Annotated in this window: 55 protein-coding genes and 1 riboswitch (2 of these 56 cut by a window edge); of the genes, 18 read left to right on the top strand and 37 right to left on the bottom strand. The window is 50.8% G+C overall.

All coding sequences use genetic code 11. The features are described from left to right. From ACLB09_RS07215 to ACLB09_RS07225, 3 genes are all read right to left on the bottom strand, one after another. Window positions 1–452, bottom strand: the 5' portion of a protein-coding gene (locus tag ACLB09_RS07215; RefSeq protein WP_410769128.1) for an FMN-dependent NADH-azoreductase. Its footprint begins 175 nt before the window's first position; only the first 452 of its 627 coding nucleotides appear in the window; its start codon is at window positions 450–452; its stop codon lies off the left edge, out of view. Window positions 453–566: 114 nt separating this feature from the next. Next, window positions 567–2,864 (bottom strand): 5-methyltetrahydropteroyltriglutamate--homocysteine S-methyltransferase, encoded by a 2,298-nt coding sequence (gene metE, locus ACLB09_RS07220; protein WP_410769129.1) that lies wholly within the window; start codon window positions 2,862–2,864, stop codon window positions 567–569. Window positions 2,865–3,032: 168 nt separating this feature from the next. After that, window positions 3,033–3,227, bottom strand: a riboswitch (cobalamin riboswitch). Between the two features lie 73 nt (window positions 3,228–3,300). Then, window positions 3,301–3,663: a helix-turn-helix transcriptional regulator gene (locus ACLB09_RS07225; protein WP_410769130.1), complete on the bottom strand. Its 363-nt coding sequence runs from the start codon at window positions 3,661–3,663 to the stop codon at window positions 3,301–3,303. Window positions 3,664–3,973: 310 nt separating this feature from the next. Between ACLB09_RS07225 and ACLB09_RS07230 the strand changes: the two genes are divergently transcribed. The 4 genes from ACLB09_RS07230 to ACLB09_RS07245 all read left to right on the top strand — a co-directional run bounded on the left by ACLB09_RS07230 (window position 3,974) and on the right by ACLB09_RS07245 (window position 7,210). Continuing rightward, window positions 3,974–4,957 carry a multicopper oxidase domain-containing protein gene (locus ACLB09_RS07230; RefSeq protein ID WP_410769131.1) on the top strand — a complete coding sequence of 328 codons (984 nt, stop codon included), beginning with the start codon at window positions 3,974–3,976 and terminating at the stop codon, window positions 4,955–4,957. A gap of 113 nt (window positions 4,958–5,070) precedes the next feature. Beyond that, on the top strand, window positions 5,071–5,631 hold the full coding sequence (locus ACLB09_RS07235) for a DUF2249 domain-containing protein (protein ID WP_410769132.1): 561 nt from the start codon (window positions 5,071–5,073) through the stop codon (window positions 5,629–5,631). A gap of 20 nt (window positions 5,632–5,651) precedes the next feature. After that, window positions 5,652–6,893, top strand: coding sequence for a hypothetical protein (locus tag ACLB09_RS07240; RefSeq protein WP_410769133.1), 1,242 nt, complete (start codon window positions 5,652–5,654; stop codon window positions 6,891–6,893). A 17-nt stretch (window positions 6,894–6,910) separates the two neighbouring features. Next, window positions 6,911–7,210 (top strand): metal-sulfur cluster assembly factor, encoded by a 300-nt coding sequence (locus ACLB09_RS07245; RefSeq protein WP_410769134.1) that lies wholly within the window; start codon window positions 6,911–6,913, stop codon window positions 7,208–7,210. A 327-nt stretch (window positions 7,211–7,537) separates the two neighbouring features. Here the strand turns inward: ACLB09_RS07245 and ACLB09_RS07250 are convergent, their stop codons facing one another. From ACLB09_RS07250 to ACLB09_RS07260, 3 genes are all read right to left on the bottom strand, one after another. Then, window positions 7,538–7,906, bottom strand: a complete 369-nt coding sequence (locus tag ACLB09_RS07250; protein ID WP_410769135.1) for a cupredoxin domain-containing protein — start codon at window positions 7,904–7,906, stop codon at window positions 7,538–7,540. Window positions 7,907–8,080: 174 nt separating this feature from the next. Further along, a complete protein-coding gene (locus ACLB09_RS07255; protein ID WP_410769136.1) occupies window positions 8,081–9,541 on the bottom strand; it encodes a PTS transporter subunit EIIC in 1,461 nt (486 codons plus the stop codon). Between the two features lie 28 nt (window positions 9,542–9,569). Beyond that, a complete protein-coding gene (locus tag ACLB09_RS07260; protein ID WP_410769137.1) occupies window positions 9,570–10,070 on the bottom strand; it encodes a PTS sugar transporter subunit IIA in 501 nt (166 codons plus the stop codon). A gap of 420 nt (window positions 10,071–10,490) precedes the next feature. Here ACLB09_RS07260 and ACLB09_RS07265 point away from each other — a divergent pair, with 420 nt between their 5' ends. Further along, the gene (locus ACLB09_RS07265; RefSeq protein ID WP_410769138.1) at window positions 10,491–12,653 is read left to right on the top strand and encodes a YhgE/Pip domain-containing protein; all 2,163 of its coding nucleotides are present in this window, start codon (window positions 10,491–10,493) and stop codon (window positions 12,651–12,653) included. 40 nt (window positions 12,654–12,693) lie between these two features. On the opposite strand, the gene ACLB09_RS07270 is transcribed toward ACLB09_RS07265, so the two are convergent. Together ACLB09_RS07270 and hrpB are read right to left on the bottom strand one after the other, a co-directional pair. Beyond that, window positions 12,694–13,236: a general stress protein gene (locus tag ACLB09_RS07270; RefSeq protein ID WP_410769139.1), complete on the bottom strand. Its 543-nt coding sequence runs from the start codon at window positions 13,234–13,236 to the stop codon at window positions 12,694–12,696. A 73-nt stretch (window positions 13,237–13,309) separates the two neighbouring features. Continuing rightward, window positions 13,310–15,856, bottom strand: a complete 2,547-nt coding sequence (gene hrpB, locus ACLB09_RS07275; RefSeq protein ID WP_410770050.1) for an ATP-dependent helicase HrpB — start codon at window positions 15,854–15,856, stop codon at window positions 13,310–13,312. A gap of 171 nt (window positions 15,857–16,027) precedes the next feature. On the opposite strand from hrpB, the gene ACLB09_RS07280 reads away from it, so the two are divergent. Further along, window positions 16,028–17,356, top strand: coding sequence for a hemolysin family protein (locus ACLB09_RS07280; protein WP_410769140.1), 1,329 nt, complete (start codon window positions 16,028–16,030; stop codon window positions 17,354–17,356). Window positions 17,357–17,370: 14 nt separating this feature from the next. Next, window positions 17,371–18,333 carry a tRNA glutamyl-Q(34) synthetase GluQRS gene (gene gluQRS / locus ACLB09_RS07285; RefSeq protein ID WP_410769141.1) on the top strand — a complete coding sequence of 321 codons (963 nt, stop codon included), beginning with the start codon at window positions 17,371–17,373 and terminating at the stop codon, window positions 18,331–18,333. Window positions 18,334–18,439: 106 nt separating this feature from the next. Here gluQRS and ACLB09_RS07290 read toward each other — a convergent pair whose 3' ends face one another. From ACLB09_RS07290 to ACLB09_RS07310, 5 genes are all read right to left on the bottom strand, one after another. Further along, window positions 18,440–19,246, bottom strand: coding sequence for an SDR family oxidoreductase (locus ACLB09_RS07290; RefSeq protein ID WP_410769142.1), 807 nt, complete (start codon window positions 19,244–19,246; stop codon window positions 18,440–18,442). A 100-nt stretch (window positions 19,247–19,346) separates the two neighbouring features. Then, window positions 19,347–19,976 (bottom strand): ABC-2 transporter permease, encoded by a 630-nt coding sequence (locus ACLB09_RS07295; RefSeq protein ID WP_410770051.1) that lies wholly within the window; start codon window positions 19,974–19,976, stop codon window positions 19,347–19,349. Between the two features lies 1 nt (window position 19,977). After that, window positions 19,978–20,844: an ABC transporter ATP-binding protein gene (locus ACLB09_RS07300; protein ID WP_410769143.1), complete on the bottom strand. Its 867-nt coding sequence runs from the start codon at window positions 20,842–20,844 to the stop codon at window positions 19,978–19,980. After that, window positions 20,841–21,227: a GntR family transcriptional regulator gene (locus ACLB09_RS07305; RefSeq protein WP_114498205.1), complete on the bottom strand. Its 387-nt coding sequence runs from the start codon at window positions 21,225–21,227 to the stop codon at window positions 20,841–20,843. The genes ACLB09_RS07300 and ACLB09_RS07305 overlap by 4 nt, the downstream gene beginning before the upstream one ends. A gap of 132 nt (window positions 21,228–21,359) precedes the next feature. Further along, the gene (locus ACLB09_RS07310; RefSeq protein WP_410769144.1) at window positions 21,360–22,190 is read right to left on the bottom strand and encodes a hypothetical protein; all 831 of its coding nucleotides are present in this window, start codon (window positions 22,188–22,190) and stop codon (window positions 21,360–21,362) included. 368 nt (window positions 22,191–22,558) lie between these two features. Between ACLB09_RS07310 and ACLB09_RS07315 the strand changes: the two genes are divergently transcribed. Then, window positions 22,559–22,798 carry a hypothetical protein gene (locus tag ACLB09_RS07315; protein ID WP_410769145.1) on the top strand — a complete coding sequence of 80 codons (240 nt, stop codon included), beginning with the start codon at window positions 22,559–22,561 and terminating at the stop codon, window positions 22,796–22,798. A 314-nt stretch (window positions 22,799–23,112) separates the two neighbouring features. Here ACLB09_RS07315 and ACLB09_RS07320 read toward each other — a convergent pair whose 3' ends face one another. The 4 genes from ACLB09_RS07320 to ACLB09_RS07335 all read right to left on the bottom strand — a co-directional run bounded on the left by ACLB09_RS07320 (window position 23,113) and on the right by ACLB09_RS07335 (window position 27,331). Continuing rightward, the gene (locus ACLB09_RS07320; protein ID WP_410769146.1) at window positions 23,113–24,324 is read right to left on the bottom strand and encodes an MFS transporter; all 1,212 of its coding nucleotides are present in this window, start codon (window positions 24,322–24,324) and stop codon (window positions 23,113–23,115) included. Between the two features lie 151 nt (window positions 24,325–24,475). After that, window positions 24,476–25,558, bottom strand: a complete 1,083-nt coding sequence (rsgA, locus tag ACLB09_RS07325; protein ID WP_410770052.1) for a ribosome small subunit-dependent GTPase A — start codon at window positions 25,556–25,558, stop codon at window positions 24,476–24,478. Between the two features lie 464 nt (window positions 25,559–26,022). Next, entirely contained in the window at window positions 26,023–26,718 is a 696-nt protein-coding gene (locus ACLB09_RS07330; RefSeq protein ID WP_410769147.1) for an HAD family hydrolase, read from the bottom strand. Between the two features lie 139 nt (window positions 26,719–26,857). After that, a complete protein-coding gene (locus tag ACLB09_RS07335; protein ID WP_410769148.1) occupies window positions 26,858–27,331 on the bottom strand; it encodes a DUF3939 domain-containing protein in 474 nt (157 codons plus the stop codon). Between the two features lie 219 nt (window positions 27,332–27,550). Here ACLB09_RS07335 and ACLB09_RS07340 point away from each other — a divergent pair, with 219 nt between their 5' ends. Next, window positions 27,551–28,543, top strand: a complete 993-nt coding sequence (locus tag ACLB09_RS07340; protein WP_410769149.1) for a YpdA family putative bacillithiol disulfide reductase — start codon at window positions 27,551–27,553, stop codon at window positions 28,541–28,543. Between the two features lie 50 nt (window positions 28,544–28,593). Beyond that, window positions 28,594–29,046, top strand: coding sequence for a DUF441 domain-containing protein (locus ACLB09_RS07345; protein ID WP_410769150.1), 453 nt, complete (start codon window positions 28,594–28,596; stop codon window positions 29,044–29,046). A 58-nt stretch (window positions 29,047–29,104) separates the two neighbouring features. Here ACLB09_RS07345 and ACLB09_RS07350 read toward each other — a convergent pair whose 3' ends face one another. The 5 genes from ACLB09_RS07350 to ACLB09_RS07370 form a co-directional block, all read right to left on the bottom strand. Then, a complete protein-coding gene (locus ACLB09_RS07350; RefSeq protein ID WP_410769151.1) occupies window positions 29,105–29,413 on the bottom strand; it encodes a hypothetical protein in 309 nt (102 codons plus the stop codon). Window positions 29,414–29,517: 104 nt separating this feature from the next. Then, window positions 29,518–29,751, bottom strand: a complete 234-nt coding sequence (locus ACLB09_RS07355; protein ID WP_410769152.1) for a hypothetical protein — start codon at window positions 29,749–29,751, stop codon at window positions 29,518–29,520. 2 nt (window positions 29,752–29,753) lie between these two features. After that, entirely contained in the window at window positions 29,754–31,070 is a 1,317-nt protein-coding gene (locus tag ACLB09_RS07360) for a pre-toxin TG domain-containing protein (protein ID WP_410769153.1), read from the bottom strand. Between the two features lie 178 nt (window positions 31,071–31,248). Continuing rightward, on the bottom strand, window positions 31,249–33,000 hold the full coding sequence (locus tag ACLB09_RS07365) for an ABC transporter ATP-binding protein (protein WP_410769154.1): 1,752 nt from the start codon (window positions 32,998–33,000) through the stop codon (window positions 31,249–31,251). 32 nt (window positions 33,001–33,032) lie between these two features. Then, entirely contained in the window at window positions 33,033–33,980 is a 948-nt protein-coding gene (locus tag ACLB09_RS07370) for a phosphotransferase family protein (RefSeq protein ID WP_410769155.1), read from the bottom strand. Window positions 33,981–34,181: 201 nt separating this feature from the next. Between ACLB09_RS07370 and ACLB09_RS07375 the strand changes: the two genes are divergently transcribed. Beyond that, entirely contained in the window at window positions 34,182–34,697 is a 516-nt protein-coding gene (locus ACLB09_RS07375; protein WP_410769156.1) for an ADP-heptose synthase, read from the top strand. Window positions 34,698–34,790: 93 nt separating this feature from the next. On the opposite strand, the gene ACLB09_RS07380 is transcribed toward ACLB09_RS07375, so the two are convergent. Then, on the bottom strand, window positions 34,791–35,087 hold the full coding sequence (locus tag ACLB09_RS07380) for a HesB/YadR/YfhF family protein (protein WP_114498216.1): 297 nt from the start codon (window positions 35,085–35,087) through the stop codon (window positions 34,791–34,793). A 532-nt stretch (window positions 35,088–35,619) separates the two neighbouring features. Here ACLB09_RS07380 and ACLB09_RS07385 point away from each other — a divergent pair. The 3 genes from ACLB09_RS07385 (at window position 35,620) to ACLB09_RS07395 (ending at window position 39,953) form a co-directional block, all read left to right on the top strand. Beyond that, the gene (locus ACLB09_RS07385) at window positions 35,620–37,377 is read left to right on the top strand and encodes an ABC transporter ATP-binding protein (RefSeq protein WP_410769157.1); all 1,758 of its coding nucleotides are present in this window, start codon (window positions 35,620–35,622) and stop codon (window positions 37,375–37,377) included. Window position 37,378: 1 nt separating this feature from the next. Next, the gene (locus tag ACLB09_RS07390) at window positions 37,379–39,445 is read left to right on the top strand and encodes an ABC transporter ATP-binding protein (RefSeq protein ID WP_410769158.1); all 2,067 of its coding nucleotides are present in this window, start codon (window positions 37,379–37,381) and stop codon (window positions 39,443–39,445) included. A gap of 145 nt (window positions 39,446–39,590) precedes the next feature. Then, window positions 39,591–39,953 (top strand): RidA family protein, encoded by a 363-nt coding sequence (locus ACLB09_RS07395; protein ID WP_410769159.1) that lies wholly within the window; start codon window positions 39,591–39,593, stop codon window positions 39,951–39,953. Between the two features lie 90 nt (window positions 39,954–40,043). Here ACLB09_RS07395 and ACLB09_RS07400 read toward each other — a convergent pair whose 3' ends face one another. From ACLB09_RS07400 to ACLB09_RS07410, 3 genes are all read right to left on the bottom strand, one after another. Next, window positions 40,044–40,931, bottom strand: coding sequence for a protease complex subunit PrcB family protein (locus tag ACLB09_RS07400; protein WP_410769160.1), 888 nt, complete (start codon window positions 40,929–40,931; stop codon window positions 40,044–40,046). A 203-nt stretch (window positions 40,932–41,134) separates the two neighbouring features. Next, entirely contained in the window at window positions 41,135–41,470 is a 336-nt protein-coding gene (locus ACLB09_RS07405) for a four-helix bundle copper-binding protein (RefSeq protein WP_410769161.1), read from the bottom strand. A gap of 209 nt (window positions 41,471–41,679) precedes the next feature. After that, window positions 41,680–42,729, bottom strand: coding sequence for a CobW family GTP-binding protein (locus tag ACLB09_RS07410; RefSeq protein ID WP_410769162.1), 1,050 nt, complete (start codon window positions 42,727–42,729; stop codon window positions 41,680–41,682). A gap of 196 nt (window positions 42,730–42,925) precedes the next feature. On the opposite strand from ACLB09_RS07410, the gene ACLB09_RS07415 reads away from it, so the two are divergent. Continuing rightward, window positions 42,926–43,438, top strand: coding sequence for a MogA/MoaB family molybdenum cofactor biosynthesis protein (locus tag ACLB09_RS07415; RefSeq protein WP_410769163.1), 513 nt, complete (start codon window positions 42,926–42,928; stop codon window positions 43,436–43,438). Window positions 43,439–43,533: 95 nt separating this feature from the next. On the opposite strand, the gene ACLB09_RS07420 is transcribed toward ACLB09_RS07415, so the two are convergent. The 10 genes from ACLB09_RS07420 to ACLB09_RS07465 all read right to left on the bottom strand — a co-directional run bounded on the left by ACLB09_RS07420 (window position 43,534) and on the right by ACLB09_RS07465 (window position 54,367). Further along, entirely contained in the window at window positions 43,534–44,070 is a 537-nt protein-coding gene (locus ACLB09_RS07420; RefSeq protein ID WP_410769164.1) for a hypothetical protein, read from the bottom strand. A gap of 185 nt (window positions 44,071–44,255) precedes the next feature. Beyond that, entirely contained in the window at window positions 44,256–45,248 is a 993-nt protein-coding gene (locus ACLB09_RS07425) for an acrylyl-CoA reductase family protein (protein ID WP_410769165.1), read from the bottom strand. Between the two features lie 77 nt (window positions 45,249–45,325). Then, the gene (locus tag ACLB09_RS07430) at window positions 45,326–47,632 is read right to left on the bottom strand and encodes a thiamine pyrophosphate-dependent enzyme (RefSeq protein WP_410769166.1); all 2,307 of its coding nucleotides are present in this window, start codon (window positions 47,630–47,632) and stop codon (window positions 45,326–45,328) included. A gap of 26 nt (window positions 47,633–47,658) precedes the next feature. Beyond that, a complete protein-coding gene (locus ACLB09_RS07435; RefSeq protein ID WP_410769167.1) occupies window positions 47,659–48,666 on the bottom strand; it encodes a 2-oxoacid:acceptor oxidoreductase family protein in 1,008 nt (335 codons plus the stop codon). 298 nt (window positions 48,667–48,964) lie between these two features. Further along, entirely contained in the window at window positions 48,965–50,419 is a 1,455-nt protein-coding gene (locus tag ACLB09_RS07440; RefSeq protein ID WP_410769168.1) for a nicotinate phosphoribosyltransferase, read from the bottom strand. Between the two features lie 61 nt (window positions 50,420–50,480). After that, window positions 50,481–51,260 carry an NUDIX domain-containing protein gene (locus ACLB09_RS07445; RefSeq protein ID WP_410769169.1) on the bottom strand — a complete coding sequence of 260 codons (780 nt, stop codon included), beginning with the start codon at window positions 51,258–51,260 and terminating at the stop codon, window positions 50,481–50,483. A 107-nt stretch (window positions 51,261–51,367) separates the two neighbouring features. Beyond that, on the bottom strand, window positions 51,368–51,769 hold the full coding sequence (locus ACLB09_RS07450; protein WP_410769170.1) for a PaaI family thioesterase: 402 nt from the start codon (window positions 51,767–51,769) through the stop codon (window positions 51,368–51,370). A 144-nt stretch (window positions 51,770–51,913) separates the two neighbouring features. Beyond that, complete coding sequence (locus ACLB09_RS07455; protein WP_410769171.1) at window positions 51,914–52,375, bottom strand: YlbF/YmcA family competence regulator; 462 nt, start codon at window positions 52,373–52,375, stop codon at window positions 51,914–51,916. Window positions 52,376–52,404: 29 nt separating this feature from the next. Beyond that, window positions 52,405–53,970 (bottom strand): tRNA (N6-isopentenyl adenosine(37)-C2)-methylthiotransferase MiaB, encoded by a 1,566-nt coding sequence (gene miaB / locus ACLB09_RS07460; RefSeq protein WP_410769172.1) that lies wholly within the window; start codon window positions 53,968–53,970, stop codon window positions 52,405–52,407. 190 nt (window positions 53,971–54,160) lie between these two features. Then, on the bottom strand, window positions 54,161–54,367 hold the full coding sequence (locus ACLB09_RS07465; RefSeq protein WP_114499211.1) for a DUF1657 domain-containing protein: 207 nt from the start codon (window positions 54,365–54,367) through the stop codon (window positions 54,161–54,163). Between the two features lie 167 nt (window positions 54,368–54,534). Here ACLB09_RS07465 and ACLB09_RS07470 point away from each other — a divergent pair, with 167 nt between their 5' ends. Genes ACLB09_RS07470 through spoVAD form a run of 3 tightly spaced genes read left to right on the top strand, consistent with a single transcriptional unit; the run spans window position 54,535 to window position 56,913 of the window. Beyond that, window positions 54,535–55,395 (top strand): DUF421 domain-containing protein, encoded by an 861-nt coding sequence (locus ACLB09_RS07470; RefSeq protein ID WP_410769173.1) that lies wholly within the window; start codon window positions 54,535–54,537, stop codon window positions 55,393–55,395. A gap of 15 nt (window positions 55,396–55,410) precedes the next feature. Then, window positions 55,411–55,899, top strand: coding sequence for a stage V sporulation protein AC (gene spoVAC, locus ACLB09_RS07475; protein ID WP_410769174.1), 489 nt, complete (start codon window positions 55,411–55,413; stop codon window positions 55,897–55,899). Window positions 55,900–55,902: 3 nt separating this feature from the next. Further along, on the top strand, window positions 55,903–56,913 hold the full coding sequence (gene spoVAD, locus ACLB09_RS07480; protein WP_410769175.1) for a stage V sporulation protein AD: 1,011 nt from the start codon (window positions 55,903–55,905) through the stop codon (window positions 56,911–56,913). A 280-nt stretch (window positions 56,914–57,193) separates the two neighbouring features. Here the strand turns inward: spoVAD and pduL are convergent, their stop codons facing one another. Beyond that, window positions 57,194–57,671 carry the 3' portion of a phosphate propanoyltransferase gene (pduL, locus tag ACLB09_RS07485; RefSeq protein WP_410769176.1) on the bottom strand. It continues 95 nt past the right edge of the window, so the window shows 478 of its 573 coding nt (coding positions 96–573); its start codon lies beyond the right edge, outside the window; it ends in the stop codon at window positions 57,194–57,196.

The raw sequence follows: 57,671 nt of genomic DNA on the forward strand, positions 1-57,671 counted from the left end.
GCTTCGGAATAAACGCCGCCGCGAGCTTGCAGCAAGGCGACTTTTTTGTCCCCAACCAGACCAACCGGTCCTTCAGCCGTATATTTGAATGTTTTGCCTGCTTGGTTCAAATAGAACATATAAGTCAGCAATTGAGCCGGAATCGTGAAGTTCCAGAGCGGGAATGCGAATACGACTTTATCGGCGCCAAGGAACTGATCCAGGTACGTATTTGCCAAATCGGCGGCTTTTTGTTCTTCCGGTGTTACCGGAATACCTTTACCCAGTTTGAACAAGCCATTCAGCATATCGTTATCATAATACGGAAGATCCGCTTCGAACAGGTTCAACTCGGTGATCATGTCTTCCGGATGAGTTTCTCTGTATGTTTTCAAGAAGCTTTCATACAGCTTGACGGTAGCCGATTGGTCTACCGGACGGTTGTTGGCTTTAACAAATAATACGTGTGACATGGTGTGATTTCCCTCCCGTTATCTATAACACTAACTATTTTTCTTGTACTTTATAATTTATAGTACAGTAAGGGTCATCCACCTGTCAAATGCAGAATTTTGCTAACTCATAAACTAAACCACGGAGTTCGAGGAGGCAAGCGCCTGGCGGCTGCGCTCTGCGGCACCCACCATATTTTTCAATGCCGCAACGGTTTCCTCCTGGCCTCTGGTCTTTAGCCCGCAATCCGGGTTGATCCAGAACAGTTCCGGATCCAGCACTTGAAGCGCCCGCCGGATCATGGACACCATTTCCTCCTCGGAAGGCACACGGGGACTGTGAATATCATAGACTCCCAGCCCAATGCCAAGCGGATAGGTGTGATCCTCAAAGCTCTGAATGAGCTCGCCGTGGCTGCGTGACGTCTCGATGGATATCACGTCCGCATCCAGCGCCTGGATCGAGCCCAGCATATCATGGAACTCGCAATAGCACATGTGGGTATGAATTTGCGTCGTTTCTAGAACGGTGGATGTCGATATTTTGAAAGCTTTTACGGCCCAATCCAGATAACGATCCCGATCTTTCGGCTTCAGCGGAAACCCTTCCCGTAGCGCCGGCTCGTCCACCTGGATCATGGTAATGCCTGCCTTTTCAAGCGCCTCCACTTCATGGCGAAGCGCCAAGGCGATTTGATAAGCCACGGTCTCCCGGGATACGTCGCTGCGGACGAAAGACCAGTTCAAAATCGTAACCGGACCCGTAAGCATCCCCTTGACAGGTTTGGAACTTAACGACTGGGCATACGCCGTCTCCTTAACGGTCATAGGCTGGTCGAATTCCACGTCGCCGTAAATAAGCGGCGGCTTCACGCAGCGCGTGCCGTACGATTGAACCCAGCCCCCCCTCGTAAAGGCAAATCCAGGGAGCTTTTCGCCGAAAAACTCCACCATATCGGTCCGTTCGAATTCTCCATGGACCAGGACATCCAGGCCGATCTCTTCCTGAATCGTGATCCACTTCTCAATTTCCGTCCGGATAAACTCGTCATACCGCTCTGCCGACCACTCTCCTTTGCGCCATTTCTGTCTGGCTGCACGAACCTCAGCGGTTTGAGGGAAGCTCCCTATGGTCGTCGTCGGCAGTAGCGGCAAATTCCATTTGGCTTGCTGCTTCAAACGGCGCCGGACAAACTCGCTGCTGCGTTCCGATGGCTGCTGGGAGATCGTAAGAACCGCATCCTGAACCTGTTTACGGCTACGCGAAGCATCCGTGGACAAAAGCTTCAAAGCATCGCTGTTTGCAGCAAACAAGGCCGGAGTCGATCCTGTCTTTGCCGCCTGGCATAAAGCCGAAATCTCCTCCAGTTTTTCTTCCGCGAAAGCGAGCGCTTCATGCAATACAGGAGGCAATCCCGTTTCTGCTTTGGCGGATACCGGCACATGAAGCAAGCTGCAAGACGGCTGGATGATAAGATCCGCAGAGGATGAAGTTAATGTCCCGATTTCATTCAACAATTGCCGGGTCTCCGGAAGGTCGGTACGCCAAATGTTGCGCCCGTCGACCACACCAGCCGCCAACGTTTTGTCTGCAGGAAATCCAAATTGACGAAGCGCCTGTAAATTCCCCTCTTTTCCATGCACAAAATCAAGACCGATTCCTTTCACCGGCAAAGCAACGATTTGCTCATACTTTTCTACGGCATCGAAATAAGTTTGCAGCAAGATTGATAACCCCGGGACTTCACGAGAGATGGTTTCATATATCTCTTGAACCAGCTTTAAGTCCTCTTCCGATACCGAGGTGACCAGTGCCGGTTCATCCACCTGCACCCAGGCTGCACCTTCGTCCTGTAATTCGCGCAAAACCTGCACATATAATGGCAGCAGTTTATGGCCCCACTCCTGAAGACGGTTTGAAGCGCCTTTGGACAGTTTAAGGAAAGTATACAACCCCAACAGTACCGGCTTGCCTTCGATCCCCAACTCCGACTTGGCTTCCCGGTAGTAAGACAGCGGAATATTCACCGTCAGTTCCGGCTCTCTTCCCTCAAGTTCGGGTACGATATAATGATAGTTCGTGTTGAACCATTTCGTCATTTCGCTGGCTGCAGCGGTTTTGTTGCCTCTGGCAATAGCAAAGTATGTAGCGAGCGGCACCGGCCCGCCATGGTATTCAAATCGTTCCGGAACAAGCCCGAACATCACGGCCGTATCCAAGACTTGATCGTAGTAGGTGAAGTCTCCGACCGGTATCAAGTCGATCCCTTTTTCCTTCTGCAATTTCCAGTGATTGCGGCGGATTTCGCCAAGCCGGTCGTGCAGGTCCTCCTCACCGATCTTTCCGCTCCAAAAAGCCTCGATCGCCTTTTTCCATTCCCGCTCTCTACCGATCCTAGGATAGCCCGAATTGCCGCTCAATATCTTGTTCAAATCTCATTCCTCCCCTTCTTTTCCTTACCGGTTGGTTGATTGATTGACACAAATAACGAATGAATAAAGCTGCACAAAAAAGGCCTTCTCTAGTCAATGCTAAAGAAGACCTTCGTATACAGATGCGATGGCTCGATCTTTAACACCTCCCTATCTCCCGTAGGTACAGCAGTGTTGCTAGAACAGGCAGGTCTCCTGGCTCCAGAATCATCGCCGGATACAGCCTTCCCGGTGTCCTGGACACCAGTGGCATGATACGCATCACGACTTCTCTGTTACAGTGGCGGGACCGCGCCGGCATTGCACCGGACTTCCCTTTTAAGCTCCAGCCGCGGCTGGAACACCTATTCCCACAATATTCAGTTATGAATATGCACTAAATACTACCGATTGTTGTGACATAATTCAACAGTAATCTTATCGGATTCGGATTAATTCAAACGAAATTATCCGCTACCGCCTTATGAAGCATGCCGATGCAGCGGTCGAGGTCCGTTTTAATTTGTTTCTTGTATAGTGCTGCTTTCTCCGCACCGTCATCAGTAAAGTGGTATAAGACGATTTCCTGAAAATCCACACTCGGATCGTTTCCTTTCAACTGCTTGGTCCGGTACAAAACACCTTCCTGCACCAACTCATGGAGAGCGCGATAAATCTCGCTTTGCGGTGGCACATAGCCGAACGGTTTGAATTCTTCCTTCAACTCTTCCAGTATTTGATATCCGTATCCTCTGCGATGCTCCACTTTAGTAATCAGATACAATTTGATATACGCCCTTTGGGCAATCATGAATGCCATTCGCTCACCTCACCCCCGTTCCTTTAAATATACCCAATATATGAAATATTCACAACAGTTGGATTAATTGTCTTTTTATACATGGATGATAGGTTTCTAGAAAAGGAGATATGATGGATTATATTCGGAGTAACTGGAACGGGGATTTGAATTTCTATTGTGAATTTTTCATATATTGAAATAATAGCAATAAGAGATGTTACGAATTTCCGACACGTCCGAAAATGTGCTTTCCGTCACAAGGGGGGGTCCGAATTCATCTTAATCTTAAGTTATTGAAATTGTATTTTCTTCAAGGAGGTTCGCCCCTATGAAAATTGCGAAATCGGCCTTTTTCATCCTATCCTGCCTCATCGTAATTTCGGTGGTCTGGCTTGCTCCTCCCCCGGCTCAAGTCAGCGAATCCGAACCGGAACAGGAGGTTCAAAAAGTCAATCAGCACCCGGTAGAACCGGTTATCCATCGCGATGGCGACACCGTTCATATAGAAATGACCGCCCAGGTAACGGATGTGGAAATTTCGGAAGGCGTTTTTTATAACGCCTGGACCTTTAACGGAACGGTTCCCGGTCCAGTGCTCCGGGTTAAGGAGGGGGATACGCTGAGCTTTACGCTGAAAAATATGGATCCCGACATGCCGCATTCGATGGATTTCCATGCGGTTCACGCCGCGCCAAGCAAAAAGTTCGTAGACGTTATGCCGGACGAACAAGGAACCTTTACTTATCCCGCCGATACCCCCGGTATTTTTATGTATCATTGCGGCACAAGCCCTGTCCTGCTGCATGTGGCAAACGGCATGTACGGAACGATCATCGTGGAACCGAAAACCGGCTATCCGACGGATGCCGAGATCGACCGGGAATTTACGATCGTGCAAAGCGAGTGGTATCGGGAGCATGATGAGGACGCTTTTATGAATGAAGAACCGGAGTATGTCGTTTTTAACGGGGATGACTTTACGCTGAAAAACCACCCGCTTCTCGCCAAAGTAGGAGACAACATCCGGCTATATGTCAGTAATGTGGGGCCAAACGAAGTATCATCTTTCCATGTTGTAGGAACGACGATGGACAGGGTCTACATTGACGGCAATCCGAAAAACATCATGTATGGGTTACAGACCGTTATGCTTCCGGCAGGAGGATCGGCTGTCGTTGAATTTACGGTGACGGAGGAAGGCGATTACCCAATTCTTACGCATCAGCTAAAGCATGCCTCAAAAGGAGCAACGGCCATATTGCGGGTTACGAAAGACGGCAAAGACACGCATGAGCCCACGATGACCCATTAGTAAAACCGCAAAATGAATCGAGACGAAGGGATTTTGAAACCTGCAACAAAGCCTGTGACAGAAATCACAATCCGTCAATACAGCCATTTTATAATGAGATAGAGGTGATTCAAATGAATCGAGACGAAGCAAAAATCGTGGAACTGGACGTCAGAGACCAGCTGCGCAAAAAGCTGGAACCGTTCCAGCTAATCATGGATACCGTTAAAACACTGGAAGCAGACGATATTTTCGTCCTGCATGCCACGTTTAAGCCTACACCGTTGCTTGGTTTTTTGAAAATGCGGGGTTATGCGGGTAAATCTCAGCAGGAGGATAAGGAACACTGGATTACGACGTTCGTAAACAAAAAGAACAAGCATTGGCTTGACGAGCAGCCAACCACCGGGAAGGAAGATGCCAAGCCGGCATCAACTTCTTCGGATCAGGCCCTTTCCGCCGAAGCTGATCATCAAACGAAGGTGATCGAACTGGATAACCGCGGCCTGGAGCCGCCGCAGCCGATGATGCGCACGCTTGCCGCTCTTGATCGCAGCCGCCCGGGAGATCGGGTCCTGATCCACAATGACAGGGTCCCTGTATTTCTTATTGAGGAACTGAACAGTATGGGTTGCCCGTTCACCGTTGAAGAACAACCGGACGGATCGGCAAAAGTAACGATCACCAAAGCTTAAAGTATAAGGAGGGTTAAGCCATGTCATCCATGTCACGTCTCCCCTTCCTGTTTATCATCACTGGAATTTTCGGCTTCGTGCTGTTTCACGTGACGTCGGTGATGTCGCTGACCGGTTGGATCGGGGAAGGGATTCGCGGCCCGACCGGCTGGTTTCACGTCCATCTGTTCGTGCTCGGCTGGGCAACCATGTTCGCCATGGGAGCCGTTTATCAGTTGATCAACGTCATTTTGCAATCGAATATTTACAGCGAACGGCTTGGTTACATCCATTATTTCCTTTTTACCATCGGCCTCTTCGGCCTTCTGTTCGGCTTTATTCAAGGGGAAATATCCTGGATCGCCGGTTTTGCCACCCTGGCCTTCGCCGGAATTATCGTCTTTGCCTGGAACATGGCCGTGACTTTAATCCGGGCAGCCAAATGGAATTCAATTACGATCAGTACGGGTTGCGCCGTGCTCTACCTTTTACTGACGGGATTGTTCGGCATGGCCATGGGCCTGGATTTCGCCACTGGCTGGTTCGGCGAATTCCACGAGAATCTGTTCGGCGCGCATATCTGGCTCGGGACGCTCGGCTGGTTTGGCCTGCTAATCACCGGTTTCAGTTATAAACTGTTCCCGATGTTCTTCCTGTCCCATGACTATAAGACCCGGTTGCAATACGTCACTCTGGCATTATGGAATGCCGGCGTGCTGCTGGGGACCATCTCTTTCCTGTTTGGTCTAAACCACAGAGTGTTGTGGATCTCCCTCTTGATCATTGTGATTGCCTTGGTTACGTACAATATTCACTTGCTGCAAATCCGCAAAAAGCGTCATAAACGCAATCCCGGAACCGGGATTAGCTGGTCGCTTTACGGGAATCAAGTCTTTGCGGTCTTTGCCGTCGCTCTCCTGCTGAAGCTCGCAGGGTCACCGGATCAGTTGCTGAATACGAAGACTCTCTTGATGGTAGGCTGGGTTTATCTGAGCGGCTGGGTTTCTTTCATGATTCTGTGCTATTCGTCCAAAATCGTTCCTTTTTTGTGGTGGACCCACAAATATGGCAAACAGGTCGGCAAGCCCGGCACACCCGTGATGGCCGATTTATTGAACGAAAAGAAAGCGAGCCTTGGCCTGACGCTGATCGCCGTCGCCATTCTGGCCGTCTTGGCAGGAATCGCGTTTGATTCCCAGATCGTCATCGCCATATCCGGCGTTGCATTTTCACTGGTTTCCCTTGCTTATATTTCACTTATTGCACTCGTATTTTCCCGATAAATGGAGGTATGGATAACATGGATAGAACAGAGCAAATCCGCGAATGGCTGAAGGAAGTTTATGATCCCGAACTCGGCGTCAACATTGTTGATCTGGGCCTTGTCTTCGACATCCGTGATCAGGGAGAACGCATTTATGTTCAGATGACGCTCACAACCCCGGGATGCCCGATGCATGATACGATCGTAGGCGGCGTCAAGCGCATCCTGGAGGAACAGATGGAAGTCAACGAAGTTGAAGTGGATCTCGTCTGGGAACCCCATTGGTCTCCGTACATGATGTCCGAAGAAGCCAAAAGACAGCTCGGCTATTTTTAATCCGAACCGCACTGGACCGAAATCTCGAATCAACTATAATAAACATAAAAATAAACGAGCCTCTAGATTATCTTTCTAGGGCTCGTTTTGATATGCATTGGGCGACGGTGTCAGAAGGCATTTAACTGGATTTCCTGCAGCTAATTTGCTGATTTGTAGCATTATTGCATAAATAACGGGAAAACCTCCATCTATTTTGCCACATATCTCCTTAAAGACGTCATTGCGGCATATTAACTGGAGGTTTTCCATTTAATTCGCGGATTAAGCCACTCGGCCGAAGATTAACTGGAGGTTCTCCAGTTAATCAGCCCTCAACTTTCTATTTTACTTAACGATCAGCTTTCCGGTCATTTGTTTATGGTTTTTCCCGCAAGAAATATTGCAAGAATACAAAAACTCTCCTGCTTTGTCCGCCACGAAAGTAATGCTCTTCCCGCCTCTTACCTCTTTGTTATAGCCCTTAATTTTCAGGGAATGCATGCCCTGATCGTTCTTGAGCGTAATCTTGACGGTATCTCCCCGCTTTACTTTGATTTCCTGTATATCATATCCGGTACTCCGGGCGTGGACGGTAAATTGTTTGACAGGTCCGCTCAAATTGCCGCCGGTCGATTGATCCTCAATCTTTCCGCAGGCCGAAACGGTAAGTGCTGCAACGATTATAAAACATACAACAAGATATCTTCGGATCATGAGTTATTCCCCCTTACTGCTCTTTCCTACAGTTTAGGAGAAACCCATGGAGGGGATCGTGATTAGCGTCACAAAGTCCTTGTCATTAGCCGCAATCTTACCTACCCGCTATAAAATGAAGCAGGACGGATCCAAAAGGATCCATCCTGGCTATGAGAAGTTAGGGGGTTAGCGTTATAACAATTTCTTGATTTCGTCCTTGATCGCTTCGGATTGCGGACCGAATACGACCTGTACGGCACCTTTGCCAAGTCTCATGACGCCGGATGCGCCAAGTTGTTTCAAAGCTGCGTCATTGACGGCCTTGTCGTCTTTTACAACCAGACGAAGGCGAGTGATGCAGGCATCTACGGATTCGATATTCGAAGATCCCCCGATTTGAGTCAGGATTTTGGCGGCGCGGCTGTCGTTACCGCCGATTACGGCGGATTTATTATCTACAGTCGCATCATCGAATGCGTCTTCGGTGTCGTCTTCCCGTCCAGGCGTTTTCAAGTTCAGAACCTTGATCAGGAATCTGAACAGGAAGTAGTAAACGACGGCGAACACAAGCCCGACCGGAATCAGCAAGAGCTGGTTGGTTTCCAGTTTCCAGTTTAGCAAGTAGTCGATTAAACCTGCGGAGAAACTGAACCCGAGCTTAACGTCAAGCGCATACATGATCCATCCGGCAACACCGGTGAGGATGGCGTGCACGCCATAAAGCAATGGTGCAACAAACATAAAGGAGAATTCCAACGGCTCTGTGATCCCTGTAAGAATCGAAGCGATAGCAGAACCAATAAAGATCGAGCTAACCAATTTGCGTTTAGCAGGTTTTGCAGAGTGAATAATAGCCAAAGCCGCACCAGGAAGAGCGAACATCATGATCGGGAAGAAGCCGGCCATAAACATACCTGCTGTTTTGTCCCCTGCAAGGAAACGGGCAACGTCGCCATGAACGACTTCGCCTGCAGCATTAGTAAAGCTGCCGATCTGGAACCAAGGGAAGTTGTTGAGAACGTGGTGCAAGCCGAACGGTACCAACAACCGGTTGCCGATACCGAACAAGAAGCTTCCCAGCCCGCCAAGATCAACGAGCCATTCACCGAAGCTGTCGAGCGCGGATTGAACCGGGCCCCAGATCAAACCGAAGATAATGCCCAGAATAAGCGTTGCAAATGCCGTTGCCATAGGAACGAAGCGTTTTCCGCCGAAGAACCCGAGCCAATCCGGCATCTTGATATTATGGAACCTGTTATACATATATGCCGCTACCATACCGCAAATAATACCACCGATAACGCCCATATCCAGCTTGGTATCCTGACCAAGGAAGGTAAAGGAAAGCGGAACTTGTGCAAGCACCTTGCCCAATACCAAGTGCGCTACTACCGCAGACAATGCGGCAACCGCATCTCCAGCGAGCCCGATAGCGACACCGACCGCAAACAGGATGGCCAAGTTACCCAGAATGGCTCCGGCTCCCGCATTTAAAAACGGAGCAAAATACTGATTTAAAAATGCTCCGAAACCTCCTAGATGTAAATCTTTTTCATAGTTAATCAAAGCGAAACCTTGCAAGATCCCCGCCGCAGGAAGTGTAGCCACCGGCAGCATAAGCGACTTCCCTATTTTCTGGAGAAAAGCCAGCATGTAACAATCATCCTTTCAAAATGTGATGTTATGACTTCAAAACCGCTTTTAAAATGACGTCTCTGCCTGCCGTCACAGGCCCGGTGATTTTTTCCAGATCGCTAGCCACTTCGTCAGCGTTTGTTACAATGATCGGGGTGATAACCGGATATCCCGCTTCTTTAATCTTGGCGATATCGAACTCGATCAGGGTTTGGCCCGCTTTTACCTCGTCACCGGTTGTTACGTTGGAGGTAAAACCTTCCCCCTTGAGCGACACGGTGTTAATTCCGATATGGAACAAAAATTGCATCCCTGACGCGTTCTCCACCATTACCGCATGACTGGACTTAATGACATGGACCACGGTCCCGTCAAAAGGCGCGATCAATTTTCCTTCCGTAGGCTCAATAGCGATTCCCTGCCCCATATGCCCCCCGGCAAAAGCTTCATCCGGAACTTCCGTCAAAGGAACGGCCCGGCCCGTCACTGGTGCTACCACCTCTACAACTTGATTTTCAGCAGATTTCTTTCTCCATTTTGAGAACATTTTGTTGGCCTCCTATTTAAGTGGGTGACTGCAGCACTATGTTTTTAGCTGAATCCTCACTATTTCTCCGATAACATTGTTTGCAAGCGTTCTATTATTATGCCTGGCGGATCGCCGTATTATTTCAGAAGGCAATAAAAAAGAGCCAAGAAAAGAAGCCTATGATCTAGGTCTGCTTTCCTTGGCTCATGCCCATTAATATTAACGGTAACACGCCAAATGAAATCGGTTTTTTGTTATGTGCTAATCATAAATCAAGCAAGTTCGCTCGTCAACAGAAATTTTGAAAGCGGTACCCAAATCCATAATAAACCAATTTGCATTGTTCGTCCGCTACTAAAGCCCCCCTATTCCCGTACTTAAGAATCAGAATTTGTTCCAAGTGGGATACTAACTCACAAAAATGAAACGGAGCTCGCGATGAAACCCATATTCTCCATCTATTTAAAAGACTTGCGCGGCATCGTATTCAACTGGGCGGCTGCGGTGATCATTGGCGGATTGATTATTCTCCCTTCTTTGTATGCCTGGTTCAACATTAAAGCCTCCTGGGATCCTTACGGACAAACTTCCGGGATTCAAGTTGCCGTCGTAAACGGAGATGTTGGCACGACTTTGCGTGGACAATCGCTGCGAATCGGGGATGAAATCATCGGCTCGCTGAAACAAAACCATAATATCGGATGGAACTTTCTTGAGGAAAAAAAAGCGATGACAGGCTTGAAGCGGGGACAGTATTATGCGGTGATTATCATCCCCGACAACTTCTCCGCAAGAATTGCGACCGTTCTGACGCCAAATCCGGAAAAAGCCGAAATTCTTTATTACGTTAATGAAAAAATCAATGCGGTTGCACCAAAAATCACGGCTAAAGGCGCGAGCTCCGTCACCAGCGAAGTGAACCGGAATTTTATCAAGACGGCAAACGGAACGATATTCAGCATTTTTAATCAAATCGGTCTCGAGTTGAAACAGGAATTGCCGTTAATCCGAAAAATGAAAACCTTGGCTTTTCAAATTCGGGAGCTCTACCCGGAGATCAATCAAGCCGCCGATACCGCGGTGCAAGACTTGCATACGAGCCAAGAAATTCTAGGCAAAGTACAGGCGGAGCTGCCGCATGCGGCGGACTTAGCAGCAACGGGAGAGGAATGGGCTGGAAAAACTTCGAATTTCCTCGATGAAAGCAGCTCGGTTCTGGAGGCAGCCTCCCCTGCTGTTGAAGAAACGCTGAATACAATGGCTAGCACGGCAGAGGCCGTTGCCCAGTCTACCGGCTTGCTTTTGGCCGTACTGAATCAGGAGGAAGGCGTCACTATGCCCCCCTCCAAGCTGCCGGAACAGTTCACGCCGATCATAACAGCTGTTGCGGACTCCACGGATTCGCTCTCCGCTATGCTGTCGCGTCTGGAGACCGCTGCCCCAGGGGACAAGCTAGCCGGAGTCATAACCTCTCTTCATCAGGCCGGGGAGGAACTTCGGCAAATGGCCCGGTTGGTTCCGGATTTCAATAACCAGGTTAAAAATGCCGGAGCCGAAGCCAAAGCTCCGCTTGTGAAGCTAAATGACCTTGCCGAGTCGGCAGCCCGCCGGTTAGGCCGTCTCGCCGGCAACTATGACGCGGAGATCTATCCTGCCATACAGTCTGGGGTAGCGAAGCTGAAGCAGGAATCGCAACATGCCGGTGAGCTTTTGAGCAAAGCGAAATCGGATTTGCCCGTCATTGACAAGGTGCTTACGGACGCCGCGAATGGATTGACCATCGCCGTTGGCGGCGCCGAAGCGATCCGTAAGGATCTGCCGGCGGCCGAACAAAAACTGAGCGAAGTCACGAACCGCATCACCTCGCTGGAAAAGGAAGGCAGCCTTGAGGATTTGATCGGACTGCTTAGCCTGAATTTCGCCAAAGAAAGCGAATTTTTCGCCGAGCCGGTTGTTTTAAAGGAGAACCGGGTATTTCCTATTCCCAATTACGGATCGGCGATGTCTCCCTTTTTTACGACATTGTCGGTCTGGGTCGGAGGGTTATTGCTCGTGTCTATGCTTACCGTGGAAGTGCATGACCATAGGGACGGAATCCGTAGTTACCAGGAATATTTAGGCCGGTTCCTTACCTTCTTAACGCTTGCGCTACTTCAATCCGCATTCACGACCATAGGGGACTTGCTGATACTTGGCACCTACGCCGCGAATCCGATGCGGTTTGTTCTATACGGGTTGCTTTTGGCCGGGGTATTCACGCTGATTATCTATACGCTTGTCTCCGTCTTCGGAAACGTGGGCAAAGCGATGGCCATCGTCCTGCTAGTGCTGCAACTGGCCGGATCGGGAGGAACTTTTCCAATACAGGTCACGCCGCCTTTTTTCCAGGCGATCTACCCCTTCCTGCCGTTTACGTACGGGATCAGTTTGATGCGGGAAGCGGTCGGAGGCAGCGTGCAGGATATTGTAACCAGGGATATCCTCGTGCTGCTGATTTATGCCGGGATGTCTTTGGCGCTTGGTCTCGGACTTAAAAAAATCGTAAATAAAGCGGCCGCCAAGTGGGTGAAAAAGGCCAAATCCGGCCATTTGATCCACTAGGCGCCCGCCCTTTTAGTCACGTGAAAAATGCTGTTTCTGCCTATAACCTGCCGGAAGGATCCTCGCGGTACGGATCGGCCAATCCGGAAGCATAAATGTCCGAATTCAACGAACGATTTGTACGGAATGTATCATAGACGCTGACGCTACGGTTGTCTTCCTCGACCAGAACGAGAATCTTTCCTTCGTCCAGATAAGACTCGTACGCCTTAGCCTCCTCCTCGGGAATGCCAAGTCCGATCAGACCTCCGGCCAATCCGCCCGCACCAGCGCCCGCGGCCATGCCGGTCAAAGCGGCCGCAATCGGACCCGCGGCTACGATAGGACCGATTCCCGGAATCGCCAAAGCTCCGAGGCCTGCGAGCAGACCGGCTACGCCGCCCAATACTCCTCCGGTGGTAGCTCCTACGGCTACGCCTTCCGGGGCCTTGCTTCCGGTTTCATCCTGAATCGCTTCCCGGTCGCGCCGGTCGCGGGACAATACCGAAATTTCTTCCGCCGAAAAGCCCTGCTGCTGAAGTGACTCAATCGCGGCTGTAGCTTCCCTGTCGCTATCGAAAACACCGACTATTTTTTTGCTCATAGGGATCAACCTCCTGGTATGTTGGTTTCCCTTTATTACCCGAAGGCCTTTCACCTCAAACGGAATCTTTAAGTTATTGCCCGTTACCGGGCCGGACTCGTCTGGTCGCTGTCGCCTGCAAAGGATCCTCCGGCCAATAATGCTTCGGATAACGCCCTTTCAGGTCTTTCTTGACTTCAAAATAACCTGACTTCCAGAAGCTGGTTAAGTCTGAGGTCACTTGCACCGGTCTGCTCGCTGGAGACAACAAGTGCAGCGTTACGGGAATCCTTCCGTATCCGATTACCGGCGTCTCCATCATCCCGAATACTTCCTGTAACCGGACGGAAGCATAAGGGGCTTGCGGACCGTCATATTGAACAGGAATCTTCGAACCGCTCGGTACCAGCAAATGGGTCGGCGCCTCTACGTTCAGCTCTTGGGTAAGCTGCCAGCCTAACCGGTTTTCCATTATCGTAAAGAGGGATAAGGACTGCAACTCGCTTTTTTTACGGAACCCGGCAACGTAAGCACCGAACCAATCCTCCGCCTTGGCCGCTAAAGCTTCATCGGATACATCCAGCCACCGCTCCTCGTTAAGCCGGCGCAAAAACATGATTCTGGCTTGAAGCTGCCTCGACTTGGCATTCCAGGGCAAAATCCGGGCGCCTTGCTCCGCCACTACCCGAAGCAATGCAGCTTGAACCGTATCGGGCGACGGACTCGGGTCGGGATGATCTTTCAGCACGATAGCTCCAAAGGATAACGTAATCCGAGCCCGGACCGCCCCTACCTGGTCATCCCATTCGGCGGTCTTCTCTTCCAGCAATTCGTCGCGGTAATATTCGGCCAGCCAGCTCTCCTCCAGCGGCGCAGCCAGCAGAATCCGCCCCTCCGTTCCTTCGTCGTCGGCATCGGCGATCGCCAAAAACGGTTCCGCGCTCAGCGGCTGCTGGCGGCCGAAGGCCGCGCCCCGGCCACTGCGAAGCAAATAGCGGCCGTCCCCCCGTTGCCGCGCGATCCGGTCGGGATAAGCAAACGAAACGAGCAGGCCGCAATACCTCCACCAGTCGCCTGCTCTGTCCGATTCGAGCGTACCTTCCGGGAATTGGGCCTCCAGCCGGCGTTCCCACTGCCGGCTTACGGTGAGCAGGCGCTGAACATCGCCGGGATCTGCGGTCAGTCCGGCGGCATGATTCCGCGGGCCGGATTCCCCGGTCGCGGTCATCAATAAGGCGAGACGGCTGCGCAGATCGCCGTCGCTTCCGGCGGCCGGGCCTTTGACGAGGCCCGGCTCTTCCAGCAGCGCGGCCAGGCGGCAAGCCGCCCGGCCGAGGCCGAGCGGATGCGCGCGCAGCAGCATATGCGCGAGCCGCGGGTGCAGGCCGAGCTCGGCCATGCGCCGGCCGTGCGCGGAGATGCGACCGGCTGCGTCCAGCGCGCCGAGCTGCCGCAGCAGCTGCACGGCCTGCCCGTAAGGCGCGGCCGGCGGCGCGTCGAGCCAGGCCAACTCGGCCGGCGACTCCGCGCCCCAGGCCGCCAGCTCCAGCGCCAGCGGCGTCAGGTCCGCCTCCAGCATTTCCGGAGGCGTGCCCGGGTCAAGCGCCCGGTCTTCCGCCTCGCTCCAGAGGCGGTAGCATGTCCCTGGCGCCGTGCGGCCCGCGCGACCGCGCCGCTGGTCGGCGGAGTCGCGCGCAGCCCGAACCGTGACGAGCCGGCTCATGCCGGTGCGCGGCGAGAAAAGCGCGGTCCGGCGCAGGCCGCTGTCGATCACGACGGTCACGCCTGACACCGTCAGGCTGGTCTCGGCGATCGACGTGGCCAGCACGACCTTGCGCTCTCCGCCCGGCGCCGCTTCGATCGCCCGCTGTTGCTGCTCTTGCGGCAACGCTCCATAAAGCGGCGCCACGATCACGCCCGCCGGAACTTGCCCGGCGAGCGCCGATTCCACCCGGCGGATTTCCCGCGCGCCGGGCAAGAAGACCAGCACGCTGCCTTCATGATCGGCCAGCGCCCGGCGAACCGTACGCACGACCGCCGCTTCCAGCGTCTCCTGCTGCGGACGGCCCGCAAATATCGTCTCCACCGGGTACATTCTGCCCCGGCTTTGCACTACCGGCGCCTGCCCCAGTAGCTCCGCCACCGCCCCGGCATCCAGGGTGGCGGACATGACGAGTACGCGCAAGTCCTCGCGCAGCAGCTGCCGGCTCTGAAGCGTCAGCGCCAATCCCAGATCGGCATGCAGGCTGCGCTCATGAAATTCGTCGAAGATCACCAGTCCCGTGCCGATCAGCGCGGGATCCTGCTGCAACATCCGGGTCAGAACGCCTTCCGTTACAACGAGAATCCGGGTACGGGCGGACACGCGGCTGTCCGTGCGGATCCGGTAGCCCACCGTCTCACCCACCCGCTCGCCGAGCTGCGCCGCCATATAAGCGGCAGCGGATCTGGCGGCGAGCCTGCGTGGCTCGAGCATAATCATCTGCTGTCCTTCCATCCATGGCTCGTTTAGCAGCTCCAGCGGCGTCCGCGTCGTTTTACCCGCTCCGGGTTCCGCGATCAGCACCGCCAACCCGGGGGAGCGCAGATGTTCCCGTAGAGCCGGGATGGCTTCATCTATTGGCATCGCAAGTCTATTCATCATTCTCTCCTTACGAGGTTACACTATTTCTTAAGTTCGATTTTTACAGCATCTGCTGCAGATATTCCATTTTATCACACTCGCGGACAGCCGTGTTTGCTTTGATGCCCGGGGGCCTGTTTTGTATAATTAGGAAAGGTCCGCCTAACGCCAGGGAGGTATCCTCAATTCATGTTTCCGGACGGAACTCTTATAAGCTTCTTGATTGTCATCGTACTGGTGGCGCTGACCGCCTTTTTCGTAGTAACCGAATATTCGATCCGCGGACTTCGTACCGGCCGAGTAGAAAATTTACTCCGGGAAGGCCGAAGATCCGCGGTCCCGCTAGCAAAACTGATGCGCCGGCCCCAGCAAGCGCTCTCGGCCTGCCAGTTAGGCGTCACTATGACTTCGCTGATTCTGGGCTGGCTCTTGCAACCGCTGGCTAATCATTTGCTCCACCCGCTGTTTCGGCTGGTCATGCTTCCGGAGACGTTGGAAACGGTATTGTCTTTTGTCATCGCTTTTCTCGTCATTACTTATTTGCACGTCGTTCTCGGAGCCCTGGTTCCCCGGATGCTCGCCGCACAAAAAGGCGAAACCTTTGCCCTCGCGGCATCCCGTCCGTTGCTGTGGTTTACAACCTTAATGTCGCCCTTAGTCTGGCTGCTGAACCGGTCTTCCGGCCGAATCGTCTCCTTGCTGGGGCTCCGTCCCAATCCGGAACAGGACGAGGCGCATTCGGAAGAAGAATTGCAAGCCTTGCTCAGCGCAAGTCTGGAGCAAGGGGAAATCAACAGCAGCGAGTACAACTACTTGAGCCGGATCTTTGCTTTTGACGAACTGTCGGCCAAAGACATCATGGTCCCCCGGACGGATATGGTATGCCTTTATGCCAACAAATCGCGGGAAGAAAACCTCGAAATCATTAAAGCGGAACAATATACCCGGTTCCCGGTCATCCGTGAAAATAAAGACGACATCATCGGGGTGATCAATACGAAGCAGCTGTTTTTGACCCATGATAATGAGCCTGGCGCTCCCTTGGATGATCTCGTTTCTCCGGTCATGACGGCTTCGGAAAACATTTCTTTGACCAGCCTGCTCTCCCGCATGCAAAAAGAACGTTCACACATCGCCCTGTTGATCGACGAATACGGCGGTACTTCCGGGATGATTACGATCGAGGATCTGTTGGAGGAAATCGTCGGGGACATCCGTGACGAATTCGATACCGAAGAGGAGCAGGAAATTATGATCGTCGAAGAGAACCATCTCATTGTGGACGGCAAAGTCTCGATTTCCCATATCAATGACCTGCTTCTTACCAAACTGGAGGACGACGATACGGACACGATCGGCGGCTGGGTCTACGGACAAGACATGGACATCGAAGAAGGCACTGTACTGAATTACGGCGATTTAAGTTTTACCGTGCTTGAGCGCGAAGACAGCCGGATCCGCAAGATTGAGATCGAAAAAAATCTCCCGGATACGGCAGAAAATAATGATGGAATTTGAAGGAAGTGAAGCCCATGAGACGAGGCCGTTTCGCGCCTACGCCTTCCGGCCATATGCACCTGGGAAACGCCAAAATCGCGCTGCTTTCCTGGCTGCAAATGCGGGCGGCAGGCGGTGTTTTTATGATACGCGTCGAAGATATCGATATCCAGCGATCCAGGCCGGAATTTACGGAATGCATTCTGGAAGACCTGCGCTGGCTCGGACTGGATTGGGACGAAGGGCCTGGCGCTGATGGCGCCTCGGGCCCTTACTGGCAAAGCCAGCGGCTGAACTACTACGAGGAGGCTCTGACGCGCCTGCAGGATACGGGAAGACTGTATCCCTGTTACTGTAGCAGATCCGAATTGCTGGCCGTAGCCGGCGCTCCGCACGGCCTTTCCTCCGAAGGCGCGCCATATGCCGGAACCTGTCGCGGGCTAAGCCCCGCGGAGCGGAGTGAACGGGCGGCGCGCAAAACGCCGTCGCTCCGATTCGCGATGGGGACGGAGCCCATCCGCTTTCACGACGGCATCGCCGGGCCGCAGGCCTTCCCGCCCGGCAGCGGCGGCGATTTCGTCGTACGGCGCGCGGACGGCCTGTACTCGTACCAACTCGCCGTCACGGTGGACGATGCCCTGATGGGCATCACCGATGTGCTCCGCGGCGGCGATCTGCTGGACTCGACCCCTCGCCAGCTTGAACTTTACGCCGCGCTGGAGCTTACGTCTCCGGCCTTTGCCCATGCGCCGCTGCTACTTGGAGAGGACGGCCGGCGTTTGGCCAAACGCCACGGCGACCTCGGGATCACCAGCTTGCGCGCCAACGGAAGCAAACCCGAAGCGGTAATCGGATGGCTGGCTTATATCAGCGGCCTGACGGACCGGTTCGAGCCGCTTGCCGCACACGAACTGATCCCTTCTTTTTCATTAGAAAGGGTTTCCAAGCAAAATTATATATTGGATCAAAGAATTCTGAATCGGCTCTTATCTATGTAATTCGTCTTTAAATTTGATATTCTATGACGGTCAAAATTAAAACCGGCTTCCCTTTGACTATTGTCACAAAGGAAAGCCGGTTTTTTTGATATTTTTGCCGATCACCTTACAAAAGCGACTCCGCCCCGTCAATGACGATGCGAGCGCCGGTTACGTGAATGGATTCGTCCGAAGCGAGGAAGGCGACCAAATCGGCGACGTTTTCCGGTTGGCCCGGTCCGTCCGCAAGCGGCTGCGCTCCCTCCGGATATTCCACCGGAATAATAATCTCCTCCAGTTCCTCGCTGATTTCCGAGGTGGAATCGATATTGGTGGCGATGGCCCCCGGGCAAATCGCATTGACCCGAATCTTGTACTTGGCCAGTTCCAGCGCCGTCATTTTGGTAAAAGCGACCTGGCCGGCTTTCGTCGTACTGTAAGCCGACATGCCGAATCCGGCAAACCGGTCGTTCCCGTTGATCGAACTCGTAATGATGATGCTGCCGCCTCCCTGTTTTTTCAAATAGGGTACGGTATATTTGACGGTCAGGAACGTCCCGTTTAAATTGATGCGCAGCGTCTTTTCCCAATCTTCGAAACTCATTTCGTCCACCGGAGCCAACGCTCCGTTGATGCCCGCATTCGCGAATACGATGTCAATGCCGCCGAACACTTTAGCCACTTCGTGGACCGCTTTCTCCATGCGTTCCGGATCGGAGACGTCCACGTCAAAAGCGCGCGAAATGCCGCGGTAAATGTTGTTGATCTGGTGTTCCGTGCTGCGGGTGCGGTCATTCATCAGATCAAAGAGCGCGACCTTGGCCCCTTCTTTTGCCAGCCTGATCGCAGTCGCCTTGCCGATTCCGGAGCCCGCTCCGGTTACGATCGCTGTCTTGCCCTGAAACCGCTGACGATTGCTTTGATTTTCAGCCATGATGCCACACGCTCCTATTTCATGAATTGGGTAAGGACTTATGTCAAGTACCTGTCTCAAGATTACCCAAAAAGAGGTGCGGTTTAATCACTTGCCAAGCTCATAAATCCTTTTTCCTGAAAATGGAGACGGAAATCAGATAAGAAACGACCAGCGCCAACACGGTTGCGCTCGCAAGGAGCACCCCTGCCGCCAAAGCGTGAGAGGATAGCCACTCGAGCGGAGCAGCCATGTCTTCACTGCTTAACAAAGCGGTTACCGCTCCGTTTCCGACCATGATGATCACCATCATGGCGATATTCAGAAACTGGGCGCCCTTGACGCCGAGCCAGTAATACAGCGGCAAATACAAGGACATAAACAGGATCATCGAGATTAGCGTACCAAGTACAAAGGTGACATCGATTCGCACCGTTCCGAAATCGATCATATCTGTGGCCACATTCATGATGAAGCAGATAACGATGGCCGAGACGAGAAAAATCAGTGAGGATGCATACTTCGACAATACCAGGTAACTGCGTTTTACCGGAAGCGTGACCAGAAACTGCTGGTTTGGCAGTCTCGCATCGGATCCGATCCCTAGAATCAGGACCAATCCCGGGAGCAAGCCGTAAAGGAGCGTCGAATTATTGCTTTGGATAAAGCCGGAAAATACGAAGGCGTAAATTAAAACCAGCCACATATAACGATAAATCAGCATAATATCTTTGCGGATCAAACATATCATTCTAGGCACGCTGCTTTCCTCCCTTTGCCGTAAAGTACATAATGTCTTCCAGTGTAGGCTGCTGGTACAAAGCTTTATCACCAAACAATCGTTGCGCGCTGTCCCGGTCGCCGGACAGGCCCTCAAATCCCAGATCGGTTTCCCGGATCCCGAGCAGTTCTTTACGGACATCGCCATCCAGCAATTCTTTGCCGCCCTTTACGATCAGGTATCTCTCCAAAATCTCGTCCTTGGTATCCGAAAATACTAAACTTCCCCGGTTAATGAAGGTTACGTAATCGGCCACCCGGTCAAGATCGGTCGTTAAATGGGTAGAAAAGAGGATCGTATTTTCCTCTTCGAGGATATATTCTGCAAGCAAGTCCAGCAATTCCCGCCGGAAGACCGGATCGAGGCCGGCAGTCGGCTCATCCATGATCAGAAGCTTTGGATGATGAGACATCGCAAGGGCAATCGAATATTTCATCTTCATGCCTTTGGAGCAGTCCTTAATTTTTTTGCGCGACGGGAGTTCAAACTGATCCATATACCTTTGATACAAATCTTCATCCCAACGGGGATAAAATGGGGCAACAATCCGCTTCATTTGTTCCAGCGAAAGATAGTCGTAAAAAATATTTTCATCCGAGATATAGCCGATCTCTTGCTTATAATCTCCCTCCTGCGGTCCCACGTTCCGGCCGAACACGGAGACCTCGCCTTTGTCCGGAACCACCATCCCCATGATGGTTTTAATAAGCGTACTTTTTCCGGCGCCGTTAGGACCGATCAATCCCGTAATATAGCCGCGCGGTACGGAGAAAGTCATATCCGACATCGTAAAGCTGCCGTAACTTTTGCAAAGCCCCTGAACTTCAATCGCATTCATTCCTCATGCCCTCCCTCATTCTCCAGCAGTCTGATCCACTCGATCAATTCATCGACACTTACGGGAATGCTTCGGCATTCCTCAAGCAGTTCCCTGAGCTTGTCTTCCAGCATTCGGATCCTCTGTTCACGGATGAATTCCTGGTTTCCTCCGGCAACAAACGAACCCTTGCCTACCATGGAATCAATCAGTCCCTCTTGCTCCAGCTCGTTGTACGCCCGTTTCGTGGTAATCACGCTGATCTGAAGATCTTTAGCGAGCTGGCGGATCGAGGGGAGCGGGGTCCCGGGGAGTAGTTCTCCCTGTAAAATACTCCCCCGCATTTGCCTGACAATTTGCATGTATATCGGCTCACCTGAAGAAGTAGACAGCAAAATGTTCATGGCTCACCATCCTTAATTCTGTTTGACATGATAACATTGTATATATTCAATATACACATTATATACGATATAATCAACTTTTTTGCAAAAAAAAGAGCCCCGGCTTAATGGAGCTAAATTCATGGTGAAATATTATCGTCCTGCCTCCATTGGACCGCTCGGCTGACGAAACCAGAGTTGGAGCATTTCCTGAAACTTTTCGTTCGGGGTCGGCGTGGCGATAAGCCAGTCTTCATCCTCTCTGGAACTGGAACGGATTAACCAATTCATATGATGGTTGTTGATAAATTGCGCGCTTTGACTCTCCCATTGTTCCCCTTTACGGGTAAAAAAGCGCAGATCGCCTTGAGAGACGCTAGTCTTCAAGCATTTGGCCAAGGCAATGATCCCTTCCTGGTCATCGGATACTTTGGAAAGCTCCGACAAAATCTCTTCCATCTCCAATTCATCCAAACGGGCGACGATTTCCGCAAACTGCCTTCTGGAAAGCATCAAAGCAGGTAATTCTCCGGGCGTGCGCCGGTTCCATTTCATCTTTCCGGCCAACATGCCGCAAGCCTCGCTTACACAACCGATCTCATCAACCCGGTGAAGACTGGAATTCTCTTGCAGCCGTTCCAATGCGACAACCCGCTCATTCGTTATATGTAGAAATTCTTCAAAAGATTGAGTTCCTGTCTTGTATTTCATCCAACACGCTTTGTCCGAAAATAAGACGGCAGCCAGGCTTGAAAACATCTGCTGCGTGATCATCATGCCGTCCGCCGCCCGATTAATAATGCCTTTTAAAATAAGGGATTCCTGGACCTCTTCCTTGTCCTCGTCCATTCCACCTTGTAAATACCCGCTAAAGGGGGTTTCCGTGCCATCCAGGCAATCCGCTCCGAGCAAATCCGCCAGGTAATACAGCTCCTTCGCCTCCAGCGTTACGGCTCCCTTGGGAGATGTATCAGCAATGATCATACAGCTACCTCCTTTACCTATAAAATCTCTTTGTCCATAAACGATGAAAAGAATTTCTTGCAGTTCGAGATGTAATTATCATATCACTCTTTTAAATGCAAGTTATTCAGAAATTTATGGCAATCTATTACAACATACCCAAATTAATAGGAATAGAATCACATTTTTTTCTTGAATATTTTCTTAAATATATGAAACTTATTTCCTGAACCATTCGTAATAAATGAAAAGACAGATCGAGAATTTACTATGTTCTCGCTGCCTATCGTCACAAAACCTTAATTTAATTATAATCTTATCTTAATCTTTTTTTAAGAAATGTGCTTTACAATGTGTATTATGAGACCACTGTATAGAGGTGATTAGCTATGAAAATCTTAATTACTTTCCAAAACAACCAAGTTCCCGTATATTTCAACACCGACACCAAACAACCCGTTCAACGTACTTTAAAGTTGCTGACCAGTGCGTTGGAGAACAAATTCCGCACCGGAAAACAAGCGTTGAAGAAATGTCTGAATTCGCTGATCAGCATTGAAATTGAAGGCTCGGAAGCGATCCTGCACAGTAAAAGCGAATTCGACTCTTTGGCTCTGTCGCTATACTAAGCGAAGAATCATGAGGATTCATAATTAAAAAGAAGAGGCCCATGACGGCGGTTTAATAAACTGCCGTTCTGTGGGCCTCTTCTTCATGCATGGCTTTTTCTATCCGGATCAAAAATAGTCTCAGGAGATTCAGACGCATCGGTTCATAGGTGCAGGTTTGAATTTTTTTAATAATAAACCGGTCTATGGCCATATCCTTATCCTCCATCACGTTATTGAAACGTAACAGGAACAAATTTCCTGATTCGCTCTTATTCCTAAATTAACCCATTCTGAAAGGATTAAACGAAAAAACCCGCGTCTGACAAGGATTCTTAGAGTTCGACATGTTTCGGTCGAGTTGCTTTTCGGGCAGTGCTCCTGCTCAGAAGAAGCAGACAAGCCGTAGCCATCAGAAGCGCACCATTCAAAACGAACACGACGGGAATGGGCACCCATCCCGCCAATACGCCGCCTGCAATCGGCCCCGCCATATTGCCGAGCTGTGCTGACGACTGATTCAGGCTGAAGGCTCTGCCGCGAAATTCAGGTGATGTTGCTTCAACAATCAATGCGTTAAGCGCCGGGAAAACGGCTGCAAAAAACAGGCCGTAGATGAAGCGGAGACTACCAAAGCCTATCAGGTTATGGAAGAACAGTTGCAGTATATTTCCGATCCCGCCGCCCAAAAGTCCGATCATCAGCGTGTTTCGATACCCGATTCGTTCTCCGATCTTCCCCCATACCGGCGCAGCCAGCACCGTTGCTATCCCTACTGCCGAGAAGATCACTCCCGAGCTGAGCGATGCATCCGAAGAGGAAGCTCCCAGATCCAGCACATAAAGTGAAAGCAGCGGTTCCAGCACCATAACGGAAGCCGTAACGATCAATACGACGCCCAAATGCCTCATAAATGCCGAATTTGCTCTCGCTTCCCTGAGATCGTCGATCACGTACGAACGTTCCCGGGTTCGATCGAAGTTCTCCTCTTTCACGAACAACCAGGCGATAATCGCAGAGAGCAGCACTACGGCTCCCGCCGCCAGAAACGATTCGCGGTATCCCAGATACTTGCTGACAAAACCGCCGATCATCGGTCCGATGATTCCGCCGGCCGCGCTGGCGGTCGACATGATTCCGAGCGAGAAGCCCACCCGCTTCTCCGGCGTATTCGTGGCGACCAGGGCGATCGCCGCTGGAATATATCCGGCCAGTAGGCCTGATAATATGCGCACCGCAATCAGTTGAACCGGACTTTGTACTAGCGAGTTAAGGATATAAACCGCACATAATGCAAATCCGGAACGGAGAAGCATCGGCTTGCGGCCGTACTTATCCGAAAGCGATCCCCAGAATGGAGAAATCAGCGCCCCGGCCAAGAAAGTGATTCCGAATGCAAATCCCGACCATAGGGTCAAATGCTCGGTGACGCCCAGATCATGCGCTATAAACAGGGACATGAACGGGATCACCATCGAATAGGCCATACTGCAAAAAAACACGCCAAGCCATAAAACGTACAAATTTCTTTTCCAGGGGAATTCCATGGTTATCCACCCCCAATGTTGTATCAACTATTTTCCCCGGGTAGACAGCTATTGTTCTATTGTAGCACTTTTATGGACAAGGCGAATGCGAAAAACGTTACGGATGACCGTGATTCTTCCCGAAAAGCCCCTTCGTTGCGACCAGTTTTTTTCAATCCAATTCCAGCTCAAACCGTCTCCGCTGCTCGCCTTTACTCCGGCGCGATTCCTTTTTGCCGGATGTTTTGCGGTCGTTTCGCTGGCGGGCCTGCTCCTTAGTGGCTTGATACTTCAATTCCCGCTGGGTTTTGCGATAATTCTCCAGCCGTTTCTGGTCCAGTTCACCGCTTCTCACCGCTTCCTGCACCGCGCAGCCTTCTTCCCGCTCATGACGACAATCTCCGAAGCGACACTGCGCCGCGAACTCTTCGATGTCCGTGAACGCTTCGGACCAGCCTCCGCCGGCATCATCCCAAAGCTGCAGTTCGCGCATCCCCGGCGTATCGATCATCACCGCTCCTTGCGGAAGCACGAACATTTCACGGTGCGTGGTCGTATGGCGGCCACGGCTGTCGCTTTCCCGGATTCCCTGCGTGAACTGTTTCTCCTCCCCGGCCAGCCAGTTCAGAATCGTCGATTTGCCGGCCCCGGAAGAACCGGTAAGCGCCACCGTCATGCCAGGCCGAAGCAACGCTTCGAGCTGGTCCCTTCCCTGATCTTCCATGGCGCTGACGGCGATGACGGGAACCCCAGGAGCGATCGACTCCGTCTCCCGGACAAACTGTTCCGGATCTTCGCACAGATCCGCTTTGCTGAGCAGAATGACCGGATTTGCCCCGCTATTCCAAGCCATAACGAGATAGCGTTCGAGCCTGCGGAGATTGAAATCCAGGTTTAAGGCAGCCACGAGCAGCAACACGTCTACATTCGCGGCAATGATTTGTTCCGTCGGCACCGACCCGGCGGCCCGGCGGGATATTGTGCTAAATCTAGGCAATATCCCGTGAATGATGCCGTCTTTTTCCGCTTCAGAAAAGAAGCGCAGCGCAATCCAATCGCCTACCGCCGGATACGCGCTCCGGTCGCCAAGCTCATGCTGAAGCTTGCCCGACAATTCCGCCCAGCCTTCGCCCCGCCCGGTCATTACCCGGTACTTTTGTCCGTGATCCGCGACGATCCGGCCAGGTTGTACTCCTTCGAGCTTAAGCTCAGCAAAGGCTTCCTCCCATTTCCGGTTCCAGCCAAGCACACTCATACTCAAATCTTCATTGTTTCCTTTTGACTGTAAATTCAAATTGGTTTCCTCCCGGTTTGCTATTTGTGAAAGTGAATATAGAGAACAAAAAAAGACGCGGGTCAATTCACCCGCGTCTTCGTATATGGACATAGAAGCCCCATTTAACTTAAACAGCAAAGGGGATCGTTATCCATAAATTCGTATCCGGAAATATGAAAAAAGCTCCGGATACGAAAAAACGCAGGACCTGTACGGTCCTGCGGCAGTATCCATTTATCGAGGCGTTAATTCCGATTGTTCAAGTAAACAACCTGCTGGCGCCCGTTAAAAGTCATCCCGTCCAAAGACCGTAATCATGTATTGGATTGCAGTGAACATATCTTTGTTAACTCCGTACATAATTACCAGCCTCCTTAAAAGATTTGTCTACATCATATTCGAACCCGGAAACATTTGTCAACCTGCCCTTGCCAAAAAATTTATTATTCGGGTATACAGCAGGCTTGAAGCAATGGGGCAACCTCGTTCAACTCGTTGATGATGCGCCATGGGGCGCCGCCTTCGAGTTCCTCGAACCAGGCATGTTTCCTGAGCAGCCAGACGCCGCGTATTCCGACGCGAGCGGCTCCCCAAATATCGTTTTGCGGATGATCCCCGACGATAATCGTCTCCTCCGCCGCTACCCCCAATCTTTCTAACGCGATCCGGTAGATGCGCTCATCCGGCTTTTTAATCCCGATATCGCCGGATACGACGATGGCATCGAAATGACCGCGGAGGTTCAACAGATCGATTTTGCCGTGCTGCAAATGACTGAAACCGTTAGTAATGATCCCGAGTTTCAGTCCAAGAGACCGGCACGCTTGCAGTGCATCCTCCGCATGCTCCATCACGCGCGCATGGGACATATAATTTTTATCATAGTAAGCCTTCAATTCGGTTAAATCGGGCTTTACGATCCAAGGTAACGCATCGATCAATTCCCGAAAAAAGCCTTCTTTAGGCCGGTAGCCGTCCGCATCACTTTCGATCATATAAGCAATGATCTTGTCAATCTCCTCTTGATCTTTGACACGCAAGCGCTCGCGCACCAACTGCCTGGCGAATTCCCGAAAAGTCCAATCCCGGTCCATCAGCGTGTTGTCCAAGTCAAACAGTACCGCTTTAATTCTTTCCATACCCATCCCTCTATTTCTGTAATTATCTCTTTTACTATTGTAACAGCGTGTCATTCATCTTGCAGGGAAAGGGATATAAAAAAGCACAAATCCGTGGATCGGACCTGCGCTTTTCCAACTTAAAGCTAAAATAAATTATTTAAATAACCTGTCTCGGTCTATGGCTCAGCAGCATTTCCTGATCCGTAATATATAGCGGAAACGGCGGTATTTCCTTCAGGTAATGCTCTCTTTTCAGCAGCTTATAGTCCACCTGATGCGGTTGATCCGGCTTCAACACGGGAAGCTTGCCGGTTTCCTCCACATAAACGTCCACGGCTACTTGCACGAGATCGAGGAAATAAGGAATTTCCCGATCCTCTTCTCCGAATATCTCGTATGTTTCACGGGATAAATAAAACTTCTGCTCACTGACTCCGCCCAAATAACGCGACAATCGCTTCATATCCAGACTACCATCAGGCAAAAGCAGCGATTTGCGATTAATGCCTTCCGGCATCTCTGCCTCATATCGCAGCACGCCTCGTTTGACATCTTCGAGCGTCACCTGCACGGCAGGAGGAGAACCGGCAGCAAGACGGCGCTTACGGCTATTTTTTGTCCAAAACAGCATGACAGGTACCTCCTAACTTGGATTATTTGTAAGGGAAGCGCTTACAATACTATTGTATCCTGATTCACATGATTTGAACGCTAATTATGCCAAAAGTCATAGAATAGACATACCCTGGACAAGCCATACCGCGCTAAAAGCACGTCTCTGGATATTCTCCGGCGTTTGCGGTAGGATGATAATGTTCAGCAAGCCAAAATCATACCAAGGAGGACTCTCATGCAGGACGTCATCATCATCGGAGCGGGTCCTTGCGGACTATCCGCTGCCATCGAGTGTCAGCGGCGCGGCTTACATACGCTAATTTTGGAAAAAAACTGCCTCGTCCATTCGATCTATTCTTACCCTACGCATATGCAATTTTTCAGCACTCCGGAAATGCTCGAAATCGGGGATGTTCCTTTCGTTTCTCCCAACGAAAAGCCATTCCGCCACGAGGCGCTTGCCTATTATCGCCGGGTAAGCCAACATTATGGCCTGCAAATTGCAGCCTATGAAGAAGCCACCCGGATCGAATGCCAGCCCGACGGCACTTTTATCGTCCATTCCGTCACGCGCAGCGGTGAAAGATGGGAATATCCTACCCGTTATGTCGTTATTTCCACAGGTTACTTTGACCATCCTAATATTTTGGGAATTCCGGGAGAAGATACCGATAAAGTGTCCCACTATTTCCAGGAAGCCCATCCTTATGCAGGTATGAAGGTTGCGGTTATCGGGGGCAGCAATTCCGCGGTCGACGCGGCTATGGAGCTGGTTCGCGTCGACGCTGACGTCACGGTCGTTTATCGCGGCAAGGAAATGTCCCAATCCGTCAAACCTTGGGTAAAACCCGTTTTTGAAAGTATGGTTAGCAAAGGAAAAATCAAGCTGCTCCTGGAGTCCAAGGTGGTTCAAATTCATGAACGGGAAATAGTCGTTGAATCCGTTGAATACCGGGAAAGAACTCTTCTGCCGAATGACTTCGTGCTGGCGTTGACAGGATTCCGCCCCGACCGGAAACTCATGCTTGATGCCGGAGTAGAGATGTCCGGCGAAATGGAAAAGCCGGTGTTTCATCCGGACACCATGGAAAGTAATATTCCCGGCATTTATGTCGCCGGCGTCATCGCTTCGGGCCGCAACGCGAACGAAGTATTCATTGAATCCGGCCGCGGCCATGGCCGTCAAATCGCGGAGCATATCGCCGGATTGATGAACCGTGAAGCCTAGCCTGGACCTGGACTACCTTGAAACACGGTATAAGGAGAAGATTTTTTGAGATGAATCAAATCGATCTTGTGTCGCTTTTGCTATTATTCATGGCCGCGCTAGGCATTTTCAGCAGCAATATGCCGATTACCGTCGCCATGATCGTTCTGCTGCTGATCCGGGTACTGCATATGCATTATGCTTTTCCCTGGCTGGAGAAATACGGCCTGACCGTAGGGATCATCATTCTGACCATCGGCGTCATGGCGCCCGTAGCCAGCGGAAAGCTTTCGCTTCAGACGCTATGGTCGTCTTTTTTCCACTGGAAATCGCTGCTCGCCATCGCCGTAGGCATGCTCGTGGCCTGGCTTGGCGGACGCGGAGCCGCGCTCATGGGCAGCCAACCGACCGTGGTCGCCGGTCTCCTGATCGGCACCGTATTAGGCGTCGCCTTCTTCCGCGGCGTCCCGGTCGGCCCGCTAATCGCGGCGGGGATTTTGTCGCTGATAATCGGGAAAGTTTAGTGAATAAAGAGGTTGCCCCCATGAACGGCGAGTTCAGGGGACAACCTCTTTTTAACACTTATATCTTTTCAATTATAATAGAATTACATAGTATTTCTGCATTAAGAGGAGGCATTAAAATCTTGCAGTTTAGTAAACTATGTCCCTCACTCTGAACATCTGTAACTTCGATATCTTGAAGAAAATAAGGAATTTGTGGTCTAGCTAAATCTCTTAAAGGTTTTATTCTATCTTCGGCACTTGTAACAAAGGGAAAATTTGAACACCCCATAAAGGACAACTTGACGTTAAATTCTGTATCCTCAAACACAAGAGTAATTTCATCGCCAAAAAAACTTGAATCAAATTTTATTACTCTAGCATCCAATAGTGCATTGCTTCAATTTCGTTTAAGATTTTTTCTGCTTTCACGTTTGTTACCTCACTTTTTATATGGGATATGAGCATCAGGGCTTTTTCTGTCGACTACATTCAGATTTTTTCGCCAAGGACTGGTAAAATTTCCCGCAAAGAGTCAGCATCAAAACCTAATGATAATAATTGAGACTCCAGTATATCTAAGACATCATAATATGCAAAATTTGAGCCCAACCTGTAACATTTATCGTCAGCGCTTTCGTCTGTGGGCATAACCAAGGTTTCGTTATATTTCTCTTGAATAATTGTAATTAGATCGCCTAGAAAGTCTTTTAATTGTTTATCCATCTTCATTCGCTCCTTAAAATACCTTCGAGAATTTCTTTTTGCTCCATCTGTCTTTGAATATCGGATGGCCACTTTTTATTTATTAGTGCTTCCTGTTGCCTTGGATCTAAATCCCTGAAATTAGGTATGTGTGCCTCAGGATTCCTTATCTTATCTTGATGCTCGGCTATTTGTTTCTCAAGTGATTGTATGCCTTTTTGAATTTCCTCTTTGGATTTACCAACGTATTGATTATAAAATCCCGAATGTTTTCCACCGCTTTTCGCAGCATCAAAAGCATCCCCCGTCCCCTCAACCACAATCCCCTTGTTGGGATTGCTCGGGATTGATTTACCGGCGTCCGCTATATCATCGATGATCTCATCAACAGCGTCAACGGCCTTCTTTACGAGTTTTGAACCATTTTTCACTGTAAATCGGCCAAGCGGTAAGAATGAAGCTGCTATGGATATGCCTGAAATGGACCTATCAAACATAGACAACGTTTTACCCGTAATAGGATCTTCCCCGGTTGAAACTTCCGCAACGCCTTTTGCCGTACCGATGAACGGCAGATTATCTGCAACAAAACTCCCTATATCCTTTAGAGTTTCTTTTAGGGCTCCCCTGGCGGGCTTTGCGTATTCCTCCTCCACCACTTCGGGATACATCTTCATTTTCTCGAAATAATCGTCATCATAAATTCGGAATGCATTGGAACGTTCTTGCGGTGGTATGTATTCAAAGGTGTTCGGTTCGTAACCTTGCCCAAGCGCATATTTCCGAAATTCGACCACTTCCATCATTGTACCGGAATATATATCGCCTTCAAACAATTGATAACCTTCATCGCGGCAATAATTGGCTAGCAGCATTCTTAAATTTTCAACTTGAACTTCATCGGGATTTACAAGCATCAGAGGATTTGAATCATCCTCTTCCTCTTGCCTATTTTGTGCTAAAATCCCTACAGCATGAACTCGAGCCGATAGGGATACTTCTCCGTATTTCTCCCATTCTGCGACTTTGAGAGATTCAATCTGTTTTATCGCCTTTTCTTCCGAGTCTTGATATATTGCAACCGCACCGGTTAACTGCTTCTGCTTCTCCTCCAACTGCTCATGAATGGACTGAGCCGACTTCTGAATATCCATAAGCAACTTTTCCACTGCCCTGATTTCTTCCTGTACACCATACTCCGGATATAATCTACTAGCCTCATCCAGCGTTCTCTTCAAATCAACTACCATACTGACGATGCTTTCTTCCATCACTTTGTCTAACGTGATCAGGCTCCGGGATAAATCCATAATTCTATCGGGGTCAACCTTCAGATTCATCTCTCAGCAACCTTTCCGCACTTGGTAGATTGAGCTTTCTGGACAAAGCACTTAGGAAGATAATCGTATCTATCACAGATTACCAAAATATTGAAGATTAGGAAAGACCATTCGTCGCAAAAAATCCGCCCCATATGCCGAATCATTCCGGTATACGGGGCGGACCTTTGGAAACTTATCAAGCGTTCAAATTCTGAATGCTATACAACTGTGCATATACGCCATTCTCTTTGGTCATCAGTTCCTCATGCGTGCCGCGTTCAGCGATAGATCCGTTTTTCATCACGATGATAAGGTCGGCATGAGTAATCGTGGACAACCGATGGGCGACGATCAGGGTAGTACGGCTCTCGGACAGGTGCTGAAGCGATTGCTGGATTAAATGCTCCGATTCCAGATCGAGCGCCGAAGTCGCTTCGTCCAGAATAAGGATCGGCGGATCCTTCAAAAAGACGCGGGCAATTGCAACCCGCTGCTTCTGGCCGCCTGACAGCTTCACGCCCCGCTCGCCTACCTCGGTATCATAGCCTTGCGGCAGCGCCGCAATGAATTCGTGGGCGTTGGCCGCTTTTGCTGCGGCAATCACAGCATCTTCATCGGCATCCGGGTTGCCTAGCTTGATGTTATCCCTCACGCTGCCGCTGAACAAGAAATTGTCCTGCAGCACCATGCCGATCCGGCTGCGCAGGCTTTCCATTGTCCACTCGCGGATATCTCTGCCACCAACCGTAAGCGCACCTTTCTGAATGTCATAAAAACGGGGGATCAGCCCGACCAGGGACGATTTACCGCCACCGCTCATCCCGACAAAAGCGACCGTCTGCCCGGGATTCACCTGCAGCGAAATATTTTTCAGCACCCAGTTTCCTTCCTCCTGATATTTAAACCAAACGTTGCGAAAAGCTACGCCATGAGTACCGTCCGGCATCACTGCCGCATCCTTGGCGTCGGTCATATCGTAAGGCTCATCCAGAAGCTCCAACACCCGCTCCCAGGAAGCGGAAGCCTGGGTCAAGATCGTGGAAGAGTTGATCAGACGCTTCAAGGGCGCATACAAACGGTCCAGGTAACCGAAAAAAGCAACGAATGTCCCCAGCGTCAAACGGCCTTGAATTACTTCATATCCGCCATACCCGATCACCAGCAGCGGCGCGATATCCGTCAAGGTGTTGATAATGGCGAACGTCCAGGCGTTCCAGCGGCTGTGCGCCATGGCCCGGCTCAAATATTTGCCGTTAATGCCCTCGAACTGACGCGCTTCATGTCGCTCCAGGGCAAAGCTGCGGATCACGGAAATCCCCTGAATGCGCTCATGCAAATAAGCCTGGATTCCGGCCAGCGCGGCGGAGCGGTCCTTGGTAAGCTTTTTCAGCCGTTTGTAAAGCACTTTTACCGCCAAAGCGTAAAGCGGGAATATAGCGATCGCCACGAGCGTAAGCAGCGGATTAAGATAGAACATGAATCCGAGCACGAACACCAGGGTAAAAGAATCCAACCAAACATTCATCATGCCGACTTCGACGATATTCTTCGTTTGCTCCGCGTCATTGATAAAGCGGGAAATAACTTCCCCCACTTTGGTGTTTTGATAGTACCTGAGCGATAGCCTTTGCAAATGGGTATACAGCTTGTTGCGCAGATCGAACAATATTTTGGCCGTAATGAACTGGGCAAAATATTGTCTGGCATATTCCACCGGCCCCCGTACGATGACGAACAGAAAGAAGGTCCCCCCGAGCACCGTAAGAAGCCGGTTTATTTTCTCGCCGATGTCCACGCCGTTATTGAGTAAAATGTCATCCACTACATACTTTTGGACCAGCGGCAGCAGCGAGGGGATGCCAAACTTCAGGATTCCGATGATCAGCGTTACAATAATCCACTTCGTATATGGTTTTACAAACTTAAAATAAGCTTTCCAATGCTTCAACTTGACTGCACTTCCCTCTAGTTATCTCTGTTTTAAACTTTCATTGCCAGACTCTCCGCATAATCATCCAGACGCGACCGGATCAGGCCTGCATTCAGACCTCCAAATCCAAGATCTTCCCATCCTTTATATACCCCCGGAGGCCCCGGGAGCACCTCGATTAAACAAAGCATGTCCCAATATGGATGCGCAGCCTCCGCCACACTTCCTTCGGAATCCAGATAAGATTTCAGGAAAGCATCCGCCGTTTCGGTTCCGTACAACTGCACCAGGTTCAACCGGCAATGACCGGTATCGATCCCCGCCGGACCCTGACAGGCATTTACCCAGTCGACGACGCCGCTTACCCGGTCATCTTGCCAAAGCACGTTCGCCGGATGGTAATCCCGATGAATCAATCGGGGCGTATAACCCGGAACCTGGCCTCGCACGCATTCAATCACTTTGGCCCATGCGTCAGGTTTAGCCGTCCATTCCGGTATTTGTAGCTGATCTATCTTATTGTACGTAAAATAATTCCAAGGTATCGGCGCAGGATTCGATGCATGCAATTGGGCAGCAACCCCTGCCAATTCCTGAAGCCAGGGTTGCGACGGGGCTTGCGGAGGCAGAACCACCCGCCCCGGCAGACGGCTCATCAGCACCGTCGGCAGCCCGCAGACCCTGCCATCAGGATCTGCTGCGATCCATTCGGGCGATGGCAGCCCTGTAGAACCGGCAGCTTGCAATGCCGTCGTTTCATGCCGAGCCAAATCCGGCTCATTTCGGAGCCAGTACGTATCCGTAAACTGACGCATGACCCACTTAATCTGCTCAACACTATCGCCGAGAGTTAATTCCAAAGCATATACCGCGGAGGAAATTCCGCCTTGAAGCGGAGTTGCCTGCACTACCCGGGCTTGTCCCCCGGCCTGCTCCTCTATCCATGACAGCACTTGCTTTGGCAACGCCGGATTTCCCGGCTGATCGTTAATTCCCACTCCGTGCCTCCCTTTCGCTGGACAACCGCTCATTTTTTGCGTAAAGCTGTATTTGTCAACTCAATAATGATATACTCCATATTAACATGTCACTGCCTGCAAGGTCGCAAAAGTTGCGGAGCAGCATGACCAGAACCCGCTTGGGCCGCGCTACTTAGGAAACAGGCAACCATAGGCAGCAGCCGCATTAGGAGGATAACCATGTCACGTCGATTTGTTATCGAAGCCGTGATGGTGGCGATTTACGGTGAATTGCTGGTGCCTTCAGCACCTGTCGAATATATTGTCCCTTACACCACCGTCATGGAGCTTTACGAATTTCAAAATAGTCCTGAACCGTTGATGAACGATGCTTCGGACGACCTGCATGTCAAAAACAAGATCAGCGAGCTGATCTCCTATCTCGAGGAACCGCTCAACCGCAAGAAACTGGAGCGTGCGCTATCCGTGCCGTGGTCCAAGAGCCCGGCTATTTTGTTCGGCGATAACATTTCCTGGACCGTCATAAACGCGGTTGATAATGAACAGTATGGGGAATTGCTCGATCCGATCGAAACCGAAATCGTACTTACCGCTCAACGGGAAAATGCACCGGTATTAACCGATCAGCTTGAGCTTATCCGTCGTATTATCGAAGCCGAGGCTCCCGTTCAGGTGTTTGACATCGGCGATTTCGACTTCGCGATGGAGGACAGCATATTCTCTAACCTGAATTAACATTTACTCCATGGGCAATAAAAAATAAAGGATCGAGCGATGGCTTCATCACTCAATCCTTTTTTTCTTTTCAGGAAAATTCCATCTTTGCCATTACGGAGCTATCGGCTCGTATTCATATTCAATATCGTCTTCAGTGGAGTTATAAGCGACCTTAAGGTTGTATCCATCCAGGTACCACTTGTCCTGATCCTCCATGAAGAACGTAATTCCCTCCGCTTCGGAGGAAATTCCCGGCGAAACCGGATGATCTGACTGAATGCCGAGTGAAAAACCGGGATGTATATGTCCGCCAGCGCTGTAACGGGCAAATAATCGCACCGACTGCCCTTGCTTCAGGTCAAGCTCTTTTTTGAACCACTGTGCGGCTTCTTTGGAAATTTCAATCATCTGCGTCCCCTCCTGTTCTCTCCTTTATTTTAGCCCAATCCTTATAAATTGCAAAAAATAAATTGACACTTTCGCAAAACCGGTGATAAAATCGTCAACATACGAGATCTAAGTTTGAATTAATTACCATTCAGAAAGGGGGTTACGGTGTTTATGTTTAATTTCATTCCCGCTCTTACTCAGGGCGACCGCAAATGCAAACAACAGAATATCGTAGTAACCCCTGCAGGCTTTAATGGTGCTTTGTATTGACCCCTTCCGTGCTGACTGGCATGAGAGAATAGCAGCTTATCCATTTCGCGGCGGTTACTTGCGCAGGTCAAGTAGCGTACGCGGCATATGTTAAAGTTATTAAGGCATATCGTTTACGGACGATATGCCTTTTTTGCTGTTTTCACGCTCTCGGAAGGCGCTTGAAACACTAAGCGCCCTGGCAACTGCATCACCTATTGGGAGTATAAAGCGGTTTCCGGCACCTGTAGAGGTTAGAAAGACAACAAAATGGATGTAGAGAAAAGGAGGAAACCTTGCTATGTTTTCCGTACTAAAAAATTTAGGATGGTTCTTTAAAAGAGAAGAAAGGCGGTATGTTATCGGCCTGATCCTGCTGATCGCAGCTGGAATCATGGAACTTGCACCGCCAAGGCTGCTCGGCAGCGCTATCGACGATATCGTGGCCGGCACCGTGACCTGGAATTCGCTGACCACTTATATCTTGCTCATCATCGCCGTCCTCGCCGTTATTTATCTGATTACGTACATATGGATGCATAAATTGTTCGGCGGTTCCAATCTGGTGGAGCGACTGCTGCGAACCCGATTTATGAACCATTTGTTGGGCATGACGCCCCCGTTCTTCGAACGTAGCCGGACAGGCGACTTGATGGCTCGCGCGACGAACGATCTGCGCTCGGTAGCGGCAACCGTCGGATTCGGAATGCTGACGCTGACGGATTCTACCGCTTATCTGTCTGTCATTTTTATCGCAATGAGTACCCTGATCAGCTGGAAGCTGACCTTGGCCGCGATCATCCCTCTCCCCTTCATCGCGTTGGCGATGAAAATTTACGGCCGCATCATTCACGAGCGTTATACGCTTGCCCAGGATGCCTTCGGGGACATGAACGACCAGGTGTTGGAATCGGTAGCCGGCATTCGCGTCATCCGCGCCTATGTCCAGGAGCGGAATGACGAAAAACGGTTTGAAGAGATTACGAACGATGTGTACAAAAAAAATCTGGCCGTGGCCAAAGTGGATGCCTACTTTGAACCGACCATCCGCCTTTGCGTCGGACTCAGCTATGCGATCGGTCTGACTTACGGCATTTATCTCGTTTTCCACAATGAACTGACCCTGGGCGATCTCGTATCTTTCAACATGTACCTGGGGATGATGATTTGGCCGATGTTTGCGATCGGCGAACTGATCAACGTCATGCAGCGCGGCGGTGCCTCGCTGGATCGCGTGAACGAAACGTTGAATGTCCGCCCCGACGTCGAGGATCCGCAGCATCCGGTGGATATCGCCAAACCGGAAAGCATCGATTTCAAAGACGTAACGTTCCGGTACCCGACTTCGACCATTAATAACCTGGAAAACATCGATCTGTCGATCAAACGCGGGGAAACCCTCGGTATCGTCGGCAGAACCGGCAGCGGGAAATCGACGCTGTTGAAACAATTGCTGCACGAATATCCTTCCGGAAGCGGCGAACTGGCGATTTCCGGCGTTCCGATCGGGCAGATTGCCCTGAACCGGTTACACGGATGGATCGGCTATGTGCCTCAAGAACAGGTACTGTTCTCCAAAACGGTCCGGCAAAACATCCAGTTCGGGCTTTCCGATGCGCCGGATGAGGTCATCATGGAAGCGATCCGGACCGCAGCCTTCGACCAGGACCTCGGCACACTGTCCGACGGGCTGGATACACTAGTCGGCGAAAAGGGCGTTGCCCTGTCCGGCGGTCAGAAACAGCGCGTCTCGCTGGCAAGAGCGTTTATCGCCGATCCGGACATCCTGATTCTTGACGACGCCCTGTCCGCGGTCGATGCACGAACGGAAGCCCGCATTATCGGGAATATCCGAAGTAAACGCTCCGGCAAAACAACGCTCATTTCCACGCACCGCTTGTCGGCGATCGAACATGCCGACTGGATCGTCGTGCTGGAAAAGGGGCGCATCATCGAGCAAGGTACCCACGAAACGCTGTTGCAGTCCGGCGGCTGGTACCGAGAACAATATGAACGCCAGCAGGTGGAATCCAACCTGACTGACGGGGAGGTGTCCTAGTATGCACACCCATACGGGAAAAGCACTGTTCAAATACGCCTTGACGGCGAAAAATACATTCATTCTTGCTTTAGTCATGCTGGCAATCGGCGTAGCCGCCGAACTGGCCGGCCCGTTTCTCGCCCGGACAATGATCGACGATCATATGCTGGCGATCGAGAAGCCGTTCTTCGAAACGACGAAAACCGGTGACAGTACCGTCGTCGCTTATGACGGACGCCATTTTAAACGCGGCGACCGGTTTGCCGACGGGGAAGCCCGTGGAGCCGAGGCCCGCATTCTACAAGTCGGCAAATCCTTCGTTTTCGTAAACTCCGCGGTAGCCGATGTCTCCGGCGACCGCAGCTTCAAAGACGGTGCTCTGACCTTCTCCCATAACGGAGAGATCACCGAATATCCGGCCCAAAAGTTGAAATCGACCGAAGTGTTTGCTTTTTACAAGCCGGAAATCCCCGGCATTCTGACATTAGTCGGCTGGTATTTCGTTTTCCTGGCCATTTCGATTGTCATGGAATTCGGCAAAACTTACTGGCTGCAATCTTCGGCCAATAAAGTAATTCAAAAATTGCGGATGGACGTTTACGCTCATATCCAGCGTCTGCCGGTTCACTTCTTCGATAATCTTCCGGCAGGGAAAGTCGTCTCCCGGGTTACGAACGACACGGAGGCGGTGAAGGATCTGTTTATCGCCGTACTGGCCAACTTTTTCTCGGGCATCATCAATATGATCGGCGTGTTCGTCGCCCTGTTCCTGCTCGATGTCCGGCTTGCGTTAATCTGCTTGTTCGTCGTGCCGATCATTTGGCTGTGGGTGGTGCTTTACCGGAAATTCGCCACCAAATACAACACGATCATCCGCTCCAGACTGAGCGAAATCAACGCCATTATCAATGAATCGATTCAGGGCATGTCGATCATCCGGATTTTCCGCCGCGAGGCGCAAACCAAAGCGGAATTCGAAAACCTGAACGACGATTATATGAAGCATCAAAACAAAATGTTGAATTTGAACGCATTTACATCGCACAACCTGGTTAACGTAATCCGCAGTCTTTCGTTCGCCGTAGTCCTCTGGTATTTCGGTTCCGCGCAATTGACCGGTGCAGGGATCATCTCGCTCGGCGTGCTGTACGCCTTCGTCGACGTGCTCGGCCGTTTGTTCCAGCCGATCACCGGGATGGTTAACCAGTTGGCAGCCCTTGATTCATCACTGGTCTCGGCCGGCCGCGTATTTACGCTCATGGATGAGCCGGGAGAACCCGTCACGGACGGATCGATGCCTCGTTATAAAGGAAATGTGGAATTCAAAGACGTATCGTTCGCTTACAAACGGGATTATGTGCTGAAGAACATCTCATTCGAAGCGAAGCAGGGTCAGACCGTGGCGCTCGTCGGGCATACCGGTTCAGGCAAAAGTTCGATCATCAACCTGCTGTTCCGGTTTTATGACCCGCAAAAAGGCAGCATCACGATTGACGGGCAACCGGTAAAAGATTTGCCTAAACAATGGATCCGCCAGCATATGGGGATTGTACTGCAGGATCCTTACCTGTTCACCGGCACGATCGCTTCAAATGTCAGTCTGGGGGATGAGCGCATCTCCCGCGAAACCGTTGAAAAAGCGCTGGAGGATGTCGGAGCGAAGCGCATCCTCTCCCACCTGCCAAAAGGGTTAGATGAGCCGGTCGTCGAAAAGGGCAGCACGCTGTCCGCAGGCGAACGCCAGTTGATATCGTTCGCGCGTGCGCTGGCCTTCGATCCGGCGATCCTCATTCTCGATGAGGCTACCGCCAACATCGATACGGAAACCGAGGCGCTGATCCAATCCGCGCTCGAAGTGCTCAAACGGGGGCGGACGACATTCATCATCGCCCACCGGTTGTCCACGATCCGCAGCGCGGATCAGATTCTCGTCCTGCACCGCGGCGAAATCGTCGAACGCGGCACGCACGAGGAATTGCTTGCGCAAGGCGGACGCTATTATCAAATGTACCGCCTGCAGCTAGGTACTGCGGAAGCCCCGGCATCGCCCGGGCCCGCTATGCAAGCGGCGGTTAACCGGATTTAACATCGTATTAACCGGCAAACCGGCTGGATACGGGGCTTCCTCCCTGTGCCAGCCGGTTTTTTTTATGCCAAAAATCATATTGCGCATAAAGAACATATGTTCTATAATTGTGAAAGTTATTACAAAACTATTTGGAGGCAATGATATGTTAAAAAGAATACCCACCCCTTTCAGTTATTCTTCAGCCGTCGCTGCCGGAGATTATGTATTTATCGGACTGCACCGCGGCTTTGGCGAGACGTTTCAGGAGCAGATTCATGACCTGTTTACGCATTTGCAAAGAACCCTCCGGCAATGCGATACCTCCCTGGATCAGATCGTCAAGGTTTCGGTCCACTTGAAACATATCGAAGATCTGCAGGCTATGGAAGAAGTGTTTTCCGATTATTTTGAACCGGATCAGTTTCCTGCCAGAATGACAACGACTACACAATTTTTTGATGTCGATTGCTTCCTCATGATCGAAGGGATCGCTTATAATCCGGGTTTGACATCCACTCCTGCATAAACAGTTCGCGGGAACTTGATCCTTATGCAAAAAACCGCTTAACGAAGTCTTAAGGACTTCGTTAAGCGGTTTCCGCGCCAGACCCTATTATTATTTTTGTTGCGCAATCTCAACCGTGTAGTTGCTTGAAACATAAGTTTCCGTTTTGGAATCCGTTATGACTTGAGGATAGAATTTACCTGCTTCCGGAGATAGCAATTCATAATATACGACAGCTTTATTCTCTTTCGTAAATTCCACCTTCACCACAGTGATGCCATAGCCCGGATGCGGCTGTTGATAGCGGGTCAAAACGACCTTGTTAATCTGATCGTTAACCTTCTCAATAGTGAACGATACGTTTTGCTGGGCGTTCTCTTCATTTTCCTTATATTTCTCCACGTACTCGGCTGCATTATATACCATTCGCGCCGCTTCGATCCGCGTCATGCTAGCAGTCGGGTAGAACTTGCCCTGATCGTCCAGCTCCGTGATTTTCATGAGCAGCAATCTTTGAATGCTTCCGGTATAAAGAACATTGCCTTTATCCGCATCTTTCACTTCAATATACATTTTGATCATCGGATAATTTCCGGTTGCGGAGATCGCTTGATCCAAAATGTACGCAAACTGCTCCTTGGAGATTTCGCCATTCCATTTGAAATTGTCAGGCAACTTGATCCCATGCGCTTCTGCGGCCTTTTGTGCCGCGTTATACCACGGTTTTTTACCATGATCGTTTTTGAACGGTTTCATATCTTCCTTACCTTGCAGTCCGAGTGCATTGAGGATCATGTATACTCCCTGAGCACCGGTCAATTTACCGCGGGGAACAAACTTGTCTTTGGAAATCCCCTGAATAATTCCTTTTTGCTGCAACGACTCCGTAATTTTCGCGTCTTGTCCTTGGACGTCGTTAAAGGCCGATGCCGATGAAGCCAGCAACAGAGAACCCGACAAGACCAAAGCGGCCGCTGTTTTAATTTTTGAATTTTTCATTATTATCACCTCTGCCCCCTAGACGCAGTAAGTTTCGTAAAGGTTGCATGTTTTTTCCTTTCATGGTGCCTTGTCCCGATGGATTCACATCGCCAGGCTGCGATGCACCGTATAATACCCGGATTTTTCAAGGAATAAACGAAAAGTCCGGAATCTCTTCCTCTTTAGAGAAAAAAATCCGGACTTTATTGATTTTGCGGAGCTTAGGCCGCTCCGTTCATTTTGCGGCAGATTTCCGCGCACTTGCGGCACATGGCCGCGCAATCCTTGCAATGCTCATGTTCATGCTTTTCACATTCCTCCGCGCACGCCTCGCAGGCTTTGACGCAAAGCTCGCAGATTTCCTTCGCAAACGGCGTATTGCGGGACAAGGCTTCGGCGGTAAACGCACAAATGTCGGCGCATTCGCGGTCCAGCCGGATGCAATCTCTCAGCATGGCCAATTCATACTCTTTCAGACTGGAAACATAGCAGTAATTACATGCATTCATACATTGGAGACACGCATCGATGCATTCACGGTATTTTTCCTGGATCATAGTTCAATAACCTCCCGATGTTGAGTTGCAAGTGTAAACACGCTCTTTATGTATTACCATGTTCACGAGACTATGAAACGTAAAGGAAAGGATACCCAGCTAATCTGCTTGCATTCCGGATTTGCTTAGGCCCGGCTTTTCTCTGCTCCCGGATTTGCTTAGGCCCGGCTTTTCTCTGCTCCCGTATTTGCTTATGACATGCTTTATGCTTACTCAGGCTCCTCTTCCATCTCTTTCAACCGTTTGGCAAGCGCCGTCTGATCGAAATGCTCGCCAATAAACACCGCTACATCCGGAACATCGCCCTGTGGTGTTATTTTGAGATAATCGGCCTCACGGTACGCATATTGAAACAAAAACCGGCTTGAAGTATCGGAAAACCGCAATATCCCTTTCCCTCTGTAAATTTCACGGGGCAGGTCCTTAATAAATTGTTCGAATACCACACTGTTTACCGGCCCGGAAAAATAGTGAGTATAGACGGTCACATGATCATGTGAGGCGTGCGAGTGAGACGCGTGGGTATCTGCCGAATGAGAAAGCCCGGCTTCCCCATGATCATGTTCATGGCTATGGTCATGCACATGCTTTGAATCAGTATGAGGTACATGATCGGTATGAATGGAGCGATCCCCCTGTTGTTCGTTTTTTTCCAGCAAATATGGCAAGTCCACCTCGCACTTTGTAGCCGGGACAATACGGGCATAAGGATTCAGCCGGCTCAGAAGATCACTCATCTCCTGCTGCGTTTCAGTCGATATCCGGTCGATCTTGTTCAGGATCAGGTCGGAACCGCAGCGGATTTGCTCCAGCATCAGACGATAGGTCTTCCCTTGCTGCGACGCATACAGCTCTGCCAAATGAGCGGCATCCACGACCGTAATCATCGGCCGGATATCCAATTTCAAGTAGAGCGACGATTCGGTTACCGCATCGAAAATCTCCATCGGATTGGCGGCTCCTGTCGCTTCAATGACTACCAGATCCGGCTGTTCTTGCTTAACCAGCTCATATAGCTGCACGCTCAAATCGCCCTTGATCGTACAGCAGATGCAACCGCCAAGCATTTCGGCCATAGGGACCTCTTCGCCGACAAGCTGTCCGTCCAGGTTGATTTCTCCCAATTCGTTCATGATGACCGCAGGCCGCAGACCGAGATCTTTCCAAAAAGATATTAGGTGTTGCAGCAAAGTGGTCTTTCCGCTTCCTAAAAATCCGGACAAAATATATATAGGCGTGGTTCCTTGTTCTCTCTCCATAATTACCTTCCTCCGTCGTTTAACTCTCTTCCCATGAAAGCGAGTTTACACCAAGGCGATGAATCACGCAACTTTCAGGAGTATGGCTCCTCCGTCACGTTCGTCATTTTCCGCTAAAAGCCTTTATGATCGATATCCACGGAATGTGGTAAAGTATAAATACATCATCCTACATGCAGAAAGGATATGAGCGAAGATGAGATCCGTTGATGAACACCGGAATGAAGCCCCGCAGGAGGTGGCCTGCATGATCGTTACCGTGTCGGATACCCGTACGGCGGAAAACGATTTAAGCGGCCAGCTGATGCAGCAACTTCTGACTGAACATGGCTACAAAGTGGTTAGATATGAGATCGTCAAAGATGAATACGACGGAATCCGCCAACTCCTGCGCGAAGCGGTATCCAGCCGTTCGGTCGAGGCCGTGCTGCTTACCGGGGGTACGGGGATTGCACCGCGCGATACGACTTATGAAGCGGTGCGCAGTTTGCTCAATAAGGAATTGCCGGGCTTCGGCGAAATATTCCGTTATTTAAGCTACACCGAGGATATCGGCCCTGCCGCAATATTAAGCCGGGCGATCGCCGGTACGATAGGCAATATGGCCGTGTTCTCGATGCCCGGCTCCAAAGGAGCGGTTAAGCTGGCTATGGAAAAAATCATCCTGCCGGAGCTGCGGCACGTGATGCGGGAAATCTACAAGAAATAAATCAGTTGTCGCAACGCTAAACAGAAAATTGAACCCAACAAGAAACCCCTCCACGCAGAATGAAATGGATTCTGCATAGGAGGGGTTCATTTTTATCAAGGATTAGCTTGATCGTTCATCTGGTCCAGTACCTTGTCAAAAACCGCTTTAATGTCCTTACTGTACTTGCTCTTCTGAATCCCGCTTGAAGCATACACGAGCGCCGTATTGCCTTTTTCGGAAATGACGGACGTTTCGCTTGCTGCCGCAGCCGTCGTCGATCCATCTTTGACCCCATACATTTCCCCGATCTCCCGGATCCGGTCGTTCTCGTTAGGGTAAACATGAACAAGTAGAAAATGGCGGGCATCGCCATTGATAAAATAACTGTAGCTGATATTGCCATCCAGCCCTTCCGCGTATGTTTCATGCGTGAGCCGGATGCTGCGCTTGGAACATTCCGCCTTCAAAGCCTGGAGAAGCGCAGTGTTGAGCGTAGTTCCGCTAAGCAGTTGGCGCTCGTTTCCCTTCGCATAACTTTTCATATTGTACTTGTCCAATTCGTCCCGGGCCATCCGCTGTCCGCCCTCACTGCATCCCGCAGCGAGTGACAAAACCAGCAAAGCACTAACCCCCATCAACCACCATCTCATAGCTATCCCTTCCTTTTCAAGGCTCGCTTCGCATGCTTCGATGGTGTTAGAATGCCTCTTTCATACCCAATTTATACCATGAATTCCTGGTAAAGCTTCAGTATGGATGTAAACCGTGTAGTAGTGACATAAAAAGGCCTATACCGAATAGTCGCGGCATAGGCCTTTCTTGCTTCATTATTTGATTAACGCAATGAAATAACCTGACGGCCCACGGCCTTCCCTTCCAGCACCGTGCTCAAAGCTTCAGGCAGCCGGTCGAGTTCGAATACCGTTACCCAATGTCTTAATGCGGTCTCCGGCTTCCACTCCCCAGCCAAACGCTCCCACAGCTTCAGCCGCAACGGCATCGGGCAGAGAACGGAATCAATCCCTAGCAGATTGACGCCCCGCAAAATAAACGGATATACGGTAGCGTCGTAATTGCCGCCAGCAGCCATGCCGGACAAGGCAAGCGAACCGCCGTATTTCACGCTCTTCAGCAAATCGCCCGTAACGGCTCCGCCGACCGGATCGACCACGGCGGCCCATATTTCCTTGCCGAGCGCACCTTTGGCACCGGAGGCGGCTTCCTCTCGGCTAAGCACCCGGGCCGCTCCAAGAGCCAGCAGCTTGTCTGCCATGGCGGCCTTGCCCGTTACCGCCGCCACTTCAAAGCCAAGCTTGCCCAGCATGGAAACGGCCATGCTGCCGACGCCGCCGGTAGCACCGGCTACCAGCACCGGCCCGCTAGCCGGGGTAACCCCGTTGGCCAGCAGCCGCTCTACCGACAATGCCGCAGTAAATCCGGCCGTTCCGATAGCCATAGCTTCCAGCGGCGTCAACCCCGCGGGAAGTGGTACCAGCCAGTCCCCAGGGACTCTGGCGAACTCGGCGAAGCCTCCCTCGTGGCTTACGCCGAGTCCGTACCCGGTGCAGAGCACCAGATCGCCCGGTTGGAACCGCTCATCCCGGGAATCCGTTACCTCTCCGGCCAAATCAATGCCGGGGATGAAAGGGTATTGTCTTACGATTTTTCCGTCCGGAATCGAAGCTAACCCGTCCTTGTAATTCACGCTGGAATAATGAACGGAAATCGTCACGTTCCCTTCCGGCAATTCATTCACGGTAATTGGTTCGACTCCCGAACGGAATCCTGATTCATCTTTATGCACGCGAAAAGCCCGAAACTGCTCCATGATGCCTTCCTCCTTAGAAAATGAGCATGACGTCTGCCGCGACTACTATGAAACTGGACTATCTATATCGTGTTAACTTACAAGAATGGATGCTCGTGCTTCACCAGCAGAATTTGCCAGCGACGCTCCACTTCCTGCTCGAATGCCTTAAGCGCAGCTTCATTCTCCGGCTTGAGCAAATGGCGTGTTTTCCCCATTGTTTTCAGCCAATCGGTCAACGGAACGCGCTTAGTCTTCTCTTCCGGATTGTAGGTGATGCTCGTTTGTCCATGCTCCACTTCATAAAGCGGAAAGAAGCAGGAATTAACGGCCGCATCCACGATATTCGTTCCCTCATCGTCTTTGCTGATCCAGTTCAGCGGACAGGCTATCAATATTTTACCATAAACGAGTCCCTCGTTCTGTGCGTACCATTGAGCTTTCGCCGCTTTTTTCACCAGATCCTGAGGATATGCTTCGCTACCGGTAAATACGTAAGGAATATTGGTTGCCGCCATAATTTGTGCGGTATCCTTATGATGGAACACTTTGCCCTGCTGCGCCGAGCCTAGATTGGATGTCGAAGTCCGGTGACCCAGCGGCGTCGAGTAGGACAGCTGTGCGCCCGTGTTCATATAACCCTCGTTATCGTATTCCACGATAATCATTTTATGATTCCGCAAAGCTGCGCCAATGGCCGGACCCATCCCGATATCCATGCCGCCGTCCCCGGTCACCATGACGAAGGTGAAATCGTCTTTCAGTCCGAGCTCGTCGAACTCGCCTCTCCGTTTGCGTTCCCAGAACATTTCCACCAAACCGGACAGCGTGGCTGCTCCGTTTTGGAACAGGTTGTGGATGTAAGTCGCTTTATGGGACGAGTAAGGATAACCCGTCGTGGTCACCATGGCGCAGCCGGTATGGAACAGCGCGACGATGTCGCCTTCAATGCCTTTAAAGAACAGCTCCAGCCCGGAAAAAATACCGCAGCCCGGACAAGCGCCATGGCCCGGTGCAATCCGTTTCGGCTTTTTGGTCAAAGCGCGAAGCGGAGGAATCCGGACGCCCAGCTTGCCGGTTTCTTCGTTCCGGGTCACCGTAATCAGCCCGGTTTTCAAGTCTTCAAAACGGAGCGGATTCAGCACGCGTTTCGGTGCTTTCTCCTTGTCGCCCGGCGTATGCCCGTAATAGTCGAACGCCACTTCCACCCGGTCCTGCTTGGCCGCTTCAATGGCCAGCGAGAACAGATGATGACCGTCCTCGGCATAAAACTCCTTGCCGCCGAGGCCGTACACCCGGCTGACTACCTTCGTCGTATGGTTTCCATGCGTGAACAAGGCGGCTTTGATTTCGTTGCTCATATTGCCGCCGTGGGCGCCGTAGGAATCGCCGCGGTCACCGATGGTAATCGCTTTGACGTTCTTCAGTGCCTCGGCGATTTGTTTTTGCGGGAACGGACGAATCATGTTTGGCGCGATTGATCCCGCCTTGATGCCTTGGCGGCGCAAATCGTCAACGACATCCTTGATGATTTCCGAAGCGGAGTTCATCAGGAACACGGCGACTTCCGCGTCTTCCATGCGGTACAGATCCAGCAACGGATACTCGCGTCCGGTCAAATCGGCATATTCGCTTGCGATCCGTTCAAATACGGCCTCCGCATTGTACATGGCCTGCGATTGCTGATAGCAGTTGTTGATATAATCCGGTTCGTTCATGTAAGGTCCGACCGTAATCGGATTGTTCCGGTCCAGCGTATGCAGGAAACCGGCCGGCGGATGTTCACCGACGAATTTGGTCACGTCTTCGTTGTTGGCGAATGTGCTGACGCGGCGTTTTTGATGGGACGTGAAATAACCGTCCGAAGCTACTAGCACCGGCAGTCGAACTTCAGGATCTTCCGCCAGCTTGATCGCCATGATGTTCATGTCGTAAACGGCTTGAGGATCACGGCACATCAGGATCGGCCAACCTGTGTTGAGCGCAAAATACAAATCCGAGTGATCGCCGTGAATGTCGAGCGGTCCGGAGACCGAACGGCAAACGAGGTTCATCACCATCGGAAAACGAGTGCCTGATTGTACAGGCATTTGTTCCAGCATGTACATATACCCGTTGGCACTTGTTGCGTTAAATACGCGACCGCCTCCGGTGGAAGCCCCAAAGCAAATCCCGGCTGAACTATGCTCGCCGTCCGAGGGAATCAGCTTGATATCGTGTTGCCCGTTCGCTTTCATGAGATCCAGAAATTGCGCTACCTCCGTAGACGGAGAGATCGGAAAGTATCCCATGATATGATAGTTGATCTGATGGGCGGCATAGGCCGCCATCTCATTACCCGACTCGAAAACGACGCGTTGTTCCACTTTGGCCGTTTTGCGTTCTTTTTCCATATTGATTGCCATTTAGGTAACCGCCCTTCCCAAAAATATTAATGGACCGCCAAATCGAATAAGTGAGGAATCCGATGCTGCTCGGCATAACCGTCGTCTTCCCGTTCCCCGGACAGCGCGTCCGTAGGACAGGCATGAATACATTTCAGGCAGCCCTTGCAATATTGGTAGTCGATGCCTTTCAGGAACATTTGCGGACGGCCTTTCTTATCCGGCAATTCCTCCCATACAAAACAGTTATCCGGACAAACATTGTCGCACTGGGCGCAATGAATGCATGATTCTTCCTTAAAATGAGGCATCATCCCGGAACGGGAGATGCTGAGATCCTTGAGCATGCTGTTGCCCGGGTTCGTAATCAGTCCCCCGATCGGCTGCGTTTCATAGCCCAAGACAGGCGTGTCCGCACGGACAAAAGCAGGCATAGCTGCCCCCTCCGGCAAGGCAAACGTCTGAATGACCACTTCCTGATATCCGCGTTCAAATGTCGCTAAGGCGGGTGCTACCGTCTGAGGATATTTTTTCTCCAACGATTTACGGATAACGCCCTTCATCGTTTCGGGATCCAAAAACGGACATAACCGGAACATCGCTCCCAGCATCGCCATATTAACGCGATTTTTCTCATCCAGTGCGATACCGGTTGCATCGATGACGGCGATCGTCCCGCCGATCAGCTTCATCTTTTCTTTTAATTGTTCAGGCGTTTTACGCGAGTTTACGAGCACGGTGCTATCCTCGTAAATTCCACTGATTACATTGACCGTCTTCGCCAGCGCCTCTTGGAATATACTAACAATATGCGGCCGCTCCACCGGAGAAGTATCACGGATGGAAGTCTCCATATCACAAAAACGGATATGGGCTTTTACAGGTGAACCCTTTTTCTCCGAGCCATAAGATGAGAAGCTGACGCCATTCAGGCCCGCTCCTTCCACACCGGCTTCGGCAAGCATTTTCCCGGCAAGATTGGCTCCTAATCCCCCAATGGATTCCAAGCGGATTTCAAAAAAGCCCAGTTCGTTCAGTTTGGGTAATTGTACCACGCGTTTGACTCCCTTCTTCGCCACTGCGAAATCATAACGACGTAAAATGAGTAAAAAATGTCACACAAAATAGTGCCTTGATTAATGTTTATCATAGAAACAGTGTGACGAATGTAACAAATGTCATATGGACAATCTCGGAGTAACAATTGTGCGGGGGTTGTCATATTCAAACCCGAATGTCGAAAAAAAGCTTGGGAAGGTTTGAAAAAACTCGATTCCTGCGCTTTCCCGAGAAATAATTTTTGCATCGCCAAAAAGCCCCGAAAGTCTTTAATAAGACATTCGGGGCTTCTCTCTATTCTTCCAGTTGACTCATATGTTCTTCGATCATTCGCTGCTTTAGTTCCCAGGCTTCCTGGCTCAGGTTAACCCGGTAGATTTCCGGATTCAGCTTGCGCAAATACTCGGGCCAGAACATGTTCAACTGGTCGCGGTGATGACTGCGGATTTCTTCCAGTTGCGGAAGTTCGTAAACCAGTTCGCCTTCAGTAAAGATCGGCTGCAGCATCGAAACGGCTTCATAGTCCTTGACCGATTTCTTGATATAGGGATGAACCGGATCAAACAGCCGGAGTTTGCCGCCTGACCTCGCCTGCTCTTCATGGGGCAAACAGATATAATCGGCAATCGCCTTGCCGTTCTCTTTACTTACGATGCGAAGTACATCCTTCTTGCCCGGGGAGGTTACCTTTTCGGGGTTTCCGGAAATTTTGATCGTCGGCTCCATGACTCCGTTCCGTTCGCGTTCCACGAGCTTGTACACCCCGCCCAGTGCTGGCTGGTCCGCCGCCGTAATCAGTTGGGTGCCGACGCCCCAAACATCGATTTTGGCTCCTTGAGCCTTCAGATTGAAAATCGTGTTCTCGTCCAGATCGTTTGAAGCTACAATCTTCACGTAAGGCAGTCCCGCATCATCCAGCATTTTCCGCGCCTGGACGGACAAATACGCAAGGTCCCCGCTGTCCAGCCGGATACTGCCCAGCCGCTTTCCTTCAGCTTCAAGCAGTTTGGCGGTATGAATCGCATGCGGAACTCCGCTCTCCAGCGTATCGAAAGTATCCACCAAAAGGGAGACATAGTCCGGCAACGCTTTGGCATAGAGCTCGAATGCCTCCTGTTCGGAATCAAAAATCTGCACCCAGGAGTGGGCATGCGTGCCTTTCGTCGGAATGCCGAAGGTCTCGCCCGCGAGCAGGTTGGATGTCGCGTCGAAGCCGGATATGTAAGCCGCCCTTGCGCCCCAAACCGCCGCATCGGCCTCTTGAGCCCTGCGGGAACCGAATTCCAGCAGCACATCGTTCTCTGCAACGCGTTTGATGCGGGAGGCTTTTGTGGCGATCAATGTTTGAAAATTCATAAAATTAAGCAGTGCGGTTTCAACGAGCTGCGTTTCCATAATGGAGCCTTCTACCCGGATGAGAGGCTCATTAGGGAAACAGAGATCCCCTTCTTTTAACGAAAAAAGATTTCCGCGGAATTGAAAGTCTCGCAAGAGTTCCAAAAACTCAGGCTTGTAGCTTTCCTCTTGCTGCGCTAAATACGCCAGATCCTTATCGGTAAAGCGCAGGTTGGAGATATATTGGACGATCCGTTCAAGCCCCGCAAAAACGGCATAACCGTTGCCAAAGGGAAGCTTGCGGAAATAAGCTTCAAACACGGCTTTGCGGTTATGGGTTCCGTTAATCCAGTGCGCATAAATCATATTGATTTGATATTTATCCGTATGCAGCGCCAAATGTTCACTTAGCATGGTGTCTCATCCTCTCTGGCTGTCCTGGATGACAGAAAGGGCAGCAGTCTCTTGTATGTATCTAGGTATAGATCGACAGCTGTGGCGTAAAATCCGTAAACCGGTACAGCTGTGCCGGACGCTGCGAATATTGATTCGACAGCATCGGTTTGTCATTCTCGTCGCGTACTTCTTCCAATATACCTTGGCGGCTTCGCGTTGATGTAATTTTGCGGATGAAATTCAGTTCGGCAAAATCCGGAACCACCGTCTGAATCACCTGGTATAGCTCACCCAGCGTGAAATGAGGCGGCAAAAACTGCTTGGCAATCGTCGTTTGCAGCATTTGCTGCTGTATTCTCCGGTATGCATCCTCAAGAATTTCACGATGGTCGAACGCCAGGTCTAACTCTTCCAGCGCTTCCCTCACCGTGAACAGGCCCACTTCCTGCGCATCGTCTGCGGATTGGCGCTTCTCCAGCACCCATTCCTCCACTAACGCAAAAAAAGCGTGCGAGATAATCCAGCCGCGAGGGTCCCGTCCAGGTTTGCTATATACCCCTAAATACTCCAGATGATGACCGTCGACTCCGGTCTCCTCCTTCAATTCCCGGCGTGCCGTCTCAAACAGCGACTCGTCCTCTTGCGAAAAACCGCCCGGAAGCGCCCATGCGCCGGCAAAAGGCCAACTTCTGCGGCGAATCAGCATTACCTTGAGATCAAAGCGCGGCAGTGACTTGGTGGAAGCTTTACGCTCCTGCCTCGTCAGCGTAAACATGACTATATCAGCCGGAATGCCGTCCGGTGTCCGGTATTTTTTTACTTCATCTTCTCGGTAAGCGTGCTGTTCCTCATTGCTCATTGCGATCACCACATCAGTCATTTGATAACGCAGTGCCTGACCGGCACGGGCGTTCCAGATAATTCATCACATTAATAATTCAAGTCTTTATATTCCAGACAGACGTTTCATCCCTGCTCCCGCGGCAAGCGAAAAGTTGCCGTAGCGATACAGCCGAGCACGCCTTCTTGATTCTTCACTTCCGCCCGCAGCGTCATGGTTCGCCGGGTTTCATGCAGCACAAACGCCGTTGCTACCAGTTCACCTTTGCGCATCGGGCTTAAAAAATTCACGTTCAAGTGGGTCGTCACGCCAAAGCCGCCTTCTTTTACGACAGCCACCAGCGTCCCCATCGCCTGATCCATCATCGATGACAGCACGCCGCCATGTACGATGCCCATGGAATTCAAATGGTGATCTCCGGCCGTTACTCCGATCTCCACATGATCCCGCTCGGCGGAAATCAGCTTCATTCCGAGCATTCCCCAAAACGACCGCTCTTCCTTACGCATGACTTCATTCCAATCCATGAATCGTTACCTCCTGATGACTTTATTAAACCTTGATAAGGCGTATTATGACCATGCCCGTAACCCTTTTATGTCATGGCTCCGATTCACTCACACTAAGAAGAAAAAGGTGCGGAAGAAAACTTCCGCACCGACTTCATCCGATTACTCCCCGTAGCCGGAAGTCGCCGCCGGCTCGCTGCCGGCCTCTACGTTCACTTTTTCGGAAACCGTATCACGAATGACCGAAATTACGAGCTGCAGCAAATAATTGATATCGCTTTGACTTTGCTGGAACTCGGTGACCAGCGGAATTCCGTCCAGCTCGTCCTGCAGTTCCTCTATTTCCCGTTCGATTTTTTCCACCATCGCCTTGTTCTGGAAGCTTTCGAACGCTACGATTTCTTTCTGCTTCTTCTTGATCGTGCTGATCAAAGCCTGCACGCGTTCATGATGCTGGATAAGTTGTTCGGCTTTCTGAAACTGGCGTACCTCTTCGCTTGTTCCGATCAGGGTTGCCAGTTCTTTTGCTTTCGACATAATATCATCACGAATCACCAAATCACGGGAATTGAATTTCGGAACCCCGCAGTCCGTATGATCCTGGTGTTGATGTTGTTCTCCCAAGGTCTTCCCCCCCCCTTTGCTTCGTACTACTATATCGGACACCTTTCGACCATAGAAACTGCTTCGGGAACGATGTTCCCCTTAATGTACCATGTCATCGGATCCGTTATTTCCACGTGGACGAACTGACCGATCAGGTCGCTGCCGCCTTCGAAATGTACCAATTTATTGCTGCGCGTTCTGCCGGCAAGCACGGTGGCGTTGTTTTTGCTTTCGCCCTCTACCAGCACCTCTACGATCTTGCCCTGCATGGTGTCGTTGCTTAATCGGCTGTTTTCGTTCACGACTTCATTCAACCGCTGCAGTCGTTCCTTCTTGACTTCCATCGGAATATTGTCTTCCATCACCGCTGCCGGGGTTCCTTCACGTGGTGAATAAACAAAAGTATAGGCCGAGTCATAGCGTACTTCACGCATCAGAGAAAGCGTCTCCTGGAAATGCTCTTCCGTCTCGCCCGGGAATCCGACAATAATATCCGTTGTTAGTACCACACCAGGAATAGCGGCTTTAATCTTCCGCACAAGTTCCAGATATTGTTCACGCGAATATTTCCGGCTCATCTTCTTCAGCACTTCGCTGCTGCCGGACTGAACCGGCAAATGAATATGCTCCACCAGATTGCCGCCCTTCGCAAGCACTTCGATCAGATGATCGTCAAAGTCGCGCGGATGGGATGTCGTAAAGCGCACCCGAGGAATATCGATTTTACGGATATCATCCATTAAATTCGCGAAACTGTATTGTATATCGGTAAAGTCCTTGCCATAGGCATTCACATTTTGACCGAGCAGCGTAATCTCTTTAAAACCTTGACGTGCCAATTCCCTGACCTCGGCGATAACATCTTCCGGACGGCGGCTGCGTTCCTTGCCGCGGGTAAACGGCACGATGCAGTACGTGCAAAACTTGTCGCAGCCGTACATAATGTTGACCCATCCCCGCATTCCTTCACGTTTCTTGGGCAGGTTTTCGATAATGTCGCCTTCTTTGGACCACACCTCGACGACCATTTCCTTGCTGAACATCGCTTCCTGAATCAGATATGGAAGGCGGTGAATGTTGTGGGTTCCGAAAATAAGATCGACGAACCCGTGTTTCTGCAAGATCCGGTTAACAACGCCCTCTTCCTGGGACATGCAACCGCAAACGCCGAGCAGAAGATCCGGCTTTTCCGTTTTGAGCCCTTTCAAGTGCCCAAGTTCGCCGAACACCTTATCCTCGGCATTCTCCCGGACCGCACAGGTGTTCAGCAGAATAATGTCCGCTTCTTTGCGATCTTCGGTGGGGCGATAGCCCATTTGCTCCAGAAGACCTTTAATCGTCTCCGTATCATGCTCATTCATCTGGCATCCGAAAGTATAGACAATATAGTGCCTGCCTTTCCCGATCGCCTTCATTTCCTCGGGAATCGCATTGTCGTACAGCACTTGAATATCTTCTTTGCCGCGCTGCTTTTCAATTCGATGATTCGGTTCCGATAGAATCTGGATCTCCCGTCCGCGGATTCTGATTTTCTTTCCCCGCTCATCCTCCGAAATGACTTTTGCGTCCGAGAAGTCAAAATACTTGGAGTAATCCTTACTTTCCTTAGCCATGATGTCGGCTCACTCCTTTTAACAATCTATCTATCTTCATTTTTATTAAAATTTCAATCCATGCTTAAAAATGCATTACACCAAATTATAACATGATTCACATTTGATATCCAGATGATTGGCATTTCCACCATTTGTGATCACGAAAAAGACCCGTTCAAGGAACGGGCCTGATTTCTTTTGCTCGAAATTAAAATCCTTTATATTGCGGCTCTTCATTTTCCAGCTGCTTAACCCGGCTTTCCACTTGCGTGACGATTTGCTGCGTTTGCTCCGCCGCGCCCGTGAACAGGTTTTTCGCTTCCTGGTTTTGCGTGTTCAAAGCGAACTGCTCCAGATTGGCTTGCGCACTCTTCAGCGAGGCCAGCGTAGTCTTCACTTGTGCTGCTACTGTCATCTTGTTCACCACCTTTGTCCAAATATGCATAACGATCGAGACATAAGGTAACCTTCCGCCCTGCCGTTTATACGGATGCACGGGTACCAGATTTTGTTTTAGATAAAAAAACGACACTTGCGCATAATTGGAATAATTCACTTTTCGCGACCGAAAGGAGCAAGATTATGCCGATATGGTTGGAAGTCATTGTGCGGACGCTGGTGTCCGCGGTGATTCTGTTTCTTCTGACGCGCATGCTGGGCAAAAGACAAATATCCCAGTTGTCCTTTTTTGAATATATCACCGGCATTACGATCGGGAGCATTACGGCCTATCTGTCCGTCGATGTAGATACGCACTGGTATTTGGGGATCGTCTCGATGGCGGTCTGGTTCCTGGTGTCGCTAGGCATCGAATATCTGCAAATCAAGAGCAAAATAGCCCGGGACTTGATCGACAGCAAATCGACCGTTTTGATTAAAGACGGAAAAATCATGGAAGAGAATTTGAAGAAAGAAAAGATCACGAATGACGAGTTGTTAGAGCAATTGCGGAAGAAAAGCATATTTCAGGCCGCACAAGTCGAATTCGCGGTCATCGAGCCGGACGGTCAAATCAATGCCTTGCTGAAAAAAGAGTACCAGCCGCTTACCCCGTCGGACCTCGGCATCAAAATCGCCCCGGCGCCCGAACCGCAGACCGTCATCATTGACGGCAAAATCATGGATGAGCCTCTGGCTACCATGGGCTTGAGCAGGCGTTGGCTGCATACCGAACTGGAGAAGGTTGGCGTGTCCCTCGACAATGTAAACCTTGCCCAGGTTGACGGATACGGCCAATTTTATGTCGATTTGTATGACGACCAAATCCAGGTTCCTCAGCCGCAGGAAAAGGCCTCCTTGCTGGCCCAGTTAAAAAAATGCGAAGCCGATCTGGAAATGTTCGCCCTCTCGACCGATGAAGCCTCCGCCAAGCAAATGTACGGTACTTGTTCCGAGAAGCTCTTGAAAGTTATAGATGAAGTCAAACCCTTGTTGGCCCGATAAAGGAGGAGCAGGCGCATGTCCAAGCAAAAGAACAAAAAATTGACCCCAACTCAGCAACAGTATCAGCGGCTCGCTTCCGACATCGAACCAAAGCGGCCGGTCTTCGTCAACTGTCTCCGCGCTTTCCTGGTCGGAGGGCTCATTTGCCTGATTGGAGAATGCATCCGTCAAGCATTTATGGCTTATGGCGGATTTAGCGACAAGGAAGCGGGCAACCCCACCGTCGCCGTGCTGGTCATTGTGTCCGTCATTCTGACCAGCTTCGGCGTTTACGATAAAATCGCCCAGTGGGCCGGAGCTGGAACGGCGGTTCCGGTCACGGGATTCGCCAATTCCGTGGCTTCTTCGGCAATAGAACACCGGAGCGAGGGACTGGTTCTTGGCGTTGGAGCAGGGATGTTCCAACTCGCGGGGTCCGTGATCGTGTTCGGAACGGTCGCTGCTTTTATTATTGGCATCATCTACGCTATATTTGTTCCGGGATTTGCGGGAGGAGGTCATTAACCCATGCTAAAAGGTCACCAAAGCTGGATTTTTGAAAACAAGCCTAAGATCGTGAGCACCGCAACCGTCGTCGGCCCTTTTGAAGGACAGGGTCCGCTAGCCGACGATTTCGATATCATCCACGCCGACCTGTACCTGGGCCAAGACAGCTGGGAGAAGGCGGAAAAAGTGCTTTTAGAGGAATCCGCCTCTCTTGCGATCGAGAATGCCGGATTGACCAAGGAGCAAATTCAGTTCTTTTTCGGCGGTGATCTGATGAACCAAATCATCAGCAGCAGTTTTGCCGCAAGAACCCTCAGCATCCCTTATCTCGGCCTGTTTGGAGCCTGCTCAACCTCCATGGAGAGTTTGGCGTTAGCATCTTATATCGTGAATTCCGGAGGAGCCAAGTATGCATTGGCGGGAACTTGCAGCCATAACGCGAGCGTGGAGAAACAATTCCGTTATCCGACGGAATATGGTTCGCAAAAACCGCCGACCGCCCAGTTTACCGTTACCGGTTCGGGTTCATCGGTCGTTTCCCTGGAAGGCAACGGTCCCGCGATTACTTCCGCAACGATCGGTCGCGTAATCGATATGGGCATCACCGATCCCTTCAATATGGGAGCGGCCATGGCGCCGGCCGCCGTGGATACCATTGAAGCCCATCTCCGCGACCTGCAAATCAAACCGTCCCATTATGATCTGATCGTAACGGGCGATTTGTCGAAGGTCGGCTATGAAATTGCGAATGAACTGCTGGAAAGGCACGGTATCCCGATACGGGAAACCACGTACAAGGATTGCGGCATGATGATTTACGATTATGAGAAACAAAAAGTTCAGGCGGGAGCGAGCGGCTGCGCCTGCTCTGCGGTCGTCACCTACGGCCATTTGCTGAAAAAGGTCCAAAAGGGCGAACTGAAGCGAATCCTCGTCGTCGCTACAGGGGCGCTGCTCTCCCCCCTATCTTTTCAGCAGGGAGAAAGCATCCCATGTATTGCGCACGCTGTCTCGATTGAGAGCGGAGTGTAAAGGCGGGAATACCTTTGAGGTTGCATCTCACTTCTTCACCAACCTGGCACCCATTGAACTTCTAATGGAGCACTAAAAGCTGATTTCTTTCAATTCCTTCACTGTATTTTCCCAAAGAACATCGCTCAATGGTAAGCTAATCCGTCAAGAACTCACGATTTGAATGGATATGTCCAATCAAGATCCATCGGGAAGTGAGCGAGCGGTTCTCTGGATGGACAAATCCAATCAAGATAACAAAAAGGACCTCGCCGAAGCGAGGTCCTTTTGTTAAAGTAAATTAATCCACGATTTCTGCAGTGTCGCCGTTATTAGCGCCTGCTGCGTTTGCTTCGTCTGTATCGATATGCATATCCAGCGCGAAAGAATCGGAAACGCGGGCGATTACATTCTCAAGCACCAGACCGCGTTCGCCGCCAAGGCGAACTTTCAGCAATTGCTTGTCCGCAATGCCCCATTTTTCGGCATCGGATGTATGGAAATGAATGTGACGTGCAGCTACGATAACGCCTTGTTCAAGCTCAACTTCGCCAGCCGGACCCTTCACTTTGATTCCCGGAGTTCCATCAATCTTGCCGGATTCGCGAACCGGAGCTTTAACGCCGATCGCGAAGGAATCCGTACGGGAAATCTCCAGTTGTGAAGCAGGGCGTGCAGGTCCCAAAATACGGACTTTGTCGAATTGGCCTTTCGGTCCGATCACGGCTACCGTTTCGTTTGCCGCGAATTGTCCTGGCTGGGACAATGGCTTGAATTCG

This window comes from Fontibacillus forbon, assembly GCF_046559655.1.
Lineage (GTDB): Bacteria > Bacillota > Bacilli > Paenibacillales > Paenibacillaceae > Fontibacillus.

Excerpts from the sequence above, each read along its gene's own strand:
- ACLB09_RS07315 (WP_410769145.1), top strand. The coding sequence starts at position 22,559 with ATGAAAATCTTAATTACTTTCCAAAACAACCAAGTTCCCGTATATTTC.
- ACLB09_RS07445 (WP_410769169.1), bottom strand. The coding sequence starts at position 51,260 with ATGAGCAATGAGGAACAGCACGCTTACCGAGAAGATGAAGTAAAAAAA.
- ACLB09_RS07340 (WP_410769149.1), top strand. The coding sequence starts at position 27,551 with ATGCAGGACGTCATCATCATCGGAGCGGGTCCTTGCGGACTATCCGCT.
- ACLB09_RS07330 (WP_410769147.1), bottom strand. The coding sequence starts at position 26,718 with ATGGAAAGAATTAAAGCGGTACTGTTTGACTTGGACAACACGCTGATG.
- rsgA (WP_410770052.1), bottom strand. The coding sequence starts at position 25,558 with ATGAGTGTGCTTGGCTGGAACCGGAAATGGGAGGAAGCCTTTGCTGAG.
- miaB (WP_410769172.1), bottom strand. The coding sequence starts at position 53,970 with ATGGCTAAGGAAAGTAAGGATTACTCCAAGTATTTTGACTTCTCGGAC.
- ACLB09_RS07395 (WP_410769159.1), top strand. The coding sequence starts at position 39,591 with ATGTTAAAAAGAATACCCACCCCTTTCAGTTATTCTTCAGCCGTCGCT.
- ACLB09_RS07385 (WP_410769157.1), top strand. The coding sequence starts at position 35,620 with ATGTTTTCCGTACTAAAAAATTTAGGATGGTTCTTTAAAAGAGAAGAA.
- ACLB09_RS07345 (WP_410769150.1), top strand. The coding sequence starts at position 28,594 with ATGAATCAAATCGATCTTGTGTCGCTTTTGCTATTATTCATGGCCGCG.
- ACLB09_RS07235 (WP_410769132.1), top strand. The coding sequence starts at position 5,071 with ATGAATCGAGACGAAGCAAAAATCGTGGAACTGGACGTCAGAGACCAG.
- ACLB09_RS07355 (WP_410769152.1), bottom strand. The coding sequence starts at position 29,751 with ATGGATAAACAATTAAAAGACTTTCTAGGCGATCTAATTACAATTATT.
- ACLB09_RS07400 (WP_410769160.1), bottom strand. The coding sequence starts at position 40,931 with ATGAAAAATTCAAAAATTAAAACAGCGGCCGCTTTGGTCTTGTCGGGT.
- spoVAD (WP_410769175.1), top strand. The coding sequence starts at position 55,903 with ATGCTAAAAGGTCACCAAAGCTGGATTTTTGAAAACAAGCCTAAGATC.
- ACLB09_RS07270 (WP_410769139.1), bottom strand. The coding sequence starts at position 13,236 with ATGAGCAAAAAAATAGTCGGTGTTTTCGATAGCGACAGGGAAGCTACA.
- ACLB09_RS07245 (WP_410769134.1), top strand. The coding sequence starts at position 6,911 with ATGGATAGAACAGAGCAAATCCGCGAATGGCTGAAGGAAGTTTATGAT.
- ACLB09_RS07415 (WP_410769163.1), top strand. The coding sequence starts at position 42,926 with ATGAGATCCGTTGATGAACACCGGAATGAAGCCCCGCAGGAGGTGGCC.
- ACLB09_RS07260 (WP_410769137.1), bottom strand. The coding sequence starts at position 10,070 with ATGTTCTCAAAATGGAGAAAGAAATCTGCTGAAAATCAAGTTGTAGAG.
- ACLB09_RS07420 (WP_410769164.1), bottom strand. The coding sequence starts at position 44,070 with ATGAGATGGTGGTTGATGGGGGTTAGTGCTTTGCTGGTTTTGTCACTC.
- ACLB09_RS07290 (WP_410769142.1), bottom strand. The coding sequence starts at position 19,246 with ATGGCTGAAAATCAAAGCAATCGTCAGCGGTTTCAGGGCAAGACAGCG.
- ACLB09_RS07380 (WP_114498216.1), bottom strand. The coding sequence starts at position 35,087 with ATGATTGAAATTTCCAAAGAAGCCGCACAGTGGTTCAAAAAAGAGCTT.
- ACLB09_RS07240 (WP_410769133.1), top strand. The coding sequence starts at position 5,652 with ATGTCATCCATGTCACGTCTCCCCTTCCTGTTTATCATCACTGGAATT.
- ACLB09_RS07360 (WP_410769153.1), bottom strand. The coding sequence starts at position 31,070 with ATGAATCTGAAGGTTGACCCCGATAGAATTATGGATTTATCCCGGAGC.
- ACLB09_RS07335 (WP_410769148.1), bottom strand. The coding sequence starts at position 27,331 with ATGCTGTTTTGGACAAAAAATAGCCGTAAGCGCCGTCTTGCTGCCGGT.
- ACLB09_RS07280 (WP_410769140.1), top strand. The coding sequence starts at position 16,028 with ATGTTTCCGGACGGAACTCTTATAAGCTTCTTGATTGTCATCGTACTG.
- ACLB09_RS07410 (WP_410769162.1), bottom strand. The coding sequence starts at position 42,729 with ATGGAGAGAGAACAAGGAACCACGCCTATATATATTTTGTCCGGATTT.
- gluQRS (WP_410769141.1), top strand. The coding sequence starts at position 17,371 with ATGAGACGAGGCCGTTTCGCGCCTACGCCTTCCGGCCATATGCACCTG.
- ACLB09_RS07320 (WP_410769146.1), bottom strand. The coding sequence starts at position 24,324 with ATGGAATTCCCCTGGAAAAGAAATTTGTACGTTTTATGGCTTGGCGTG.
- ACLB09_RS07310 (WP_410769144.1), bottom strand. The coding sequence starts at position 22,190 with ATGATCATTGCTGATACATCTCCCAAGGGAGCCGTAACGCTGGAGGCG.
- ACLB09_RS07230 (WP_410769131.1), top strand. The coding sequence starts at position 3,974 with ATGAAAATTGCGAAATCGGCCTTTTTCATCCTATCCTGCCTCATCGTA.
- ACLB09_RS07430 (WP_410769166.1), bottom strand. The coding sequence starts at position 47,632 with ATGGCAATCAATATGGAAAAAGAACGCAAAACGGCCAAAGTGGAACAA.
- ACLB09_RS07255 (WP_410769136.1), bottom strand. The coding sequence starts at position 9,541 with ATGCTGGCTTTTCTCCAGAAAATAGGGAAGTCGCTTATGCTGCCGGTG.
- ACLB09_RS07450 (WP_410769170.1), bottom strand. The coding sequence starts at position 51,769 with ATGGATTGGAATGAAGTCATGCGTAAGGAAGAGCGGTCGTTTTGGGGA.
- ACLB09_RS07465 (WP_114499211.1), bottom strand. The coding sequence starts at position 54,367 with ATGACAGTAGCAGCACAAGTGAAGACTACGCTGGCCTCGCTGAAGAGT.
- spoVAC (WP_410769174.1), top strand. The coding sequence starts at position 55,411 with ATGTCCAAGCAAAAGAACAAAAAATTGACCCCAACTCAGCAACAGTAT.
- hrpB (WP_410770050.1), bottom strand. The coding sequence starts at position 15,856 with ATGAATAGACTTGCGATGCCAATAGATGAAGCCATCCCGGCTCTACGG.
- ACLB09_RS07250 (WP_410769135.1), bottom strand. The coding sequence starts at position 7,906 with ATGATCCGAAGATATCTTGTTGTATGTTTTATAATCGTTGCAGCACTT.
- ACLB09_RS07425 (WP_410769165.1), bottom strand. The coding sequence starts at position 45,248 with ATGGAGCAGTTTCGGGCTTTTCGCGTGCATAAAGATGAATCAGGATTC.
- ACLB09_RS07300 (WP_410769143.1), bottom strand. The coding sequence starts at position 20,844 with ATGAATGCGATTGAAGTTCAGGGGCTTTGCAAAAGTTACGGCAGCTTT.
- ACLB09_RS07375 (WP_410769156.1), top strand. The coding sequence starts at position 34,182 with ATGTCACGTCGATTTGTTATCGAAGCCGTGATGGTGGCGATTTACGGT.
- ACLB09_RS07265 (WP_410769138.1), top strand. The coding sequence starts at position 10,491 with ATGAAACCCATATTCTCCATCTATTTAAAAGACTTGCGCGGCATCGTA.
- ACLB09_RS07225 (WP_410769130.1), bottom strand. The coding sequence starts at position 3,663 with ATGGCATTCATGATTGCCCAAAGGGCGTATATCAAATTGTATCTGATT.
- ACLB09_RS07470 (WP_410769173.1), top strand. The coding sequence starts at position 54,535 with ATGCCGATATGGTTGGAAGTCATTGTGCGGACGCTGGTGTCCGCGGTG.
- ACLB09_RS07405 (WP_410769161.1), bottom strand. The coding sequence starts at position 41,470 with ATGATCCAGGAAAAATACCGTGAATGCATCGATGCGTGTCTCCAATGT.
- ACLB09_RS07305 (WP_114498205.1), bottom strand. The coding sequence starts at position 21,227 with ATGAACATTTTGCTGTCTACTTCTTCAGGTGAGCCGATATACATGCAA.
- ACLB09_RS07390 (WP_410769158.1), top strand. The coding sequence starts at position 37,379 with ATGCACACCCATACGGGAAAAGCACTGTTCAAATACGCCTTGACGGCG.
- ACLB09_RS07440 (WP_410769168.1), bottom strand. The coding sequence starts at position 50,419 with ATGCTAAGTGAACATTTGGCGCTGCATACGGATAAATATCAAATCAAT.
- ACLB09_RS07295 (WP_410770051.1), bottom strand. The coding sequence starts at position 19,976 with ATGATATGTTTGATCCGCAAAGATATTATGCTGATTTATCGTTATATG.